The following is a 47,242-nucleotide window of genomic DNA, read 5'->3' on the forward strand; positions in this document are numbered from 1 at the left end:
TTGCGCAAGCAAGACTGAGTGGCACAGGCCAGGGGGTAGCGACTGTTTATCAAAAACACAGGGCTCTGCTAAACCGTAAGGTGAAGTATAGGGTCTGACGCCTGCCCGGTGCCGGAAGGTTAAAAGGAGGGGTGCAAGCTCCGAATTGAAGCCCCGGTAAACGGCGGCCGTAACTATAACGGTCCTAAGGTAGCGAAATTCCTTGTCGGGTAAGTTCCGACCTGCACGAATGGCGTAACGACTTCCCCACTGTCTCCAGCATAGGCTCAGCGAAATTGAATTCCCCGTGAAGATGCGGGGTTCCCGCGGTCAGACGGAAAGACCCTATGAACCTTTACTGCAGCTTCGCCTTGGCGTTAGCGACAACATGTGTAGGATAGGTGGGAGGCTATGAAACCGGGGCGCCAGCTCTGGTGGAGCCAACCTTGAAATACCACCCTTGTTGTCGTTGACGTCTAACCGAGGTCCGTTATCCGGATCCGGGACATGGCGTGGCGGGCAGTTTGACTGGGGCGGTCGCCTCCCAAAGTGTAACGGAGGCGCGCGATGGTGGGCTCAGAGCGGTCGGAAATCGCTCGTCGAGTGCAATGGCATAAGCCCGCCTGACTGTGAGACTGACAAGTCGAACAGAGACGAAAGTCGGCCATAGTGATCCGGTGGTTCTGTATGGAAGGGCCATCGCTCAACGGATAAAAGGTACTCTAGGGATAACAGGCTGATTTTGCCCAAGCGTCCACAGCGACGGCAAAGTTTGGCACCTCGATGTCGGCTCATCACATCCTGGGGCTGGAGCAGGTCCCAAGGGTTCGGCTGTTCGCCGATTAAAGTGGTACGTGAGCTGGGTTCAGAACGTCGTGAGACAGTTTGGTCCCTATCTGCCGTGGGTGTACGAAGCTTGAGAGGATCTGTCCCTAGTACGAGAGGACCGGGATGGACACACCTCTGGTGGACCTGTCGTGGCGCCAGCCGCGCAGCAGGGTAGCTAAGTGTGGAATAGATAACCGCTGAAAGCATCTAAGCGGGAAACTAACCTCAAAACAAGGCTTCGCCGAGAGCCGTGGTAGACCACCACGTTGATAGGCCAGGTGTGGAAGTGCCGCGAGGCATGGAGCTTACTGGTACTAATCGCTCGATCGGCTTGATCGTTCTTAGTAAAATTCATGCGCGCTTTGTGCAGACATTGATGTCTTCTCCATCTGATCCGCTTCGTTGACCTGGTGGCTTTGTCGAGAAGTCCCCACCCGATCCCATCCCGAACTCGGTCGTTAAGCTTCTCAGAGCCGATGGTACTTCGTCTTAAGGCGCGGGAGAGTAGGTCGCCGCCAGGTCTACCAAGCGGATCAGGATCCAGAACCCTTCAATTCACGATGCCATCCAAGGTTTGACGCGGGATGGAGCAGCCCGGTAGCTCGTCAGGCTCATAACCTGAAGGTCACAGGTTCAAATCCTGTTCCCGCACCCAAACATTCGAAGAAGCCCTGCGGCGACGCGGGGCTTTTTTGTTGTCCGGCGTTCCGGTCGGTCCTAGGGGCCGGCGTCGCGGCCCCGGCACCCTCAACGCCGCGGCGACAGGCCGAGCGGCGCGGGCGTTTCCCGCCGCTCGCGGGTCCACATGGGCTCGTATTGGCCGCCGCGGATCGTCGTCCGGACGCCGCCGAAGCCGTAGGTCGTCGTCTCGCCGACGACCGCGCTTCCGGAGAACCCTGACGCGGGCGCGGGAGTCGCCGCCGGCCGTCCGCCGCCAGCCCATCCGTCCTGCAGGCGCGGCGCAGCGCCATCGGCTGGCTTCAGGTGCTGCGCGGCGTCGCGGCTGGGCGGCGCGGACGAGATCGTCAGCGCCAGGCTAGGCGTGGCGGCCAGCGCCGCGAGGCCGGAGACGAGGGCGAACAGCCGCATGTGATGCTCCCTGAAACTGGCGCCGAGCCTGTGGCCACGGACCACGTCCGTCAAGGGATCCTCAGGTGACTTGGGCGACGCGGAGCGAATTGGTGCCCCCGGAGCGGCCGAATGGCACGCCAGCGATGACCACGATCTCCTCGCGCCGCTTGGCGAAGCCGCTCTTCAGGGCGAGGGTCGCCGCCTGGGCCACGGTCTCGGTCATGGTGTGGGTGGTCTCCGAGGTCAGGGCGTGCACGCCCCAGACCAGGGCGAGCCGACGGGCGGTCTCGAGGCTCGGCGTCAGTCCCAGGATCGGGACGTCGGGACGCTCGCGGGCGATCCGCATCGCGGTGCGGCCCGACAATGAGAAGGCGGTGACCGCCTTGGCGTCGATCGTCTCGGCGACCTGGCGGGCGGCGGCGCAGATGGCGTCCCCGGCCGACTTTTCCGGCGTCGGGCGCATGGCGGCCCGGGCGGCCTTCAGGTCGTCGTCGTCCTCGGTGCGGGCGATGATGCGATCCATCATCCGGACGGTCTCGACCGGATACTTGCCCGTGGCGCTCTCGGCCGAGAGCATCACCGCGTCAGCCCCGTCGAAGACGGCGGTCGCGACGTCAGACGCCTCCGCCCGGGTGGGCGTCGGGTTCTCGATCATGCTCTCCATCATCTGGGTCGCCACCACGACAGGCCGGCCGTAGCGGTGGGCGGCCCGGATCAGGCGCTTCTGGATCAGCGGCACGTCCTCGGCCGGCAGTTCGACGCCCAGGTCGCCGCGGGCCACCATGATGGCGTCCGACAGGCGCAAGACCTCGTCGATCGAGGCGAGGGCGCCCGGCTTTTCGATCTTCGACAGGATGAAGGCGCGGTCGCCAACCAGCTCGCGCGCCTCGGACACGTCTTCGGGCCGTTGGACGAACGACAGGCCGATCCAGTCGCAGCCGTGATCCAGGGCGAAGGCCAGGTCAGAGCGGTCCTTCTTGGTAAGTGCGGGAATGGGCAGCGTCAGGCCCGGCAGGTTCACGCCCTTGTGGTCCGACAGCCGGCCACCGACGATCACCCGCGTGTCCAGGAATTCCGGCGTCTGGCGCGTCACTTCCAGGCGCACCCGCCCGTCATCGAGCAGCAGCACCGAGCCTGGGCCGGCCGCCGTCATGATCTCGGGGTGCGGCAGTTGCACCCGCTGGCCATCGCCCGGCCGCTCCTGGAGGTCCAGGCGCAGGGTTCGGCCCCATTGCAGCACGACGCCGCCCCCGGCGAAGCGGCCTACGCGCAGCTTGGGTCCCTGCAGGTCGGCCAGGATGCCGATTGGCCGGCCGGTCTTCTTCTCGACCTTTCGGATCCGCTGGATGACCTCGGCGTGGCCCTCCTGGGCGCCATGGCTGAAGTTCAGGCGGAAGACGTCCGCGCCGGTGCGAAACAGCTCCTCGAGCCGCTCGGCGCTGGAGGACGCCGGCCCGATCGTAGCGACGATCTTCACCCGTCGGCGCCGTCGGATCGCTTCAGCCACACGGTTTCCTTTTCTATCCCCGAATCCAGGTCCGTAACCTTACGTCACGGGCATCTGCCAGCAAGGAACCGCCGGCGAAACATTCTGTTTCGCGATGTCGGACATTCGCCGCCTTCTGCGTCTTAGGATGCGCGGAAACGAATGGAGGATCCCGATGCCCTATGTCGATGGTTTCGTGCTCGCGGTGCCGAAGGCCAACATCGAGGCCTACAAGGCCATGGCCCGGACGGCGGGCGACGTGTGGATGGAGCACGGCGCGCTCAGCTACGTCGAGACGATCGGCGACGACGTGCCGTACGGCGAACTGACGTCCTTTCCCCGCGCCGTCCAGGCGAAGGACGACGAGGTCGTGGTGTTCTCCTGGGTCACCTATGCCGACCGCGCCACGCGCGACGCGGTGATGGCCAAGGTCATGGCGGACGAGCGCCTCAAGAGCCCCGACCAGATGCCGTTCGACGGCAAGCGGATGATCTTCGGCGGGTTCCAGAGCTTCATAGAGCTCTGAAACCGTGGAGGCGGCGTGCAGACCGCATCCGGTTGCTGCGCAGCCGCCTCCCATTACCGCGAATTATCTTGGCCCCACCGACGGGGCGGGACACACAAGAGCCGCAAGGGCGGGCTTGAGGGAGCTTCGCCCACTCTTTGATTTTGAGCGCAATCTCGTCGCCGAACCAGCTTCCACTTCGGCGGATTGCGCTCCAGGAGCCGCATAAGCCTTGTTGTCCCTTATCGCCGCCTCGTCCCTGCAGTTCGCGCAGGCGCCCGAGTTGCCGCGCATGCCGCCGATCGAGCGGGCGCCGCAGATCACCTACCTCGACCGCAACGGCGGCCTGATCGGCGTGCGCGGCGGGCGGTATGGACCGCCGGTGGATATCGGCAAGCTGCCTGCCCACATACCGGCCGCCTTCGTCGCCATCGAGGACCGGCGCTTCTACGAGCACACGGGCTTCGATCCGCGGGGCATAGCGCGGGCCGTGGTGGCGGGGCTGAGCGAGGGGCGGGCGACCCAGGGCGCCTCGACGATCACCCAGCAACTGGCCCGCAATCTGTTCCTCACCCAGGAACGGACGCTGGAGCGCAAGGCGACCGAGCTGGTCTATGCCGTCGAGCTCGAGCGCACCTACAGCAAGAAACAGATCCTCGGCCTCTATCTCAGCCGCGTCTATTTCGGCGCCGGCGCCTACGGATTGGAGGCGGCCGCCCAGCGCTACTTCAACAAGCCGGCGGCGAAGCTCTCGATCAAGGAAGCGGCCATGCTGGCTGGGGTGCTGAAGTCGCCGACCGGCTACAGTCCGGTGGACCAGCCCGAGCGATGCCTGGAGCGGGCCAACCTGGTGCTGGCCGCCATGGTCGAGACCGGCGCGATCACGCCCGCGCAGCGCGCCAAGGCCGCGGCCCAGAAGCCGAAGGTGTGGAAGACGCCGCCGGCCGGCCCGTCGCAGTATTTCGTCGACTGGGTAGACGGCGAGGTGCGCCGGATGGTCCCGAAGCTGACCCGCGATCTCGTCGTCGAGACGACCCTGGACCAGACCATGGAGCGCGCTGCGGGCGAGGCGGCGCGCAGCGTTACGGCCCGCTACAAGGCGCAGGCGGCCGAACAGGCGGCGATCGTGGCCATGGACGGCTCTGGTCGGGTGAGGGCGCTCGTGGGCGGCACGGACCATGCGGCCGCGCCCTACAATCGCGCGGTCAGCGCGCGGCGACAGGCAGGGTCGGCCTGGAAGCCGTTCGTCTATCTGACGGCGCTGGAGCAGGGGCGTACGCCCGAGACCCCGGTCGTAGACGAGCCGGTGACGATCAACGGCTGGACGCCCAGCAACTATGAGGTGGGCAGCTACCTCGGCCCGATCACTCTGGAGACCGCGCTGGCCAAGTCGGTCAATACCGTGGCGGCCCGCCTGGCCGACGAGGTGGGCCGCCCGCAGGTGGCCGCCACCGCCCGCCGCATCGGCATCGCCTCGGCCGTGAACACGGATCCCGCCATGTCGCTCGGCACGACGCTGGTGTCGCCGCTGGAGATGACCCAGGCCTATGCGGCGTTCTCCAACGGCGGCGCGCGGGTGCAGGCCTACGGGATCGACCGCATTCGGCAGGGCGGAACCGTCATCTACCAGAAGCGGCCGCCCGCAGCCGTCCAGGCGATCGCCAACCCGGCGCTCAGCGATCTCAATCGGATGCTGCGGACGGTCATGGTCTCCGGCACCGGCGGCCGCGCCGTTGTGCCTGGGTATGAACTGGCGGGAAAGACGGGGACCACGTCCGACTACAAGGACGCCTGGTTCTGCGGCTACACGGGCGGCTTTGCGGCCTGCGCCTGGATGGGACGCGACGATGCCCGGCCCATGGCCCGGATCAGCGGGGCCACCGCCCCGGCCGAGATGTGGCGCAGCTTCATGACCACGGCGCTGAAGCGCGTCCCGGCGCAGGCGATCCCGCCCGGCCCGCCTGCGCCTGTCCCGGCCCCGCCCGTCGAGGTGGCGGCGCAGGCGGACGCGCCGCAGCCGGTCCAGGCGCCGTCACCCACCGAGCCGCCGACGGACTGAACGGCGATCAAGCGCTGTTGATCGCCCGCGAGGACTACAACCTCCGCGCTTTGCTTGACATCTGCTCCACCAGAACCAGTGTTCCGTGACCGATGGTCTGCGGCATGGGGGCGGCAAATGCGGCTGTTGACGATGATCCTGTTCGGGCTGGCGATCGGTGCGGCGCACCTGCTGGCTCCGAGTCCAGCCAAGGCCTGGGGCGCCCTCGGCCACCTGACGGTCTGCGACCTGGCGTACCGCAACTTGACGCCGACGGCGCGGGCTGCGCTGAACGAGCTGCTGCAATCCCGCCGCGGCGGGACGGTCGTGCAGAGCCGCGACGGGGTCGAGCTGCGGCGTTACACCTCGTTCAACCTGGGCTGCCTGGAAGAGGACGCAAGGCCGCGGAAGCACGCCTCCGACCACTTCATCAATGTGGACCGAACGGTACCGGCAATCACCGCCTCGGCCTGTCCGGGGACGGGGTCTTGCATCCTGGAAGGGATCCGGCGCGACCTCTCGACGCTGAAGGACGCGACGAAAAGCCGGGAGGATCGGGTGTTCGCGCTGATGGCGGTCGGGCACTGGATCGGCGACATCCATCAGCCGCTCCATGTGTCGTTCAAAGATGACGCCGGCGGAAACGGCATAGAGGTCAGCGTCGCCGGCGGCTGCAGCGGCGGGTCGCGCCCGAAGAACCTCCACTCGGTCTGGGACAACTGCCTGCTGCAGGCCGGGATGTTCCAGCGCGTGAGGTTGCGGGCGGACTTCAAGAGCACCTGGGGACCAAACACGATCACTTACCGCGCCGTCGATACGCTCCTGGCGAACACGACCGTGACGGAGGAGCGGTCGCTGGTCGCCGGCGACCCGACGAACTGGGCGGACGAGTCCTATCAGATCACCATCACCCCGGCGGCCCTCTACTGCGCCCCGGCGGGCGGCACATGCGTGTCCGGAGCGCCGCCCACCGGAAAGCTGCGGATCGATCAAGCCTATCTGCGGGCGTTCGACCGGATTGCCCAGGACCGGGTGAGGCTGGCGGGGTTCCGCCTGGCGCACCTGCTGAACCTGGCCCTGGACCCGGACTACACCCAGCCGATTCAGAACTCGACGCAGAACCCGTGACGCGGCCGACAGCTGGACAGGCAGACCGGGCGCGCAAAAAAGGCCGGGCGAAGGATCGCCCGGCCTGATCTGCGTTTTGGAAGGCTTGGCGGCCTTCGAGCCTACATCCGGTAGCGGACGCCGAAGATGATCGTGCGGCCGAAGTGGTTGTTCTCGTACGCCCGGTTGGCTTCCTTATCGACGTAGCGGTCGCGGTAGTCGTCGGTCAGGTTGATCCCTTCCAGCGACAGCTCGAGCTGCTCGGTCACGCGATACTTCACCGAGGCGTCGACGTTCACCGACGAGTTGTAGCCCTCGAAGATGTTCCCCGTCGCGCTGGCGTTGTCGACGAAGCCCGACCGGTAGGCGATCGAGGCGCGGGCGCTGAACTTGCCTTCTTCATAATAGAGCGTGGCGTTGTAGGCGCGCTTGGCGAGACCATAGAGCGTGGAGTCCACATCCGAGCCGGGGTTGCCGCCGCCCGGCGTGATCGCCGGTCCGGTGACCCGGTATGTGACGTTGGAGTCGACGAACGTGGCGTTGGCGATCCCGCCGAAGTTGGCCCAGAAGCCGGGCAGGAAGGTGAACGGCGCCTGGATCGCCAGTTCGACGCCTTTCAAGCTGCCGCCGCTGCCGTTCTCGATCGACGAGATCGTCCAGGCCTGCCCCTCGGGGTTGGACGCCGCGGGCGAGCTCGGGTTGATCACCGACGTCGGGAGCCCGGTGGAAGCGAAGGTGCCGGTCCGCGTGACCGCGAGCGGGAACGACTGGATGTCCTTCTTGAACACCGCGATCGAAGCGAGCGCCTGCGGCGCGAAGTACCATTCCAACGCCACGTCGTAGGCCTTGGCCCGGAAGGGATCCAGGTTCGGGTTCCCGAAGTTGACGCGGTAGTTGAAGCCGTCGACCGTGCCGCCAGGCGTCAGTTGAGGCAGGCTTGGCCGCGTCATCACCTCGGCGGCCGCCGCGCGGATGATCAGCTCTTCCGTGGGGAATACGGCCAGGTTCACGGCCGGGAGCCAGTCGTGATACTTGCGCTTGGCCGTCACCTCGACGCCGCTGTTCAGGCCGGTCGAGGACTGGTCGGTCTCCATGTAACGCAGGCCGGCGTTGGCGGCGAAGCGCAGGCCGCCGATCTCACCCTTGAAGTTGCCCTGCACGAAGCCGCCGGTGTCTTCCTCGCGGACCGAGCGGATGTTGCCGGCGTCGATGGCGGCGGTCCGGCCGTACAGGCCCGTGAAGGCCGCCGCGGCGTCGATGTCCGGCACGATCCACGTCGTGGTGGTTCCCGACGGCTGCCCAGCGTTGCCCAGGTTCACCGTGCGGCTGAGCGCCGCGGTGGCGCGGTAGCCGTAGACCGCGCTGGCGCCGAACACGCTCGACGGCGTGCAGGTGATGGTCCCCAACACGGAGTCCGGGCCCGCAGTCGTGCGGGTCGGGCAGACGACGGTGTCGCGGGTGTAGGCCTCGAGGTCGAAGTCGAAGCGACGGTAGACCGCCCCAGCCACGATCTGGATGCCATCCGTGACATCCCATTCGATGTTCCCGGACACGGTCTTGTACTTGTTCGTGTTGTTCGAAGGCCGGTCGCGCAGCTCGGCGAGCTGGAAGTTCGCCGGGTCGGTCACGCTGGTGCCGAACGTGAGGAGCGGGCTGCGGGAGTCCGTGTAGTCGTAGCGGTAACCCTGGGCGTCGCGGTCGTCGAAGACGAAGGTCGTCTCCACGGGAATGTCGGCGTCGGACTTGGAGATCCCCGCGAGGATGTTGCCCCGGAAGTTGTCGGTGAACTCGTGGCTCGCGTTGACGCTGAACTGATAGAACGTGGTTTCCGACTTGCGCAGGTAATTTTCGGTCCGCACCCAGGCGTCGTCGAACGTGCCCGACACCATGTTGTTCGTGGCCGGGTCGATGGTGAAGTCCCGCACGTTGATCGCGCGCTCGTTGGAGCGGAACAGCACTTCAGCCCACTGCTCGGTGCGGGTCTCGCGGAAGCGCGAGTACAGGCCATCAAGCGAGACCTTGGTCCGCTCGGTCGGCGCCCACTGCAGGCTGCCAGTCAGGCCAAGACGCTCACGGTCGTGACCGACCTTGCCATAGCGCGGGATGCGCGGGTGGAAGGAGAGGGCCGCCGCGTTGCAGCCAGCGCTCGGGACATAGGTCCCGCCGCTGTTCGGCGTCGTGAAGCAGTTGACGCCGTTGACGGAGTCGAACCGGGCCTGCGCCCAGCGGACGGTGTTGTTGCCGAGCTCGAGCGTGTCGTTCTGCGTGTAGGCGGCCGAGAGCGAGGCGCCGAACACGCCGTCCTCGGAACGCCACGCCACCAGGCCGGCCAGGCGGGGCCCGATGTCGTCGCTGAGGTCGTTGTACTGGCCCTGGGCCGAAGCCACGAAGGTCAGGCCGTCCTTGCCGGCGAGCGGGTTGCCCGTGTTGAGGTCGACCACGGCGCCCAGCGAGCCTTCGTCGAGCGAGGCCTCAGCGGTCTTGTGCACGACCAGGGAGTTGAAGAGCTCGGAAGCGAAGACGTTGAAGTCGAAGGCGCGGTCGCGGTTGGGGCTGGCGCCGTCCGTCGAAGTCGCGATGGCTTCCAGGCCGTTGACTCGGACCCGCGTGAACTGGCCGGAGAGGCCGCGGACCGTGATCGCCCGGCCTTCGCCGCCGTCGCGCTGGATCGAGATGCCGGGAATCCGCTGCAGCGACTCGGCGAGGTTCTGGTCAGGGAACTTGGCGATGTCCTCGGCGACGACGACGTCGACGGAGGAGACCGCTTCCCGCTTCACGTTGATGGCGGCGTCAAGCGACTGCCGGAAGCCGGTGACGACGATCTCGTCGACCTCGGCCGGTTCGGCGGCGGACGCGGTCTGAGCGGCGGCTTGGCCCGCAATGCTCATGCCCAGGGCCAGAATGGACGCGCCGCAAACCAGCTGGCGCAGGCGGATTTCGCCCGGTCGCATCATAGATACCTCCCCTGCCACGGAAGCTACGCCCCCGGGTGACCGTCCTCGCGGCCTTGTTGTCCTCGGCCGGCGCACGTTGCCATGACACCGGTGTCATACTAGCCTGGAATCATGCGCTCCGATTTGGAACCAATCCAGGCGTGGAGGGAACATGCCTTTGGCTGACACCGGTGTCAACATCATGACGGCGTCGCTCGGACGGACGCCCAGACGCCCGAACCCCGTGTTCTCGGACGAGTACGAGGTGGTGCGTGCGGTGCTGATCGGCGCCCGTCGAGACGCGGGGCTGAGCCAGCGGGCGCTGGCGGCGCGCCTCGGGAAGACCGGGTCGCACGTGGCGATGATCGAGCGGGGACAGCGTCGCGTCGACCTGCTGGAGTTCTGCCGCATCGCTGACAGCCTGGGCGTTTCGGCGGACGCCCTGGTCTGCCGGATCGCCGAGCGGCTGGGCGCGCTGAAACGCGCCGCCTAGAGTCGCAACGCGGCTTCGAGGTCGGCGTAGGCGCTAGTCACGGCGCCGCGGAACAGGGGTTGCGCCGCCAGCACCGGCGGAAAGACGGTCTCCAGCGCCAGGAAGCGGTCCACGTCCGCCTCCGAGCCGTCGCAGGACGCCGCGACGGCCGCCAGGACGTCGGCCAGCGGGTCGACCAGGACCTCGCCGGCGCGGCGCTGGCGGACCACGAAGCACATCCAGGCGGCGACGCCCACGGCCAGGCGGTCCACCCGGCGGCCGGCGGCCAGGGCCTCCGACGCCGTTTCCAACAGGCGGAAGCGCAGCTTCTGGGAGCCATCCCACGCGATCTGGGACAGCTTGTGGACGATGGCGGGGTTGCGGAACCGCGTCAGCACCTCGCCGATGTAGGCGGGGACATCGAGCTCCGGGGCCGCGAGGCTGGGCGCCACGTCCTGGCGCATCATCCGCTCGACGAAGCCGGCCAGGCGCGGGTCGCCCATGGCGCCGCAGACGGTCTCGTGGCCGAGATCCAGGCCCGCATAGGCAAGGGTGGAATGCGCGCCGTTCAACAGCCGCAGCTTCGCCCGTTCGAACGGGGCCACGGCCCGGGCCACCGTGACCCCGGCGCGCGCGAACAGGGCGGCGTCGGCGCCCAGACTGTCCTCCACCACCCACTGGACGAACCGTTCCCGCTGCACCGGCCAAGCGTCGGTGAGGCCAAGCGCGGCCGCGACCTGCTCGCGCAGCGCGTCGTCGGTCGCCGGGGTGATCGAATCGACCATGCTGGAGGGAAAGGCGGCCTCGGCGTCGATCCACGCCGCAAGGTCCATCTCGCCGCGCGCCTCGGCGAACCGGATCACGGCGCGCCGTAGCTTCAGGCCGTTGTCAGAGAGGTTGTCGCAGCTGATCGTCGTGAACGGCGGCCGGCCGGCGGTCCTGCGGCGACGCAGCGCCTCGGTAATCCAGCCCACGAGACTCACGGGCCGGCCGGTCACGTCGAGATCGCGGCGGATGTCGGGGTGACCGAGGTCCAGCTCGCCGCCGGTCGTCAGGCAGTAGCCCTTCTCGGTCACGGTCGAGGTCACGTAGCGCGCCTGGTCGAGCCGGGCGAACACGGCCTCCGGATCCTCCGGCGCCACCAGAACTTCCGCGATGGAGCCGATGACCTGCACGGCCGGGTCGGCTTCCTTCTCCGCCAGGGCGTAGAGACCGTCCTGTGGGGCGAGGGCGTCCCGGACGTCCGGGCTGCGGAGCGACACGGCGCAGATGGCCAGGTCCGGCTGCCAGGCCAGCATCCGGTCGAAGTACCAGGCCTGATGCGCGCGGTGGAACGCGCCCGGGCCGAAGTGGACGACGCCGATGCGGGTGGCCGCCCGGTCATAGGCGGGGGTGCGGACGGGCGCGGGGACCTGCGCGAGGGTGAGGTTCGAGAGGCGCATCTAGAGGGTGACGCCGCGCTTCCAGAGCGCGATCTCGCGCTCGCCGTTCTCCTCGGCGCGCGTGGGCTGCCCGGAGGCCGTCGCGAGAACAAGGTCCATCAGCCGGTCGGCGGCGGCCTCGACGCTCTCGCCGGCGACGATGCGGCCGGCGTCGAAGTCGATCCAGCGCGGCTTGCGCTGGGCCAGGCCCGAATTGGTGGCGATCTTGAGCGTGGGGGCGGGGAAGCCCAGCGGCGTGCCGCGGCCGGTGGTGAACAGGATCACCGTGGCCCCGGCGGCCGCGAGCGCCGTGGATGAGACCGCGTCGTTGCCCGGCGCTTCGAGAAGGACGACGCCCCGCTCGTGCGCCTGGCCCCCATAGCGCACCACCTCGGTCACGGGACCGCGGCCGCCCTTCTGCACGGCGCCCAGCGACTTCTCCTCGAGGGTGGTGATGCCGCCCTCGATGTTGCCGGGGGAGGGGTTCTCGCTGACCGGCTCGCCATGGCTCAGGAAGTAGCCCTTGAAGTCGTTGACCACGGCGGCGACGTCCTCGAACACCTCGCGGTCGGCGGCGCGGGCCATCAGCAGGCGTTCGGCGCCGAAGATCTCGGGGATCTCGGTGAGGATCGTGGTTCCGCCCGAGCCGCACACCTTGTCGGCGATGCGCCCGACCAGGGGATTGGCGGTCAACCCGGAGAACCCGTCGGACCCTCCACACTTCACCCCGATGACGAGGTCCGAGACGGGGCAGGGCTCGCGCCGGTCGTGCTCGGCGACGGCCACCAGCTCCGCGACGGCCGCCAGGCCGTGCTCGATCTCGTCGCCGGCCGACTGGGCCGTGAAGGCGCGCAGGCGGGAACGGTCCAGGTTCGGGGCAGCGTCGAGCAGCGTCTGCAACTGATTGCTCTCGCAGCCGAGGCCAAGGATCAGCACGCCGCCGGCGTTGGGATGGCTCGCGAGGGCCGCGATCATCGTGCGGGTGGCGTCGAGGTCGCCGCCGAGCTGGGAGCAGCCGAACGGGTGGGTGAGGGCGTGGACGCCGTCGACGAGGCCACGGAACCGGCGGTCAGCGGCCTCGGCGATCTTCTGTGCGGTCCGCGCCACACAGCCCACCGTGCACAGCACCCAGATCTCGTTGCGCACGCCCACCCGGCCGTCCGCGCGGCGATAGCCCTGGAAGGTGGCAGGCGAGGGGGGCGGCAGCGCCTCCGCGGGCGCCGGTTCGTAGGCATAGGTCTCCACACCGGACAGCGCCGTGGCCAGGTTGTGGCTGTGGACGTGGGCCCCGGCGGCGATGGGCTGGGTGGCCTGGCCAATGGGCCAGCCGTACTTGCGCACCGCCTCGCCGGCGGCGATCGCCCGCAGCGCCACCTTGTGCCCGGCGGGAATGTCCCGCGAAGCGACGACGCCCTCCGCGACCCGTTCCCCGGCCGCAACCGGGCGCAGCGCGACGGCCACGTCGTCTCGCGGGTCGATCACGAGGGTTGCGGAAAGGTCGCTCATCGGGCGATGGTAACCGGTGTCATCCAAATCTCAAGCTTGGCTGGCTTGCAGTTGCGGCCCGGCGCAGGCCAGGGAATATGGATAGCGCGTTGCGCGTTCGAAGGATCGGTCCGACTGCCCGTGAAGCCTCCTATGAGCAAACCGCGCGCGCCTGAGGACGGGGGCGTGGAGTCGCGCCGCCGGCCGACCATCAACGACATCGCGCGCCTTGCCGGGGTTTCGAAGAAGACGGTCTCGCGCGTCATCAACGCCTCGCCCTTCGTGCGGGCCGACACCCGGGAGCGGATCGAGGCGGTGATCGCCGAGCTGGGCTACGCACCCGATCCCCAGGCCCGTGGCCTGGCCTATGGCCGGGCGTTCCTCATCGGGCTCGTCTACGACAATCCAAACCCGCAGTACGTCGTGAACATGCAGCTCGGCCTGCTGGACGGCATGAAGGGGTCCGGCTTCGAGCTTGTGGTGCACCCCTGCGACCGCGCCAGCCCGACGTTCCTGGCCGACCTGCGCGGCTTCGTGGAGCGCCAGCGGCTGTTCGGCGTCGTGCTCACGCCGTCGGTGTCCGAGGACGAGCGGGCCGCGGCCCTGATGGCCGAGATCGGCTGCGCCTATGTCCGCGTGGCCTCGGTCAGCCTCGACCGGCCGGAGCACATGATCGAGACCCGCGACCGGCTTGGCGGCCGCGAGGCGGCGGCGCACCTGGCCGAGCTGGGGCATACGCGCATCGCCTTCGTCTCGGGCCCCCCGACTTTCCGCTCGTCGCACGAGCGGCGCTCCGGCTTCGAGGAGGCGCTGGAGGAACGGGGCCTGCACCTGGCGAAGGCCTATGCGGTCGAGGGCGCCTATACCTACGAGTCGGGGATCGAGCGGGGCCGCGAGCTGCTGGCCATGTCGCCGCGGCCGACGGCGATCTTCGCCGGCAACGACGAGATGGCCGCCGGCGTCCTGCAGGCGGCGCGCCAGGCGGGGCTGCGCGTGCCGGAGGATGTGTCCGTCATCGGGTTCGACGACTTCCAGATCGCCTCGCGCCTGTGGCCCACGCTGACCACCGTGCGCACGCCGACCCGCGAGATCGGCCGCCTGGCCGTGGAGCGCCTCATGGGCCGCGACGACGGCGGCCGCGATCCCAAGAGCCGCCTGCCGTCCCTGGTGGTGCGGGACTCCACCGGAGCCCCGCCGAACGAATGAGGCGAAGCCTCAGAGCTTCACCGGCTCCATCTTGGGCGTCAGCAGGTGCACCACCAGCAGCGCCAGCAGGTAGGCCGAGGCGGCCAGGATGAAGATGGGCGTGTAGCTGCCGATCTGCTCCAGGACGTAGCCGGCGTACTTCGACATGGCCATGCCGCCCACGGCGCCGACCATGCCGCCGATACCGATGACGGAGCCCACGGCCGAGCGGGGAAAGACGTCGCTGGGCAGGGTGTAGAGGTTGGCCGAGAAGCCCTGGTGGGCCGCCGTCGCCACACCGATGATCAGCACCGCGACCCACAGGTTCGAGGCCAGGGCCGCGCCCGCGACCGGCACGGCGAGGAGGGCGCAGATCAGCATGGTGGTCTTGCGCGCCCGGTTGATCGACCAGCCCATCTTCATGAACCGTGACGACAGCCAGCCGCCACCGACGCTGCCCACGTCGGACAGCAGGTAGATGGCTACCAGGGGCGGGCCGAAGGTCTTGAGGTCCAGGCCGTGGCGCTTGCCGAGGAAGTCGGGCAGCCAGAACAGGAACATCCACCAGATCGGGTCGATCAGGAACTTCCCGATCGCATAGGCCCAGGTCTCGCGGTAGCCGAGCAGGCGGGTCCACTTCACCTTTTCCACCGGATCCGGCGGGTCGCTCTCGATGTGGGCCAGTTCGGCCGCCGAGACCTTCTTGTGCTCGCGGGGGCGGCGATAGACCAGGAGCCAGATCGGCAGCCAGATCAGGCCCAGCAGGCCGGTGATGATGAAGGTCATCTGCCAGCCGAACGCCAGGGTGACCGCGGGGATCAGCAGGGGGGTGACGATGGCGCCGATGTTGGTGCCGGCGTTGAACAGGCCGGTGGCGAACGCGCGCTCCTTCTTGGGAAACCACTCGGCCACCGCCTTGATGCCGGCCGGGAAGCCGCCGGCCTCGCCGAGGCCCAGGACGACGCGGCTGGCGATGAAACCGCCGAACCCGCGGGCGCCCGCGGTGGCCATATGGCCGATCTGCCAGATCAGGAACGCGATGCCGAAGCCCCAGCGGGCCCCGATGCGGTCCATGATCCCGCCCCAGGCGAGATAGGCCACGGCGTATGCGGCCTGGAAGTAGAGGACGAGATCGGCGTAGTCGGTCTCGCTCCAGCCGAACTCGGCGGTCAGGTCGGCCTTCAGGAGGCCGATCGTCTGCCGGTCGACGTAGTTGATGACCATCGCCATGAAGAGCAGGGCGACGACGACCCAGCGATAGCGCCCCACCGCGGCGGGGGTGGCGTCGGCGGCGTCAGTCCGCGCGGCGGTGGTCATGGGTCTCTCCTCCAGGGCCTTCGGCCGGGACGGCGGGAACCGCGATGCAGCGGATCTCCTCCAGGTCGCCGAAGGTGATGCGGGCCGTTTGTCCGGCCTCGATGTCATGAATGCCGCTCGCCGCGCCGGTCGTCACCAGTTGGCCGGCCCTCAGCGGCCGACCGCGAGCGGCGCAGGCCGCCAGCAGGTAGGCCAGGGACCCCAGGGGGCCGCCGGGAATCGACTCCGGCGAGCCCTCGCCCACGAGTTCGCCCTGGACATAGGCGTGGCAGGGCGGGACCAGGTCCGGGCGCTCGCGCCAGCCGGGGACCACGCGGCCCAGGATCAGGCCGGCGTTGTTGCCGAAATCGGACGCCACGACCCGTGGGCCCAGGACGTTGATGGTGGCGAGCGGGCTGCCGGCGAATTCCACCCCGACCAGGAGGTCGCCCACGTAGTCCAGAGCTTCTTCGGGCGTCCAGTCGAGTTTGTCCGCGGGCGTGTCGCGCCCCATGCGGTAGATATACTCGGCCTCCACCGCCGCGAAGCCACCCGGGATGACGGGCAGGGGCGTGGGATTGGCCGGGTCGGCCTGCCGCACGTTGCGGGCGAAGACCGGGCCCATGACCCGTTGCGCCTTCAACTCGGCCTGGAGTTCCAGCGGAATGCGGCCGACCTTCCAGCCTGCGACCTGGTCCGGCCATAGCCCGATGGCCTGTTCCTGCACCTGGTAGCCGGCGTCCATGTCCGCGGGCAGCGGGCCGGGGAAGTCGGGAAGAGCGCGCGCGCCGAGGCGCGCGGCCACGAACTGGCGCGCGACGGCCGGCGGATCAAACGCGGTCGCGGCCTTCGCCGCCGGAACGGTCACTTGCTTCTTATCCTCCGGCCGGTCCGTCTCGAAGGACTTCGCGGCGCAATTCTCTTCCTTGGGCCGGGACTCTCCGGTCAGGTCGCTGCACATTGTGCGAATGGGTAACCGGTGTCAATTTCGTCCGGAGAAGACAATCCGGACCGGACGCGCTAGTCCGTTACGGCGGGAGCAATTGGCTTGCACGCCAGAATGACACCGGTTACCTACGCGCCGATAGGGAGGAATGGCCGATGACAAGGCCCCTGATGCTGAACCCGGACCGGCTGTTCCCCGCCGAGCCCGCCATCCGGGCCGTGGCGAAGCGCCTGTATGCGCAGGTCAAGGGTCTGCCGATCATCAGCCCGCACGGCCATACCGACCCCGAGTGGTTCGCGGGCGATGCGCCGTTCCCCAACGCCACCGAACTGCTGCTGGCGCCCGACCACTACCTCTATCGGATGCTCTATTCGCAGGGGATCGCGCTGGACGACCTGGGCGTGCCGTCGCGCAAGGGGCCCAGCGGCGCCGATCCGCGGGCGGCGTGGCGGATCCTGGCGTCCAATATCCACCTGTTCCGCGGAACGCCCTCGTCCATGTGGCTCGACCATGTGTTCGCCGAAGTGTTCGGCTTCGACGTGCGCCTGAGCGCCGAGACCGCCGACCTCTATTTCGACCGCATCGGCGAGGCGCTGGCCACGCCGGCTTTCCGGCCGCGGGCGCTGTTCGAGCGGTTCAACATCGAACTGCTGGCGACGACCGAGGCGCCCACCGATCCCCTAAAGCACCACAAGGCCATGCGCGCCTCGGGGTGGAAGGGGCGGGTGGTCACCGCCTATCGCCCCGATCCCGTGCTGGACCCCGAGCACGAGGACTTCACGGCCGAGATCGACCGGTTCGGCGAGATCAGCGGCGAGGACGTGCGCTCCTGGAAGGGCTACCTGGCGGCCCACCGGATTCGCCGGCAGGCGTTCATGGAGATGGGCGCGACCTCCACCGACCACGGCCATCCCACCGCCCAGACCGCCGACCTGTCGGACGCCGAGGCCGAGGCCCTGTTCCGCAAGGTCCTGGGCGGGGCGTTCACGCCCGCCGAAGCCGAGCTGTTCCGCGCCCAGATGCTGACCGAGATGGCGAAGATGAGCCTGGACGACGGGCTGGTCATGCAGATCCATCCGGGCAGCTTCCGCAACCACAACCGTGGCCTCCACGGCGCGTTCGGTCGCGACAAGGGCGCCGACATTCCCACGCGGACGGACTACGTCCGCGCGCTGAAGCCGCTGCTCGACCGGTTCGGCAACGACCCGCGGCTGTCGATCATCGTCTTCACCCTGGACGAGAGCGTCTACGCCCGCGAACTGGCCCCGCTGGCCGGCCATTATCCGGTGCTGAAGCTGGGGCCCGCCTGGTGGTTCCACGACAGTCCCGAGGGCATGCGCCGGTTCCGCGAGCAGACCACCGAGACGGCGGGCTTCTACAACACGGTCGGCTTCAACGACGACACCCGGGCGTTCCTGTCGATCCCCGCGCGCCACGACGTGGCCCGGCGCGTGGACGCGAGCTTCCTGGCGAAGCTGGTGGCGGAGCATCGGCTCGACGAGGGCGATGCGGCCGAGACCATCGTCGACCTGGCCTACAACCTGCCCAAGCGGGCCTACAAACTCGACGAGCCGGCGGCGGAACGCACGCCCGAGCTGGTCTGACGGGAGAGCGCAAGTGTTCAAACGCATCTATCACGCCACCCATCCGGACATGATGGAGGGCGTCGACAACGAGACCCTGCGTCAGCGCTATCTGGTCCAGGACCTGTTCGCGCCCGGCGAGGTGGTGCTGAACTACACCCACTACGAACGCTTCGTGATTGGCGGCGCGGCTCCCGGCGCGGGGGCTCTCAAGCTGCCCGATCAGACCGAGCCGGAGAGCGCCAAGGGCCATCCGTTCCTTGAGCGCCGCGAGATGGGCGTGATCAACGTCTCGGACGTGGCCGGCACGGTGACGGTGGACGGGACCGCCTATGCCCTGGCGCCGAAGGACTGCCTCTACGTGACCATGGGCGCCAAGGACGTGACCTTCGAGGGGGAAGGGGCGCGCTTCTACATCGTCTCCACCCCGGCCCACGCGGCCTTCGAGACCAAGAAGCTGGCCCTGGCCGACGCCGTGCCGCTGGAGCGCGGCGCGCTGGAGACCTCGAACGAGCGGACGATCTACCAGCTGGTGGTGCCCCAGACCTGCAAGTCGGCGCAGCTCCTGCTGGGCCTGACGATCCTCAACACCGGCAGCGTGTGGAACACCATGCCGCCGCACCTGCATGACCGCCGCAGCGAGATCTATTTCTACTTCGGCCTGGGTGAGAACGACCGGGTCTTCCACTTCATGGGCGAGCCGGACAACGCGCGCCACATCGTGATGGCCAACGAGGAGGCGGTGATGTCGCCGCCGTGGTCGATCCACATGGGCTCGGGCACCTCGAACTACGCCTTCATCTGGGCGATGGGCGGCGAGAACCTCGACTACACCGACATGAACGTCCTCGACATCTGCCAGCTGAAATGAGCGCGAACCCCTTCGACCTCAGGGGGCAGGCAGCCCTGGTCACCGGCGCCAACACGGGCCTTGGTCAGGCGATCGCCGTGGGCCTCGCGCAGGCCGGCGCCGACATCGTGGCCGTGGGCCGCAGCGCTCCGGACGAGACCGCCGAGCTGGTGGCCGCCACCGGCCGCAAGCTGCATGCGGTGAGCGCGGACCTGTCCACCACCCAGCCCATCGAGCGGGTGGTCTTCGAGGCCTATGCCGCAGCCGGACGCCTGGACATCCTGGTCAACAACGCCGGCATCATCCGCCGGGCCGACAGCCTCGACTTCACCGAAGAGGACTGGGACGCGGTGATGGACACCAACCTGAAGACCGTCTTTTTCCTCAGCCAGGCGGTGGCCAAGCGCTGGGTGGCGGACGGGCGGGGCGGCAAGATCGTCAACATCGTCTCGCTGCTGTCCTTCCAGGGCGGCATCCGGGTGCCGTCGTACACGGCCTCGAAGAGCGGCCTGGCGGGCCTGACCAAGCTGCTCTGCAACGAGTGGGCGGGGAAGGGAATCAACGTCAACGGCCTGGCGCCCGGCTATTTCGCCACCAACAACACCGCGGCCCTCCAGGCCGACGAGACCCGAAACCGGCAGATCCTGGACCGGATTCCGGCCGGGCGCTGGGGGCAGCCAGCGGACCTCGCCGGCGCAGCGGTCTTCCTCGCGAGCCGCGCAGCGGATTACATGCACGGCGCCATCGTCCCCGTGGACGGCGGCTGGCTGGCGCGCTGAGCCGGCTTCAAGCGTAGGGAAGGACCGCCCAATGGCCCGCGATCGCCTCGTCGTGCTGAACGCCATGATGGACCAGGGGGTGATCCCGGTCTTCTACCACCCGGACCCCGAGGTCTGCGTGAAGGTGATCCAGGCCTGCGCCAACGGCGGGGCCAAGTGCATCGAGTTCACCAACCGCGGCGACTTCGCGAGCCAGGTGTTCCTGGACGTGACGCGCCACTTCGCCAAGGCCGACCCCAGCGTGATCATGGGCGTGGGCTCGGTGGTGGATGCGCCGACGGCGGGGATCTTCATCGCCAACGGGGCGAACTTCGTGGTCGGGCCGCTCCTGAACCCGGACGTGGCCAAGGTCTGCAACCGGCGCATGATCCCCTATTCGCCGGGCTGCGGCACGGCCAGCGAGATCGGCCAGGCCCAGGAGCTGGGCTGCGAGATCGTGAAGGTCTTCCCCGGCGGTTCGGTGGGTGGGCCGGAGTTCGTGAAGGCGGTGCTGGGCCCGATGCCCTGGACCAAGATCATGCCCACCGGTGGCGTGGACGTGGCGGAGGCTTCGCTGCGGCCCTGGTTCGACGCCGGCATCGTGGCCTGCGGCATGGGCTCGAACCTGATCACCAAGGCGCTGCTGGACGCCGGCGACTACGCGGGTATCGAGGCGCGCGTGCGTGAGACGGTGCAGCTCATCAAGACGATCCGGGGCAAGTGATGGGAGGCGGGGGGCTGACGATCCGGCCGGCGGCGGACTGCCGCTGGGACTGCGCGGCCCTCGGCGAGGTCATGTTGCGGTTCGATCCGGGCGAGGGGCGGGTGCGCAACGCGCGCAGCTTCCAGGTCTGGGAAGGCGGCGGCGAGTACAATGTGGCCCGCGCCATGCGCAAGGCGTTCGGCCTGCGGGCGACCGTGGTCACGGCTCTGCCGGACAACGACGTGGGCCGCCTGGCCGAGGACCTGATCCTGCAGGGGGGCGTGGACGTCGGCGAGGTCATCTGGCGTGCGTACGACGGCGTCGGCCGCAACACCCGCGTGGGATTCAATTTCACGGAGCGGGGCTTTGGCCTGCGCCCGGCGTTGGGCGTGTCGGACCGGGGCTATTCCGCCGCCTCTCAGATCGCGTCCGGCGAGGTGGACTGGGACCGCCTGTTCGGGACCGAGGGCGTTCGGTGGTTCCATACGGGGGGCATCTTCGCCGCCCTGGCGCCGCAGACGCCGCAGGTGGTGCTGGAGGCGGTCCGGGCCGCCCGCCGCCATGGGACGGTGGTCTCCTACGACCTCAACTACCGCGCCTCGCTCTGGAAGGCGCTGGGCGATCCCGCCGCGGTCCAGGCCCTCAACCGCGAGATCGCCGCCGAGGTGGACGTGATGTTCGGCGACCCGGCCGGATTCAAGGCTTGCCTGGGCTATGACGCGCCGACCGACTTCCCGGTCTTCGCCGAGGCCGTGGCCCGGGAGTTCGGCTTCAAGGTCGTGGCCAGCACCCGGCGCACGGCCCAGTCGGCCAGCGCCAACGACTGGGGCGCGGTTCTGTGGATGGACGGGACGGTGGTGAGCTCCGAGACGCGAGAGAACCTCGACGTGTTCGACCGGGTCGGCGGCGGCGACGCCTTTGCGTCAGGGGTGGCCTACGCGCTGCTGCAGGGCAAGGGCGCCCAGGCGGCGGTCGACTATGGCGCGGCGCACGGCGCGCTGGCCATGACGACGCCGGGCGACGCCTCCATGGTCGACGTGCGCGAGATCGAGGCGGCGATCGGCGCCACCGGCGCGGCGGTCATCCGCTGAGCCCTCAGGTCCCCGCCTGGACGAACGGGACCTTCTCGAACAGCCGCCGCTCGGCGCCGCGCGGGTCGTCGACCAGCTTCGACGGCGTGTCGAACACCATCGTCTGCCGCCGCTTCAGGTCGTAGCGCTCCCACCGCGGGATGGCCCGGCAGTTGGGGTCGCCGCTGCGCGCGAAGGCCAGGAAGGCCTCGCTCATCTGGTCGGCCATCGCCTGCGCCTGTGGCCCCGTGGCCGAGGCGCCAGGTTTGGCGAGGTTGTCGAACACCATCTGGATGTCGCTGGCGTGGGGCGCCCGCAGGCGCGGGCCGGCGGCGGGGAAGTCGAACTGGTAGACGAAGGCCGGCGTCCCGGCGCGGGCGCGTTCCTCCGCCTCGATGATCGCCGCGCGCCAGGAGCGGGCGGCGGTGGTGGCGCTGAACAGAACGTCGCTAGGGCTATAGGTGGGGTAGAGCCGCCGGTACTCGGCGATCACCGGCTCAGGCAGGATATCGATCCGCATGACGTCCTGGGTGAGGCGGGCCGGCAGCTCGTCCCAGGTCACTGAGAAGTTCTTCGGATCGCCGCCCATGAAGGCTCGGGTCTCGTCGTGCGTGTTGCCGAGGATCATCGGGATCTTCGCCGACTGGGCCGGGGCGTCGGGATAGAACGGGTGGCGCTTCAGCGAGCGCTCGTCGAGCACCGGGCCGAAGTAGAGTCCGCCGAAGCCGAGGACGGGATCCTCGGCGGCCAGCGCTTCGACCAGGCGCTCGGCCGGCAGGGTCCGCAGGGCGTCGGCCTCCTCGGGCTTGAGCTTTAGCGCGTCCAGATAGGCCAGGGTGCGCCGATGGGCGTTGCCGGGGCCCGAGGCGGTGACCTGCTGGCCGCTCATGGTGGCGGCGCGGTGGAAGAGGCCGGCTGCGGCCGGAGTAGCCATCATGGTGGCGATCTTGGCCCCGCCGCCGGACTGGCCGAAGACCATCACCTTGGCCGGGTCGCCGCCGAACTCGGCGATGTTGTCGCGGACCCACTGCAGCGCCAGGATCAGGTCGAGCTGGCCGGCGTTGCCGCTGTCGGCGAGCTCGGGGACCAGGCGGGCGAGGTAGGCGTAGCCGAAGGCGTTCAGGCGGTGGTTCACGGTCACCACCACCACGTCGCCGCGCCGACACAGGCGGACCCCGTCGTACAGCGGCGATGAGCCCGAGCCGCTCGAATAGGCGCCGCCATGCAGATAGACCATCACCGGCCGCCGGCCGCCGTCGCGCAAGGCCGGGGTCCAGACGTTCAGGAACAGGCAGTCTTCGCTGACCGGCTCGCCGACGCGCCCTCGCTGGGGGGAGGCGGAGCCGTAGGCCGTGGCGTCCGCGACCTCGGTCCAGGGCGCGGGTGGGGCGGGGGGCTGGAAGCGGCGGGGTCCCGTGTCGGCGCCGTAGCGGATGCCGCGGAAGCCGAGGATCCCCTCGTCCACGTAGCCTCTCACCGGACCGTGCCGCGTTGCGGCCACGGGCGAGGGCTGAGCCTGCGCCGCCCGCGCGCTCAGCGCCATCGCCGCCGCCCCGAGACCGGCCCCGACCGCACTGCGCCGGGTAAGCTCACCAACCATGGAATCCGCCCTGTTTGCGTGTTTTGAGCACTATGACACCGGTGGCAATTCGCGCTACATCCGTTTCAACGAGAGAGGAAACAGGCATGGTTCGGGGCATATTCGCCGGGCTCGTCGGCGCTTTGGCCTTGGCTTTTTCGGGCGTCGCGGTCGCCCAGTCCCCGACGCCGGGGCCCAGCCGCGAGCAGACGCTGGCGGCCATGAAGACCGCCACCAGTTTCATGGTCGAGAAGGTCGCCTACAACGGCGGCTACGTCTGGTCCTACACGCCCGACATGAAGCGCCGGTGGGGCGAGCTGGAGGCCAAGCCCACCATGATCTGGGTGCAGCCGCCCGGGACCGCGACCATGGGCCACCTGTTCCTCGACGCCTATCACGCCACGGGCGACGACTATTACTACCGCGCGGCGGAGAAGGCGGCCGAGGCGCTCATCTGGGGCCAGCATCCCAGCGGGGGCTGGCACTACATGATCGATTTCGGCGGCGAGGCCTCGATGAAGGACTGGTACGCCACCTATGGCCGCAACGCCTGGCGGATGGAGGAATTCCAGCACTATTGGGGCAACGCCACCTTCGACGACGCCGGCACGTCCGAGGCCATGCAGTTCCTGCTGCGGCTGTACGTCGAGAAGCGCGATCCGAAGTGGCGTCCGGCCCTGGAGAAGGCGATCGATTTCGTGCTGGAGAGCCAGTACCCGATCGGCGGCTGGCCGCAGCGCTATCCGCTGAAGAACGAGTTCAGCCACCACGGCAAACCCGACTACACCAGCTTCATCACCTTCAACGACGATGTCGCCGGCGAGAACATCAAGTTCCTGGTCATGGTCCACCAGGCGCTGGGCGATGCCCGCGCGATGGACGCGGTGACCCGGGCGATGAACAGCTTCATCGTCACCCAGCAGGGCCAGCCACAGCCGGGCTGGGGCCTGCAATACACCGTCTCGGACCTCAAACCCGTGGGCGCGCGGACCTATGAGCCGACGGCGCTGGCGACCCACACGACGGCGAACAACGTCAGCCAGCTGATGAACTTCTACGAGCTGACCGGCGACACCAAGTTCCTGGCCCGCGTGCCTGAGGCGCTGGACTGGCTGGACAAGGTGAAGCTGGCGAGGCCGCGGCCCGATGGCCGCACGCACCCGACCTATATCGAGATCGGCACGGACCGGCCGATCTACGTCCACCGCCGCGGCTCGAACGTCGTCAACGGCGAGTACTATTGGGACTACAGCGACCAGAAGACCCTGGCCCACTACGGCGCGTGGCGGAAGATCGACGTCGCGGCGTTGCGCGCCCGCTACGAACGGCTGAGGAAGACACGCCCAGAGGAGGTGACCCGGGACTCGCCGCTGATCGCCAAGAACCTGGTTCCGCTGCCCAAGTACTTCGCCACCCGCGACCTGGAGACCTCCGATCTGAACATCCGCGCGCAGGGCGAGACCAAGGCGGTGGGCGGCGAGACGGCCGGCAAGCTGATCGGAGCGCTGAACGCGGAAGGCTATTGGCCGACGCCCCTGGTCGCCACGAGCAATGCCTATATGGGCGCGACGCCGCCGGCGAAGGCCGACCGGGACTATTCGACCACCCACGTGGGCGACGCCACCGACACCTCGCCGTACCCGACGGACAATCCGGTCCTGGGGATCTCCACCGGGACCTACATCCAGAACATGACCACCCTGATCGACTATCTGGACCAGGCGCGCTGACCGCCCGGGCTCAGGCGGCGGTGAGCCATCCCCGCCGTGCGGCCCAGGCCAGGAACAGGTCGGGCCAGGCGTGGGCGGGCTTGCCCCGCGCCAGGTAGATCCCGAACCCGTGGCCGCCTTCCTCGAAGATGTGCGCCTCGGCCGGGATCTTGGCGGCGCGCAGGGCGGACAGGTAGTTCAGGCCGTTTTCCACCGGCACCGAAGCGTCGTCCGCCGCATGGACCAGGAAGGTCGGCGGGGTCTGGGCCGTGACCTGGCGGTGGGGCGAGTAGGCGGCCTCAGCCTGCGGCGACGGCGCCGGGCCCAGGAGCGCGGTCCGCGACCCGCAGTGCGCGTGGGGCAGGGACATGTCGATCACGGGATAGAGCAGGGCCGACAGGTCGGGCCGCGCGGACAGGCGGTCGGCTTCGTCGACGGGCGCATAGACCGCGCGGCCGTGGCCCGTGGCCAAGCTGGCCGCCAGATGGCCGCCCGCCGAGCAGCCCAGGAAGGCGAGGCGGGCCGGGTCGATCCCGTAGCGCGGCGCGGCGGCGCGGACCAGGCGCACGGCGCGCTGGGCGTCCTGGAGCGGGGTGTCGGAGGGATTCGCCCACCCCTCGGCCGGCAGCCGATAGCGCAGGACGAAACTGGTCACGCCGGCCTCCGCGAGGCGCCGGGCGATCTCGAACCCCTCCTTGTCGATCACCACGCGGATGTAGCCGCCGCCCGGGGCGATGACACAGGCCGCGCCGTTGGGGCGGGCCGGCCGGAACACGGTCAGCAGGGGCTCGCCGATGCCGGTGACGTAGCGATCCTGGAAGCCGGAGGTCGGGGTTCGGTCGGTGATGACCTCGCGCGGCAAGGCGGCGAGGGCGCCCGGCGGCCTGCCGGGCCACAGCCTGACCGTCTCGGTGGGATCGGCGGCCTGGGCCAGCGCCGGCGTGGCGGCCGCCGTGGAGGCCAGGGCGAGGAGCGTTCTACGGTCCAAATCCATGATGACACCGGTAGCATTCGCGTTTTCCGAGGGCTAGACACATCCCCATGTGGACCCGTCGAACCGTCCTCGCCTCCGCCGTCGCGCTGACCTGCGGTCCCGCCGTCGCCGCGGACTACGCGCGGGCACTGTCGGACGCCTGGGGCGGGCCGGTCGATCCGCTGGCCGCGCATCGCCGCGCCCTGGCGGAGCACCGACGCGTGCTGGCGCGGGCGGATCGGCTGCTGCACACGCAGGGGCTGGTGCGAGGGGGCGTGGCCGAGCGCCTTCGCATCCTCTTTGCGGACGAGCGCCACCTCTACGCCGACGACGACGCGGGCCGGGCTCGCGCGGTGGCCGACATGAACGGCCGGTTGGCGGCGTTGCGGCCCCGGCTGGCGCAGGCGTTCGGCGACCTCGCGATCCCCCCCGCCGAGATCCGCCGCATGTCGCCCGCCGATGAGGCCCAGGGCCGCGGCGGCTATCGCGAGCCCGCGGCCTATTTCGTCGACCTGAAAATGATCCGCGAGCGGCCGGCCTGGACCCTGCCCAGCGTGGCCTTCCACGAGACCGTGCCGGGGCACGCGCTGCAGGCCGCGCTTCAGTCGCCCGATCCGGGCCGGCAGCACTTCCTCAGCGTCTATTCCGAGGCCTGGGCGACCTATGCCGAACAGCTCGCCGCCGACCTGGGCGCCTACGCCGGCGATCCGTTGGGCGAGATCGGCTACCTGCACTGGCGCCTGTTCCGGATGGCGCGGATCGTGGCCGACACGGGGCAGGGCGCCTTGGGCTGGAGCGCCGACCGGGCGACCGCGGCCATGACCGAGCTGCAGGGCCGGCCAATCGCCTTCACCACCATCGAGGCCGATGTGGCGCGGATGCAGCGGCAGCCCGGGGTCTATGCCGCCCAGGGCCTGGGCGCCCTGGAGATCGCGCGCCTGCGGCCGAAGCGCAGCGCCGCCTGGCCGGCTTTCCACCGGGCGATCCTGGCTGACGGCCCCTATCCCTGCGCTATGTTGCGCGCCGTGGTGCGTTCGAAGGAGCTGGGCCAATGATGGACGTGAAGGTCGCCCCGGTCCCCGAAGCCGCCGCGGGCGCTGCGGTCCACTACCTCGAGGACCTGTTCGAGGAGGTCATCCGCTACCTGGACGGCGAGGACGCCGCCGCCCTGGTCAGGCGCGCCCGCGAGGTCGCCCGGCAGGACGACGAGGAGGCGCTGGAGGCGCTGTTCTCGACGCTGCGGCCGGACCAGGCGGTCTATCTGGCCCGCGCCTTCACCTGCGCTTCGCTGCTGTCGAACCTGGGCGAGGACGTCGTCGGCCGCCGCCGCTCGGTGGAGGCGGAGATGGAGGCGGGCGAACTGCCCCACACGCTCACCGACGCCGCACAGCGGCTGGGCCCGAAGGCGGCGGCCCGGATCGTTCCGCGAATGGCGGTGGCGCCGGTGCTGACCGCCCACCCCACGGAGGTCCGCCGCCGGGCGGTGGTGGAGCGCGAGGCCGAGATCGCGCGGCTGATGTCCCTGCGCAATCACCGCCTTCTGCCGCAGGTGGACAAGCGGCTGCGCGAGGACCTGTTCCGCGAGCTGGCGCTGCTGTGGAAGGCGCGGATGCACCGGCCGGACCGGATCAGCCCGGCGGACGAGATCCGCAACTCCCTGGCCATCGTCCGGCGGTCCATCCTGCCGGCCCTGTCCGAGCTCTACGAGGGTTGGAGCGAGCAGTTCGAGACCGCCACGCCCCTGACCCTGGGCTCCTGGCTGGGCGGCGACCGCGACGGCCATCCCGGCGTGACCGGAGAGACCCTCAAGCTCGCCATGCGATCGCAGGCGCGGCTGATCCTCAACCACTATTCCGACGAGGTGCGCCGGCTCTGGTTCGACCTCGCCGTGAGCGTCGACCTCACCCCGGCCAGCGCCGGCGTGCTGGCCCTGGCGGAAGCTTCGCCGCACGCGGGCCGCGACGACGCCCACCGCAAGGACGAGCCCTATCGCCTCGCGCTCCAGGAGGTGTGGGACCGCCTGTCGGCCACCGCCAACCGCCTGGCGGGCGGATCCTGGCCGACCACCTCGCCGCACTATGACGCCGCCGCCGATTTCGTGGCCGACCTGGAGACGATCCGCCAGTCGATCCGCACCCATCTGGGCGAGCGGGTCGTGGGCGCGCGCTTGCGCACCCTGATCGCCGTGGCGCGGGCCTGCGGCTTCCACCTGCTGTCGATCGACCTGCGCCAGAACGCCGACGTCCATGAGCGGATGATCCACGAGCTGTACGTCCGCGCCGGGGTCAACATCGACTACCTGGGCTCGGACGAGGCGGAGCGGGTGCGGGTGCTGACCAAGGAGCTCAGCCACGACCGGCCGCTGCGCTCGCCGTTCCTGGACTACAGCGACGAGACCATGCGGGAACTGGGCGTCCTGGACGCCGCCGCCGAGGTGGTCCGCCTCTACGGTGAGAGGGCGCTGGGCGCCTACATCATCTCCAAGACCGCCACCCTCTCCGACGTGCTGGAGCCGCTGGTGCTGCTGAAGCAGGCCGGCCTGGTGCAGGGCGGCGACAAGGGCCGCAGCGCCATCCGCATCGCGCCGCTGCTGGAGACCATCGGCGACCTGGAGCACGGCCCGGTGCTGTTGAAGGAATGGCTGTCGCTGAGCCTGCCGCCCGAGATGTTCGGCGAGCCCAAGTGGCGCGAGGTGATGCTGGGCTATTCCGACAGCAACAAGGACGGCGGCTATGTCGCCTCGCGCTACAACGTCACCAAGGCCGCGGCCGTCCTGGCGGCCCAGGCGCGGACGCAGGGCGTCGACCTCTGGTACTTCCACGGCCGCGGCGGTTCGGTGGGACGCGGTGGCGGGCCGGCGGCCCAGGCGGTGATGGCCCAGCCGCCGGGGACGGTGAAGGGACGCCTGCGCCTGACCGAGCAGGGCGAGATGATCTCGCGCCGCTTCGGGGACGAGCCCACCGCGCGGCGGAACCTGGACAGCCTGGTCGCCGCCGTCGCCATGGCCAGCGCCCGCACGGCCGACGATGCGGTGGCCGGGTCGACGCGGCTCGAGGCGCTGAGCCAGGCCTCGTTCGAAGCCTACCGCGAACTGGTCTACGGCACGGCGGGCTTCGAGGACTTCTTCTGGGGCGCGACCCCTATTGCCGAGATCGTCGGGCTGAACATCGGCAGCCGGCCCGCCTCGCGCACCGCCAGCCGCCGGATCGAGGACCTGCGGGCGATCCCCTGGGTGTTCTCATGGTCGCAGGCGCGTTTCATGTTGCCGGCCTGGTACGGGTTCGCCGGCGGCGCCGCCAAGGCAGGCATGTCGGCGGACGACCTGCGGGCCCTGGCCGACGACAACCTCTTCGCCTCGATGATCTCGAACATGGAGGTGGCCCTGGCGCAGTCCGACATGGCGATCGCGGCCAAGTACGCGGCGCTGCATCCCGGCGCGGCGGGCAAGGCGATCTTCGAGCGGATCCGGGCTGAGCACGAGGCGGCCTGCGAGCTGGTGCTGGCGATCCGCGGCGGGACCCGCCTGCTCGACAACCACCCGCAGATGGCAGAGTCCGTCGCGCTCGCCGCGGAGGTGGTGGACCCGCTGAACCACCTGCAGCTCGAACTTCTGGCCCGCCGGCGCGCGGGCGACGACGATCCGCAGTTGAAGCTGGCGATCCAGCTGACGGTGGCGGGCGTCGCCTCCGGCCTCAGGAACACCGGCTAGTCGCCACACCGGCGCCGCGATGCTAGGCGAACCAGCGCCATGCGAACGCTTGCCCTTGCCCTGATCCTGACGCTCCCCGCCGCGGCGGCCACGGCCGAACCGCTGCAGGAGGCGCGCTCGGCGACCTCGGCCTGCCTGGCCGCCGTGATCGACAACGCGCCGGTCGAGGACATCGACGGCGACGATGTCACCATCCGTCGCGGCAAGGACCCGGTGAGCTGCACCGTGCGGGTGACGGCTGGCGAGCCGGTCCAGATCCAGGACGCGGTGCAGGCGGCCATCAAGCGCCGGCCCGAACTGCTGGTCCCGGCCAAGACCCGCTGGGAGGCGGGCGACTGGGCGTTCCGCGAGACGTGGTGCAACCTCCCTGGCCGGCGCGCGCTGGCTGTGTTCGTCAGCACCAACAAGCCGGGCCACCAGCCGGTGCTGACCGCCACCGTGTTCGAGACGCCGAAGCGCGACGAGCGCTGCGACCGCGACCTGGGCGTCCAGACGGTGGCGGTGAACGATCCGGCCCCCGCGGAGGCCGCCCCGCCGCCGGCCACGGCGTCGAACGCGCAGGGCCATGCGACCGCGCCGGTGGAGACCGCCGCCGCAGCCGCTCCGGCCGAGACCGCCAAGCCCAAAAAGAAGCAGAGCTGGCTGCGGAAGATCCCGGGCCTGGCGCGTCCGGAGAACTAGGCGGCGGCCACCGCCTCCACGATCCGGCGCCGCTGGGCCGCATCGGGCAGCGGGCCGGTCGCGGCGCCCAGGTTGTCCAGCACGTAGCGTGGGTTCCGCGTGCCCGGGATGGCGCAGGTCACCGCCGGATTGGCCAGCACATACTTCAGCAGCACCTGGGCCCAGCTGCTCGCCCCGATCTCGGCCGCCCAGCCCGGCAGGGGCAGCCGGCGCACGCGGCCGAACAGGTCGCCCCCGGCGAAGGGTCTGTTGATCAGCACCGCCAGCCCCCGTTCGGCGGCCAGGGGCAGGATCCGCGCTTCGGATTCGCGCTCCGCCACCGAGGCGTTGATCTGGATGAAGTCGAGCGCGTGGCGCCGCATGGCGGCCTCCAGGGCGTCGTAGGCGCTCTCGTCGTAGTGGGTGACGCCCACGTACCGGATCGTCCCCGCCGCCTTGGCCGCACGCAGGGTCGGCATGTGGACCTCGAGATCCAGCAGGTTGTGCACCTGCATCAGGTCGATGACCGGGGCCCGAAGCTTGTCGCGCGAGGCGGCGATCTGGGCTTCGCCGGCCGCCCGGCCCCGGGTCCAGACCTTGGTGGCGAGGAACAGGTCCGGCCGCAGCCCGCGCTCGGCGGCCAGGGCGCCGATGGCCGCCTCGGCGCGGCCGTACATGGGCGAGGAGTCCACCACCTTGCCGCCGGCGCGGACGAAGGCCGCGAGCGCCTCGCCGGCCTGCGCCCAGTCGGGGCCGCCGGTCTCCACGTCGAACGCCTGCCAGGTGCCGAGGCCGACGATGGGCAGCGCTTCGCCCGACGAGGGGATCGTGCGCGACAGCAGCGGCTCGGTCGGCATCTTCGGCTCCTGCGCCTCGGCGGGCGCGCGGCCGCAGCCGGCCAGGGTGAGGGCCGCGGCCGAGACGACCTGGCGTCGGGTCCAGCGCATGGGGGCTACCGCCAGACGGCGGCTCCGTTCCAAGATGGCGCAAATCCTGGGGGAAGCGACGATGGGCGACAAGCTGTTCGACACCGATTGGCGGACGATCCGCGTGCAGCGGCGGGAGACGATCGTCGAGGTGGCCCTGTCGCGGCCCGAGGCCCGCAACGCGCTGAACGGCGAGCTGATGGCCGAGCTGACCGAGGCGGCGGCGCTGCTGCGGCTGCGGACCGACGTCCGCGCCGTGATCCTGACCGGGACGGACAGCTACTTCTCGGCCGGGGCGGACCTCTCGGCCAGCCAGGCGCGGACGGCCCTGCCGCTCATCGAGAGCCGGCGCGCGGTCATGGCCGGCCCTGACATGTGCCGGGCCTGGCGCGAGATCGAGGCGGTGACGATCGCGGCCGTCGAGGGGTACTGCATCGGCGGCGGGGCGGCGCTGGCGCTCTCGTGCGACTTCCGGGTGATGGGCGAGGGCGCCTACCTGCGCCTACCGGAGGTCCCGCTGGGTATGAACATGAGCTGGCGCAGCATCCCGGGCATCGTCGCCTTGGTGGGGCCCTCGCGGGCGAAGCAGTTCGTCATGTTCGGCGAGGCGGTGGATGCGGCCAAGTGCCTGGACTGGGGCTTCGCCGACGAGGCGGTCGAAACCGGCGAGGCGCTCGCGGCGGCCCGCCGGTGGGCCGAAAATGTCGCGGCGCTGCCGCCGATCCCGGTCCGGATGACCAAGGAGGCGGTGAACGCGGTGGCTGGGGCCACGGCGCAGGCCTCCACCTACATGGACCGCGACCAGTTCCTGCTCGCCACGTCCACTCAGGATTACCGAGAGGGTCTGGCCGCCTTTCGCGAGAAGCGGCCGGGCCGGTACACGGGCGCCTAGACGCTCTGGGCGACGCACTTGAGTCTGGGCGCGACTGTTGTTGGAGTATGCCGCCCTTGGTTCTCGTCCCCGTCTTCATAGCCGCCGCCGTCGCAGCCACCCCGCCCGCCGCGCCCGACACCTATGCAGCGGGGCGGGCCGCGATCGCGGACCATCACCGGCTGGTGTCGCCGAAGGCGGTGCAGGAGCGCTTCGAGGTCGAGCTGAACGGGACGAAACAGGCGATCAGCGTGCGCGGCGCCGATCGCGACAACCCTATCCTGCTCTGGGTGCACGGCGGACCGGCCGCGCCCGAGACGCCAACGGCCTGGATGTGGCAACGCCCCTGGGAAGACTTCTTCACGGTCGTGCAGTGGGATCAGCGCGGGTCGGGACGGTCGTACCCGCTTAACGATCCGGAGGCCCTCAAACCGACCCTGAAGCCGGAGACCTACGTTGCGGACGCCGTCGCGCTGATCGAGCACCTGAAAGCGCGCTACGGCAAGCGCAAGGTGATCCTGCTGGGCCACAGCTGGGGCTCGGTGGTGGGCCTCAAGGTCGCCGCCCAACGCCCGGACCTGCTCCACGCCTATGTGGGCATGGGTCAGGTCATCAGCTTCCGGGAGAACGAGCGTGTCGGCTACGCCTGGTCGCTGGATCAGGCGCGGAAAGACGGCAACGCCGAGGCCGTCCGCGAACTGGAGGCCATCGCGCCCTATCCGGGCGACGGTCCACTGAACGTGGCAAAGATGACCACCCAGCGGAAGTGGTCGGTCCACTACGGCGGCCTGGCCATGCATCGACAGAACGCCGACTTCTATTTCCGCGCCCGGCGGCTGTCGCCCGAGTACACCCCGGAAGAGCGGGTCGCGATCGGGGCTGGCAGCGAGCTCACCATCGGAACCATGTTCCCCACGCTGGCGACGACCAGCATGTCGGAGATCCGCCGGCTGAAGGTTCCGGTCTACATGCTTCTTGGCCGGGGCGACTACACCACCCCCTCGTCCATCACCGCGGCGTGGATGGAAGGGCTGAAGGCTCCGCGCAAACAGGTCTTCTGGTTCGAGAACTCGGCGCACCTGCCGATGGTCGAACAACCTGGCCTGGTGCTGCGCGCCGTAGTCGACAATGTACGGCCCGAGGCGGTGCGGGCCGGCGACGGCCCGAAACTGGACTGATGCGCGGCCGAGGTGTGCGCCTCAGGCGTTGCGGGCCATGAGGCCCCCGTCGACCGGGATGGTGGTCCCTGTGATGAAGGACGCCGCGGGCAGGCACAGGCTGAGGGTCATGTGGGCCACCTCTTCCGGCCGGCCGTAGCGGCGCAGCGCCGTGCGGCGGCGGGCGTAGGCCTGCTTGTCCTCCTCGGAGATCGCCTCGGTCATGCCGGTGAGGATCGGGCCGGGGCAGATGCAGTTCACGGTGATCCCCTCTGGCCCGAGCTCTACGGCGAGCGCGCGGGTCAGGCCCGTCACCCCCGCCTTGGCGGCGGCGTAGGCGCTGTCCCGGCTGGTGGCGCCCAGGGCCTCGGTGGACGCGATGTTGACGATGCGGGGCGCCTGCGACTTGCGCAGGTGGGGCAGGGCGGCGCGGATCAGCCGCTGCTGGGCGGTGAGTAGAATCGCCAGCGATCGCGTCCAGACTGCGTCGTAACCCTCGGAGTCGATGGGCGAAAACGCGGAGATGCCGGCGTTGTTGACCAGGATGTCGAGGCCGCCGAACCGCCGGGCCACCGCCTCGACGGTCAACGAGATGGCGGCCGCGTCGGCCACGTCGAGGGTCCAGGCCTCGGCGCTGTGGCCGCGGTGGACCAGGTCGTCGGCGACCTCCCGCACGCTCTCGGCGGCGATGTCGGTGCAGGCGACGTGCGCACCCTCGGCGGCGAACACCTCGGCGGTGGCCCGGCCCATGCCGGAGGCCGCGCCGGTGACGAGGACGACGGATCCGGCGACGGAACGGCTGGTCATAGCGAAAGGCCTCCATCGACGATCAGGGTCTGGCCGACCACGTAGCCGGCGAGGGGCGACGCCAGCAGCAGGGCCGCGCCCGCCATGTCCTGCGGCGTGCCCATGCGGCCGAGGGGGATGGCGCGCAGGGCGCCTTCGAGGCGCTCCGGGTGCTCGGTGGTCACCTTGGTGAGCTTGGTGTCGACCAGGCCGGGCGCTAGGCCGACCACGCGGATTCCCTCGGGCGCCCAGGCTTCGCCCAGGGTCTTGGTCAGGCTGACCGCACCGGCCTTGGAGGCGGCGTAGGCGGGGTTGCCACGGTTGGAGGTGTAGCCGGACACCGAGCTGACGATGATGATCACGCCCTTTCGAGCGGCCAACGCCGGTCGGAACTTGCGCGCGCAGTCCATCAGGCTGTCGAGGTTCACCGCCATCACCCGGTCCCAGCCCTCGGGCTCGAACTCCGCGCGGCGGTACTGGACCGTGCCCTGGCAGAGCACCAGCACGTCCAGCGGCTCGATCATGGGAGCGGCCGCGATCTCGTCACGCACGCCGACGTCGACCTTGGCGTAGCCCAGGCCTTCGAGATCGGAGCCTTCGATCCCGTCGTAGTCGGCGGCAGAGGGCCGCGTGCCCCAGACATGAACCTGCGCGCCCCGCTGGCGGAAGCCGTGGGCGATGCCGTTGCCGATCCCGCTGGAGCCGCCCACCACCAGGACGGTCTTGCCCGTGAAGTCGAGATCCATTTGCCTAACGTCCCTGGAAGACCGGCTGGCGCTTCTCAAGGAAGCTGGCGACGCCCTCCCGGTGGTCTTCGGTCTGCATCAGGAGGCGGATCTTCTCGATGGCCCAGGCCCCGATCTCGCGGGGGTCGCCATAGGCGAAGCGGCTGAGGCCGGCTTTCAGGTGGCGCACGGCCAGGGGCGGGTTGGCGGCGATGCGGGCCGCGAGGCCGAGCGCGGTGGGCAGAAGGTCTTCGTGGGGCGTCACCTGGCTCACCAGACGGATGCGCAGGGCCTCCACGGCGTCGAACACATCGCCCGTGAACAGCAGCTCAGCCGCCTTTTCCGGTCCCACGATGGCGGGGAGGCGGTAGAAGCCGCCCACGTCGCAGACCAGGCCGCGCTTGACGAACAGCTCGCCGAACTTCGCCTTCTCGGATGCGATGCGGATGTCGGCGAACAGGGCCAGCTCCATCCCCCAGCCGACAGCCGCGCCGTTGATCGCGGCGATCACCGGCTTGTCGCATTCGAGCGCCGCGATGGCCGCTGGCGTGGCCTGATAGGTCACGGGCAGCGAGCGTTTGGACACGGGTTTCGGCCCGGCCATGATCTCGCCCACGTCGTCGCCAGAGCAAAAGGCGGGGTCGGCGCCGGTGACGATCACGCAGCGGACCTCGTCATCCGCCGCGCTCAGCCGGAACGCCTGCTCGAGCTCGTCATAGGCCTGGTAGTTCAGGGCGTTGCGCCGCTCGGGGCGATCCAGCACGACGGTGGCGACGTGGTCCTCTAGCGTGCAGCGGACGTGCGCGAAACCGGCGCTCTTCTCGGTCAGCGAGACCATGGGCGCTCCTCCCTTTGGAGCATCGTTCGCGTCGGGCCGGGCGAGGTCAACCGTGACGCATGGTCAGCCTTGCCAGCGTCCGGCGGCCGGGGAACATGGGCCAAACGATACGGGGAAACGCATGCCGGAATTCCGCACCATCGACACCGGCCGGGCCACGCTGCGCGCCGCCGTCGAGGGGGAGGGGCCGCTCGTCGTCATGGTCCATGGCTTCCCCGAGAGCTGGTACTCCTGGCGTCACCAGATCGGCCCCATCGCAGCGGCTGGCTATCAGGTGGCCGCGATCGACGTGCGCGGCTACGGCGGCTCGGACAAGCCTAAGCAGGTTGACGCCTACTCGATGCGGGAGCTCACCGCCGACGTGGCCGGCGTCGTCGATGCGCTGGCGCCGGGCCAAATGGCGATCCTGGTGGGCCACGACTGGGGGGCACCCATCGTCTGGAACACCGCGCTGACCCGTCCGGACGTGATCTCCGCGGTTGCGGGCCTCTCGGTGCCCTACACGGGCGTGCCGACCCGGCCCTTCACCGAGATTTTCACCGAGCTGTTCACCAGCAAGGGCCACTTCTTCTACCAGGCCTGGTTCCAGGAGGTCGGGCCGCCGGAGGCCGAGGCGGAGGCGGACGTCCGCGACTTCCTGCGCAAGTTCTACTACGGCATCGCGGGCGAGGCGCCCGACGGCTCGTGGCCGCAGAAGAAGCACGGCGCGAGCATGCTGGAAGGCATGACCGACCCCGAAGTGTTCCCGGCCTGGATGAGCGCCGAAGACCTCGATTACTACGTCGGGGAGTTCGAGCGGTCGGGCTTCTTCGGTCCCATCAGCCGCTACCGGAACCACGAGCGCGACTTCGAATGGCTGCAGGCCTTCAAGGATCGCAAGATCGAGCAGCCCAGCCTGCTGATCGGAGGCGACCGCGACCCGGCGTTCAATGGCTTCGGCCGCATCCCCGACCCGTCGGCGCTGATGCGCGAGCATGTGACGGACCTGCGCGGCGCGCACGTCCTGCCCGGCGTCGGGCACTGGACCCAGCAGGAGCGGCCCGCCGAGGTGACGGCGCTCCTGCTCGACTGGCTGAAGGGGCTCTGAACATGGCCGATCTGGAACTGCGCCAGGAAGGCGAGGTCGTCTGGGCGACCATGAACCGGCCCGACCGGCTGAATGCGCTGAGCCGCAACCTGGTGACCGAGCTGCGCGAGTTCTTCGTCGGCCTCTACTGGCGCCGCGACGTGCGTGTGGTCGTACTGCAGGGGGCGGGGAACGCCTTCTGCGCCGGCCTCGATCTGAAGGAACGCGGCGATCCGCAAGGCTCGCGCTCCATCGGCGCCGGCCTGACCCGCCAGCGGGAGATCAGCGAGATCGTCATCGCCATGCGGCGTTGCCCCCAGCCCATCGTGGCCTGCGTGAATGGCGCGGCCGCGGGCGGCGGCTTCGCCCTGGCCCTCGCCTCCGACGTTCGGATCGCGACGCCGAAGACGCGCATGAACGCCGCCTTCATCCGCATCGGGCTGTCGGCCTGCGACATCGGCGTGAGCTACTTCCTGCCGCGCATGGTGGGCTCGTCGGTGGCGGCCGAATACATGCTGACCGGCCGCTTCATCGACGCCGACCGGGCCTATCAGCTGGGCCTGGTCAGCCGGATCGTGGAGCCGGAACAGCTCGAGGCGGAGGCCAAGAGCTTCGTGGACGACATGCTGCACGCCACGCCGCTGGGCCTGCGCCTGACCAAGGAGGCCCTGAACCACGCCATCGACGCCCAGGGGCTGGAGGCCGCCATCGCCATGGAGGATCGCAACCAGATCCTGGCCAGCTCGGACGGCGACTTCCAGGAGGGCGTGCAGGCGTTCCTGGAAAAGCGCCGGCCGCAGTACACGCAACGGGAGGGCTGAGCGGTGATCGAGCTTTGGCACTGCCCGGACGCGCGCTCGTTCCGGCCGCTGTGGGCGCTGGAAGAGCTGGGGCTGCCCTACGAGCTGCATCTGATGCCGTTCCCGCCGCGCGTCCGCCAGCCGGAGTACCTGGAGGTCAATCCGCTGGGCACCATCCCGGCGATGAAGGACGGCGAAACCTTCATGACCGAGAGCGCGGCGATCGTGCAGTACCTGGTCACCCGCTACGGGCCGAGCGACCTGGCCGTGCCGGCGGACGATCCGGCCTATGGCGCCTGGCTGAACTGGCTGCACTTCGGCGAAGCGACGCTCACGTTCCCGCAGACCCTGGTGCTGCGCTATCGGCAGTTCGAGCCGGGCCGGGCCGAGGTCGTGGCCGACGACTATGCGAAGTGGTTCCTGAGCCGCCTGCGTCACGTGGACCGCGCGCTGGAGACGGGCGATTGGCTCTGCGCCGGGCGGTTCACGGCGGCCGATATTTCCGTGGGTTACGCGCTGCTGCTCGCGCACTCGCTGAAGCTGGACGATCGAATGTCGCCCGCGATCAAGGCTTACTGGAGCCGCCTCAGATCGCGGCCGGCGTTCCTGGCCGCGAAGGCCGCGCAGAAGATGGATCTTTCGGAGGCGCTGTCGTCGTGATCACCCTCTACGACCACCCGTTTTCGCCCTACGCCCAGAAGGTCAAGATCTCCCTCCGCGAGAAGGGACTGGCGTTCGAGGCGCCGATGCCGGGCGGGCTCGGGGCGGGCGGGGCGCAGGGTGCGTTCGTGGACGCGAGCCCGCGGGCCGAGGTGCCGGCGCTGGTGGACGGCGATGTCCGGATCTTCGAGTCCACCATCATCCTGGAATACCTCGACGACGCCTATCCGGAGCCCGCCATGCGCCCGGCCTCGGCCGCCGAGCGCGCGCGGGTGCGGATGCTGGAAGAGGTGATGGACACCCACTTCGAGGCGATCAACTGGGGTCTCTCCGAGATCCGCTGGTTCCGGCGCGCGGAAGGCGAGGCGGCCGAGGCGCTGGTCGCCGCCGCGCGGGCGCAGACCGATGGCTTCTACGCCTGGCTGGAAAAGCAACTCGGCGACCGCGAATGGTTCAACGGCGAAGGCTTCGGCTGGGGCGACCTGTCTGTGGTTCCCTATCTCAACGGCTCGGTGGGGCACGGCCATCCGCCGCCGGAGGGCTCCAGGCTCGCGGCCTGGCTGGCGCGGGCCAATGCGCGGCCCTCGGTGGCGGCCTGCGTCGCCGACATCGCGGCGCTCAACGTGGCCGGCGCCTCCATGACCAACGTCGCCGAGCTTGTCGAGCAGGGACTGTTCAAGCGGGAGTACCGCGACCACCGCCTGGAGTGGATGATCAAGTCGGGCGGCGTCGCGGTGGTGCTGAGGGGCCTTGAGCGCGGCAACATCCGTTTCGCGCCACCCTTCGGCTGAAGATGGCCGCCCGCTTGCCAGCGGGGCGAATTTGGCCGAATGCACGTCCAGTAGCCGGGGGCGTGACAGGTCGATGAACAGGTTCGTTGTGTGGGTGTGCGCTGGCCTTGTCGGCGCACTGGCGGCCTCGGCCGCCATGGCCGATCCGGTCCGGCAGACCAAGGCCCCGTTCCAGGACGCCTTCCGCCAGCTCGAAGGCGAGGAGTGGCCGACCCCCAACGACTATCGCACCGCGAGCGGCGCGCCGGGCCACCGCTACTGGCAGCAGAAGGTCGACTATCGGATCCAGGCCCGCCTGGACGAGGCGACCAAGACCGTCACCGGCAAGGCGACGATCACCTACAGGAACCACTCCCCGGACCGGCTGACCTACCTCTGGCTGCTGCTGGACCAGAACATCTTCCGGCGGGACAGCATCGCCGAGCGTACGGCGACCGTCGGCGCGGCGGACGAGATCAGCCTGGCCGCCCTGCGCCGGGTCCAGATGTTCAAGGACTGGGAGGGCGGCTTCAAGCTGACCTCCGTGAAGGACGGCAGCGGCCGGACCATCCCCCATACCGTCGTCGACAGCCTGATGCGGTTGGACCTGCCCCAGCCGCTGGCCTCGGGCGCCTCCGCGACCTTCACGATCGAATGGTCCTACCGGATGGTGGAGACCAAGGTTGTGGGCAGCCGCGACGGCTACGAGTGCTTCACCAAGCCGGACGAGGACGGCAACTGCCTGTTCCTGGGCGCCCAGTGGTTCCCGCGGCTGGCCCGTTACACGGACTACGAGGGTTGGCACAACAAGGCCTTCCTGGGCGCTGGAGAGTTCACGCTGGAGTTCGGCGACTACGAGGTCGCCCTGACGGTGCCGAACGACCACGTGGTGGCGGCCACCGGCGACCTGACCAACCCCGGCGCGGTGCTGACCGCCGCCCAGCGCCAGCGCCTGGAACAGGCCCGCACGGCGAAGGAGCCGGTTTACATCGTCACCCCGCCCGAGGCCCTGGCCGCCGAAGGCCGCAAGCCGACCGGCGAGAAGACCTGGGTGTTCCAGGCCGACAACGTGCGTGACTTCGCCTGGGCCTCGAGCCGCAAGTTCGTCTGGGACGCCATGGGCGTGCGTCAGGACAGCGCCGAGCGGCCGCTGGTCATGGCCATGAGCTTCTATCCGAAGGAGGCCCGGCCGCTGTGGGACGCCTGGTCGACCAAGGCCATCGCCCACACGCTCGACACCTACAACGACTTCGCCTTCCCCTATCCCTACTCCAAGGCCCAGTCGATCAACGGCATCAACGGGGGCATGGAGTACCCGATGATGACCTTCAACGGGCCGCGGCCGACGAAGGACAAGAAGACCGGGGACCTGACCTACACCGAGCGGACCAAGGCGGGCCTGATCGGCGTCATCATCCACGAGATCGGGCACACCTACTTCCCGATGATCGTCAATTCCGACGAGCGCCAATGGACCTGGATGGACGAGGGCCTGAACACCTTCCTCGAGTTCCAGGCCGAGAAGCGCTGGTCCAAGGACTTCCCGGCCTACGACGGCGAGCCGCGGCACATCGTCGAATACATGGTCAGCCAGAACCAGGTGCCGGTGATGACCCAGTCGGACTCCCTGGTGCAGTTCGGCCCCAACGCCTATTCCAAGCCGGCCACGGCCCTGGTGATCCTGCGCGAGACCGTTCTGGGGCGTGAGCTGTTCGACAAGGCGTTCAAGGACTACGCGACCCGCTGGCGCTTCAAGGGCCCGACGCCCTACGACTTCTTCCGAACCATGGAGGAGAGCAGCGGGGTCGACCTCGACTGGTTCTGGCGCGGCTGGTTCTATTCCACCGACCATGTGGACATCGCCCTCGACGGCGTGACCGCCGGCAAGGTGGAGCCGGCGGACGCCGAGGCCCGCGCCAAGACGCGGCGCGAGCGGGCCGCCGCCGAGCCGCCCAGCCTGACCGAGAGCCGCAACACCGAGCCCACCTATGCCGAGCGCGACCCGAAGGTCCGCGACTACTACGACACGATCAACCGCAACGACGCGACCGTGGCCCAGCGCAAGAAGGCCAAGGAGGCCGACGAGGACCTGACGCCGCAGGAGCGCGTGGCCCGCAACCAGACCGACACCTTCTACCGCTTCCGGTTCCGCAATGTCGGAGGCCTGGTGATGCCGGTGATCCTGAAGCTGGACTTCACCGACGGCAGCACCGAGACGGTCCGCATCCCGGCCGAGATCTGGCGCCGCAACAGCAAGCAGGTCACCTGGCAGTACGTCACCGCCAAGACCCTGAAGCGCGCCGAGCTCGACCCGCTGTGGGAGACGGCTGACGCCGACCGCGACAACAACCTGTTCGAAGGTTCGGGCGTCGAAAAGATCCTGAAGCTGTCGCCGACCCGCCCCGACGACGAGAACAAGCTGAAGGACAACGAGCTGCGCGTTACGCCTGACAGCCTGGCGACGCAGCCGGCGACGAAGCCCAAGTCGGCGGACGCCCCGAAGTGAGGCGGCTGCTCGCCTTCTGCGCGGCGGCGCTGCTTGCACTGCCGGGCGCCGCCGCCGCGCACCGGGGCCACGCCTCGCTGAGCGTGGTGGAGATCGACGCCGCCACCGGCGCGGTGACGATCACGCACCGCATGGCCGCCCACGACGTGGAGCCCGCCCTGTCGGTGATCGCGCCCGACGCGCAGCAGAGCCTGGACGACGCTGACGCCCTCAAGGCGCTGGAGGTCTATGCGGGGCGGGTGTTCAGGCTATGGGACGCAGAAGGCCGGGCCGTGACGCTCCAGCATCGCCGCACGAAGCTGGCCGGCGACAGCGTGGAGCTGGTCTATGGGGCGCTGTTGCCCGCGCCGGCGCAGGCGGTGACGGTGGACTCCGGGCTGCTCGAGGAGGCCCACGCCGACCAGGAGAACCAGGTCAACGTCCGGCGGAGCAAGGTCACCCGCACCGTGCTGTTCCGGGTGGGCGATGCGCCCCAAGAGGTGGTGTTCGAAGGCGGTCGTTGACCGCGCTGCACGGCGCACTTTCCCGGCAAGGTTTCCCAGGCGGCGCCCAAACGGCGCATCGTTGACGTGGCGTCCCCGTTGCAGGCGCGCGCCGTTGGCATAGGCTTGGGGCAACCAAACCACAACCGGGAGGACGGGCATGAGCCCCGCCGACGACCAGGGCGCCGCCGTCGCCGCGCCGCCGCCGTTCAAGCCTTTGCCCCAGAAGGCGCCGGACGTCAGCATCGAGCGGTCGGCCGACGGGACCTACTACGTCCGGTCGAACCATCCGCCGGCCGAGGGCCCCCGCTCCATCGCCCACCTGCTGGCCGAGCGGGCCGCCGCGCACCCCGACCGCCCGTATATCCTGCAGCGCGCCCCGGGCCACGGGCCCTGGCAGGGCGTGACCTATGGCGAAGCCAAGCGCGCCGCGGATGGGATCGCCCAATGGCTCCTGGACCAGGGCCTGACCGGTGAGGACAGCGTGATGGTGCTGTCCGCCAACTCGGTGGAACACGCCCTGATGATGCTGGGCTGCTACACGGCGGGCGTCCCGATCGCGCCGATCAGCCCGGCCTACAGCCTCATCTCCACCGACCACGCCAAGCTGAAGCATTGCTTCGCCACGGTGAAACCCCGGGTGGTGTTCGCCCAGAACAGCGAGATGTTCGCCCGCGCCTTCGAGACGCTGAAGGCGCAGGATCCGACCCTGCGCTTCGTCACCGTCGACGGCGGGGCCGGGACCACGGCGCTGGCCGAACTGACGACCACCGAGCCCACGCCGGCGGTCGAGGCGTCTCGCGAGGCGCTGAACCATGCCACCGTGGCCAAGTACCTGTTCACCTCCGGCTCCACCGGCATGCCCAAGGGGGTGCCCCAGACGCACGGCATGTTCGCCGGCGTGATCGCCGGGATGGAAGGGCTGCGCGACGAGCCGGTCGATCCTGACGTTATCCCCCAGGGGCTGGAATGGATGCCCTGGAGCCACATCTCGGCGGGGAACATCGGCTTCAACGGCGCCATGTGGGCCGGCGCCACGCTGCACCTCGACGAGGGCAAGCCGATCCCGGGGATGTTCGAGACCACCATCAAGAACCTCTACGAGATCTCGCCGATGACCTTCGGCTCGGCGCCCGTGGCGTTCGGCATGCTGGTCGAGGCGATGGAACGCGACCCGGCGCTCCGGAAGAGCTTCTTCAAGAACCTGCGCAGCGCCGGCTACGGCGGGGCGACCCTGTCCACCGACGTCTCCGAGCGGCTGCAGGCCCTGGCCATCGCCGAGACCGGTCATCGCATCCCGCTGACCACCATGTACGGCGCGACCGAGACGCAAGGGATCACGGTGGTCCACTGGATCACCGAGCTGGTCGGGCTGATCGGCCTGCCCCTGCCGGGCATCACGCTGAAGCTCGTGCCGAACGGCTCCAAGCTGGAGGTGCGGGTGAAGGGGCCGACGGTCACCACCGGCTACCACAACGACCCCGAGAAGACGGCCGCGGCCTTCGACGAGGAGGGCTTCTACAAGCTGGGCGACGCCTGCCGTTTCCTGGACCCCGGGCGCCCGGAGCTGGGCCTGGTGTTCGACGGCCGCGTGACCGAGGACTTCAAGCTGGACAGCGGCACCTGGGTGTCGGTCGGCACCCTGCGGCCGGACCTGGTGGCGGCCTGCACGCCGTACGCCTTCGACATGGTCATCGCCGGCCAGGACAAACCGTTCGCCAGCGCCCTGATCTGGCCGTCCCCGGCGGCCCTGCCCACCCTGGGCGACAATCCCATCGAAAGGCTCAAGGCCGAACTCAAGGAACGCATCGCGGCGTTCAACGCCACGGCGGGCGGCTCCTCGCGCCGGATCGCCCGCTTCATCGTCATGCTGGAGCCGCCGTCGATCGACGCGGGCGAGATCACAGACAAGGGCTATGTGAACCAGCGGGCGACCCTGGAGCGCCGTCACGCCCTGGTCGAGGCCCTCTACGCCAACCCGCCCGGCGATGGGGTCGTGGTCGTCTAGATGACCGCCGAGCTCATCCTCCACCATTACGACACCTCGCCCTTCTCGGAGAAGGTGCGGTTGATGTTCGGCATCAAGGGGCTGTCCTGGCGCTCGGTGATCCAGCCGGTGATCATGCCCAAGCCCGATCTGATCCCCCTGACGGGCGGCTATCGGCGCATCCCGGTGATGCAGATCGGGGCGGACGTCTACTGCGACACCCAGGTGATCCTGGCCGAGATCGAGCGGCGCCATCCCGAGCCTCGTGTGGTGACGGGCGCCGACTGGGCGGTGAACCTGTGGGCCGATCGCCTGTGGTTCCAGGCCAGCGTGGCCCTGATCTTCGCGGAGATGGGCGAGCGGGTCCCCAAGGACTTCATCGCCGACCGCGAGAAACTGTCGGGCCGGCCCTTCGATGTGGCGGCCATGAAGGCGGCGGCGCCGTTCATGCGCCAGCAGTGGCGGGCCTATGCCGGTTGGATGGAGGAGGGCTTGGCCAGCGGTGACTTCCTGGGCGGGGCGAAGCCGTCGCTGGCGGACGTCGCCGCCTGGATGAACGTCTGGTGGCTGGGCGCGGCGGCGCCCGCCGTGGCGGATGATATGCTCGCCGGCCTGCCGCGGACCCTGGCCTGGCGTGAGCGCCTGCGCGCCATCGGTCATGGGACACGCCAGGAGATGGCGCCGTCCGAAGCGCTGCAGGCGGCCACGGCGGCGACGCCGGCGGACGAGGGCGTCTGCGCGCCCGGCGACCCCACCGGGCTCAAGAAGGGCGACGCGGCCGTCGTCCAGGCCGACGACTATGGGCGCGACCCCGTCGAGGGCGTACTCGTGAACCTGACCAACGACCGGATCACCCTGGCCCGCGAATGCGGCGAGCTGGACGTGATCCATGTGCATTTCCCGCGCGCGGGCTACGTCCTCGCCCGCCGCTAGATCGCTGGCGATCTAGCGTCTTTGAACTTTTGATTTGCGTCGTCCGGGCGTCGAACCGGCTTCCACTTCGCCTGACGACGCAACCGGTAGGAGGAGCAGACGATGAACGACCGCGTGAAGGTGGAGATCCAGGACGGCGTCGCCGACGTGCGCTTGGTGCGGACCGACAAGATGAACGCCCTGGATAACGCCATGTTCGAGGCCCTGATCCAGACAGGGGAGCGGCTGAAGGGCGAGCAGGGCCTGCGGGCGGTGGTGCTGTCGGGGGAGGGGCGGGCATTCTGCGCCGGCCTCGACATGGGCAACTTCCAGTCCATGGCCTCGGGCGAGCGTCAAGGGGGCAAGGGCACGGCCGGACCGCTGCTGACCCCGAAGCGCACCCCCGGCGGGTCGAACCGCGCGCAACATGCCGTGATGGTCTGGCGCGAGATCCCCGTCCCGGTGATCGCCGCGGTGCACGGGGTGGCGTTCGGCGGCGGCTTCCAGCTCGCCCTGGCGCCCGACATGCGTTTCGTGGCGCACGACACCAAGATGTCGGTGATGGAGATCAAGTGGGGCCTCGTGCCCGACATGGCCGGCATGGTGCTGATGCGCGGCCTGGTGCGCGACGACGTGGCGCGCGACCTGACCTATTCAGGTCGGATCTTCACGGGTGAGGAGGCGCTGGCCATGGGCCTGGCGACGCGGGTGTCGGAACATCCGCTGGCCGAGGCGCTGGCCTATGCGAAGGACGTGGCGGGCCGCAATCCGCACGCGATCCGCGCGGCCAAGCGGCTGCTGAACCTGGCGGCTCAGGGCGACCAGCACGAGATCCTGCTGGAGGAGAGCCGCGAGCAGGCGGCGTTGATCGGCTCGCCCAACCAGGTCGAGGCCGTCATGGCCAATATGCAGAAGCGTGCGCCGAACTTCGCCGAAGCCGAGGTCGAGACCCCGGCGCCGGTTCCGTTCGGCGCAACCTGAACTTAGCGCGAGGCCAGCTTGATGCCGGCGGCGGCGGCGAGCGCCGGGTCGTTGGCGCGCGTCACGGCGTCGGCCACCGCATGCTTGAAGCACGAGGCGTACATTTCGCGCGGGAACGAGGCGCCCACGACGGCCTGCTGGCAGACCTTCTTGGCGGCCTTGGCGATGTCGGCGTGCAGTTGCTCGGTGGTCTTGCCGGCGACGGCGACCTTCATCGACTGAGCGCTGGCGGGAGCGGCGACGAGCATGACGGCCGCGGCGGCGATGGTCAGGGTACGGATCATGATGTTCTTCCGGGACAAGGGTTTGCCAAACCCCTTTCCGACGTTCCTCTCGGCGGGCCGGGAGACTGACGCTCACCGTGTCCACCACCGATGCGCCATGATTCCGCCGCTCTTCCGCTGACGCAAGCGCTAAGTTGCTGCGACGCAGCAACAATGGTGCGATGCAAACAGAACGTTGTTAAGTTACGGGCGCCCGCCCCTCGGACAGCCGTTAATTTGGGCGCCTTTGCAAGGCTCAGCTTGCGACGCCCTGTCGCAACTCAGCCGCGGCCCACGAACGGCATCTGAGTCGCCATCACGGTCATGAACTGGACGTTGGCCGACAGCGGCAGCCCCGCCATGTAGAGGACCGCATCGGCGACCGCCTGCACGTCCATGGTCGGCTCCACCTTCAGCGAACCGTCCGGCTGGGGCACGCCCTTGGCCATGGCGCGGGTCATGTCGGTGGCGGCGTTGCCAATATCGATCTGGCCGCAGGCGATGTCGTAGGCGCGCCCGTCCAGCGAGGTCGAGCGGGTCAGGCCGGTGATGGCGTGCTTGGTCGCGGTGTAGGCGATCGAGCGGGGGCGGGGCGCGTGCGCCGAGATCGAGCCGTTGTTGATGATCCGCCCGCCGCGCGGGTCTTGGTCCTTCATCAGGCGGAACGCGGCCCGGGTGCAGAGGAAGGCGCCCGTGAGGTTCACGTCGACCACGCGCCGCCAGTGCTCGATGGAATGGTCCTCGAGAGGCGTGGGCGGCGCCCCGGTCCCGGCGTTGTTGAACAGCAGGTCCAGCCGCCCAAAGCGGCCCTTCGTGGCCGTGAACAAGGCGTCGACCGACTCGGGGTCCGCCACGTCCGTCGGCTGGACCAGCGTGGCTTCCGCCCCGGCAAGATCGGCTGTTTCCTGCAAGACATCGGCGCGGCGACCGGCGAGTGTAACGCTCCACCCGGACCGAACGAGCGCTAAGGAAACTGCCCGCCCGATTCCGCTGCCCGCCCCCGTGACGATGGCGACCTTGGCCATTGCGCTCTCCATACCGTGTCTTTAGCCCTCGCGGCGCCCACCGCACCAGCCAGACGAGCCAGCATGCCCGATATCCCGCCGCTCCCGGCTCCGGAAGTCGAGATCGTCGTCGTCCATCCGCCTCGGCTCGCCCCGCTGGGC

40 protein-coding genes, 1 tRNA gene and 2 rRNA genes (1 of these 43 only partly in view) are annotated in these 47,242 nt (G+C 69.5%); 28 read left to right on the forward strand and 15 right to left on the reverse strand.

What is annotated here, in order from left to right; genetic code table 11:
* The 3 genes from AX721_RS16595 to AX721_RS16605 all read left to right on the forward strand — a co-directional run.
* Window positions 1–1,146, forward strand: a 23S ribosomal RNA gene (locus AX721_RS16595) (it extends 1,641 nt beyond the left edge of the window).
* A gap of 67 nt (window positions 1,147–1,213) precedes the next feature.
* A 5S ribosomal RNA gene (gene rrf, locus AX721_RS16600) occupies window positions 1,214–1,328 on the forward strand.
* A gap of 57 nt (window positions 1,329–1,385) precedes the next feature.
* A tRNA-Met gene (locus tag AX721_RS16605) sits at window positions 1,386–1,462 on the forward strand.
* 92 nt (window positions 1,463–1,554) lie between these two features.
* On the opposite strand, the gene AX721_RS16610 is transcribed toward AX721_RS16605, so the two are convergent.
* Together AX721_RS16610 and pyk are read right to left on the reverse strand one after the other, a co-directional pair.
* Window positions 1,555–1,896 carry a hypothetical protein gene (locus tag AX721_RS16610; RefSeq protein ID WP_068877100.1) on the reverse strand — a complete coding sequence of 114 codons (342 nt, stop codon included), beginning with the start codon at window positions 1,894–1,896 and terminating at the stop codon, window positions 1,555–1,557.
* A 61-nt stretch (window positions 1,897–1,957) separates the two neighbouring features.
* Window positions 1,958–3,373, reverse strand: a complete 1,416-nt coding sequence (pyk, locus tag AX721_RS16615) for a pyruvate kinase (RefSeq protein ID WP_197422615.1) — start codon at window positions 3,371–3,373, stop codon at window positions 1,958–1,960.
* Window positions 3,374–3,539: 166 nt separating this feature from the next.
* Between pyk and AX721_RS16620 the strand changes: the two genes are divergently transcribed.
* The 3 genes from AX721_RS16620 to AX721_RS16630 all read left to right on the forward strand — a co-directional run bounded on the left by AX721_RS16620 (window position 3,540) and on the right by AX721_RS16630 (window position 7,035).
* Window positions 3,540–3,890, forward strand: a complete 351-nt coding sequence (locus AX721_RS16620) for a DUF1428 domain-containing protein (protein ID WP_068877102.1) — start codon at window positions 3,540–3,542, stop codon at window positions 3,888–3,890.
* Window positions 3,891–4,101: 211 nt separating this feature from the next.
* Window positions 4,102–5,928: a transglycosylase domain-containing protein gene (locus AX721_RS16625; protein ID WP_082769862.1), complete on the forward strand. Its 1,827-nt coding sequence runs from the start codon at window positions 4,102–4,104 to the stop codon at window positions 5,926–5,928.
* Window positions 5,929–6,045: 117 nt separating this feature from the next.
* A complete protein-coding gene (locus AX721_RS16630) occupies window positions 6,046–7,035 on the forward strand; it encodes a S1/P1 nuclease (RefSeq protein WP_068877103.1) in 990 nt (329 codons plus the stop codon).
* A 101-nt stretch (window positions 7,036–7,136) separates the two neighbouring features.
* Here AX721_RS16630 and AX721_RS16635 read toward each other — a convergent pair whose 3' ends face one another.
* Window positions 7,137–9,968 (reverse strand): TonB-dependent receptor, encoded by a 2,832-nt coding sequence (locus AX721_RS16635; RefSeq protein ID WP_068877104.1) that lies wholly within the window; start codon window positions 9,966–9,968, stop codon window positions 7,137–7,139.
* Between the two features lie 157 nt (window positions 9,969–10,125).
* Between AX721_RS16635 and AX721_RS16640 the strand changes: the two genes are divergently transcribed.
* Window positions 10,126–10,440 (forward strand): helix-turn-helix domain-containing protein, encoded by a 315-nt coding sequence (locus tag AX721_RS16640; RefSeq protein WP_231733395.1) that lies wholly within the window; start codon window positions 10,126–10,128, stop codon window positions 10,438–10,440.
* Here the strand turns inward: AX721_RS16640 and AX721_RS16645 are convergent.
* Both AX721_RS16645 and AX721_RS16650 read right to left on the reverse strand, forming a co-directional pair.
* Window positions 10,437–11,861 (reverse strand): mannitol dehydrogenase family protein, encoded by a 1,425-nt coding sequence (locus tag AX721_RS16645; protein WP_068877105.1) that lies wholly within the window; start codon window positions 11,859–11,861, stop codon window positions 10,437–10,439. The two genes, AX721_RS16640 and AX721_RS16645, sit on opposite strands and share 4 nt — an antisense overlap.
* Complete coding sequence (locus tag AX721_RS16650; protein ID WP_068877106.1) at window positions 11,862–13,346, reverse strand: UxaA family hydrolase; 1,485 nt, start codon at window positions 13,344–13,346, stop codon at window positions 11,862–11,864. It abuts the gene before it with no gap.
* 132 nt (window positions 13,347–13,478) lie between these two features.
* Between AX721_RS16650 and AX721_RS16655 the strand changes: the two genes are divergently transcribed.
* Window positions 13,479–14,531 carry a LacI family DNA-binding transcriptional regulator gene (locus tag AX721_RS16655; RefSeq protein WP_068877107.1) on the forward strand — a complete coding sequence of 351 codons (1,053 nt, stop codon included), beginning with the start codon at window positions 13,479–13,481 and terminating at the stop codon, window positions 14,529–14,531.
* A 9-nt stretch (window positions 14,532–14,540) separates the two neighbouring features.
* Here the strand turns inward: AX721_RS16655 and AX721_RS16660 are convergent, their stop codons facing one another.
* Together AX721_RS16660 and AX721_RS16665 are read right to left on the reverse strand one after the other, a co-directional pair.
* Window positions 14,541–15,827, reverse strand: coding sequence for an MFS transporter (locus tag AX721_RS16660; RefSeq protein ID WP_068877108.1), 1,287 nt, complete (start codon window positions 15,825–15,827; stop codon window positions 14,541–14,543).
* Window positions 15,805–16,674 (reverse strand): 2-keto-4-pentenoate hydratase, encoded by an 870-nt coding sequence (locus AX721_RS16665; RefSeq protein ID WP_068877147.1) that lies wholly within the window; start codon window positions 16,672–16,674, stop codon window positions 15,805–15,807. Before AX721_RS16665 ends, AX721_RS16660 begins: the two co-directional genes overlap by 23 nt.
* 233 nt (window positions 16,675–16,907) lie before the next feature.
* On the opposite strand from AX721_RS16665, the gene uxaC reads away from it, so the two are divergent.
* From uxaC to AX721_RS16690, 5 genes are read left to right on the forward strand one after another with little or no spacing between them, the layout of a single operon-like run.
* Entirely contained in the window at window positions 16,908–18,356 is a 1,449-nt protein-coding gene (gene uxaC / locus AX721_RS16670) for a glucuronate isomerase (protein WP_068877109.1), read from the forward strand.
* 13 nt (window positions 18,357–18,369) lie between these two features.
* Window positions 18,370–19,206 carry a 5-dehydro-4-deoxy-D-glucuronate isomerase gene (kduI, locus tag AX721_RS16675; protein ID WP_068877110.1) on the forward strand — a complete coding sequence of 279 codons (837 nt, stop codon included), beginning with the start codon at window positions 18,370–18,372 and terminating at the stop codon, window positions 19,204–19,206.
* Complete coding sequence (kduD, locus tag AX721_RS16680; RefSeq protein WP_068877111.1) at window positions 19,203–19,964, forward strand: 2-dehydro-3-deoxy-D-gluconate 5-dehydrogenase KduD; 762 nt, start codon at window positions 19,203–19,205, stop codon at window positions 19,962–19,964. The genes kduI and kduD overlap by 4 nt, the downstream gene beginning before the upstream one ends.
* 31 nt (window positions 19,965–19,995) lie before the next feature.
* A complete protein-coding gene (locus AX721_RS16685) occupies window positions 19,996–20,667 on the forward strand; it encodes a bifunctional 4-hydroxy-2-oxoglutarate aldolase/2-dehydro-3-deoxy-phosphogluconate aldolase (protein WP_068877112.1) in 672 nt (223 codons plus the stop codon).
* Window positions 20,667–21,737, forward strand: coding sequence for a sugar kinase (locus AX721_RS16690; protein WP_068877113.1), 1,071 nt, complete (start codon window positions 20,667–20,669; stop codon window positions 21,735–21,737). Before AX721_RS16685 ends, AX721_RS16690 begins: the two co-directional genes overlap by 1 nt.
* A gap of 4 nt (window positions 21,738–21,741) precedes the next feature.
* Here the strand turns inward: AX721_RS16690 and AX721_RS16695 are convergent, their stop codons facing one another.
* Complete coding sequence (locus tag AX721_RS16695) at window positions 21,742–23,316, reverse strand: carboxylesterase/lipase family protein (RefSeq protein WP_068877114.1); 1,575 nt, start codon at window positions 23,314–23,316, stop codon at window positions 21,742–21,744.
* 86 nt (window positions 23,317–23,402) lie between these two features.
* Here AX721_RS16695 and AX721_RS16700 point away from each other — a divergent pair, with 86 nt between their 5' ends.
* Window positions 23,403–25,025 (forward strand): pectate lyase, encoded by a 1,623-nt coding sequence (locus tag AX721_RS16700; protein WP_068877115.1) that lies wholly within the window; start codon window positions 23,403–23,405, stop codon window positions 25,023–25,025.
* Between the two features lie 10 nt (window positions 25,026–25,035).
* Here the strand turns inward: AX721_RS16700 and AX721_RS16705 are convergent, their stop codons facing one another.
* Window positions 25,036–25,998, reverse strand: a complete 963-nt coding sequence (locus AX721_RS16705; RefSeq protein WP_068877116.1) for an alpha/beta hydrolase — start codon at window positions 25,996–25,998, stop codon at window positions 25,036–25,038.
* Window positions 25,999–26,045: 47 nt separating this feature from the next.
* On the opposite strand from AX721_RS16705, the gene AX721_RS16710 reads away from it, so the two are divergent.
* Genes AX721_RS16710 through AX721_RS16720 form a run of 3 tightly spaced genes read left to right on the forward strand, consistent with a single transcriptional unit; the run spans window position 26,046 to window position 30,367 of the window.
* A complete protein-coding gene (locus AX721_RS16710; RefSeq protein ID WP_068877117.1) occupies window positions 26,046–27,032 on the forward strand; it encodes a DUF885 family protein in 987 nt (328 codons plus the stop codon).
* The gene (ppc, locus tag AX721_RS16715) at window positions 27,029–29,686 is read left to right on the forward strand and encodes a phosphoenolpyruvate carboxylase (RefSeq protein WP_068877118.1); all 2,658 of its coding nucleotides are present in this window, start codon (window positions 27,029–27,031) and stop codon (window positions 29,684–29,686) included. Before AX721_RS16710 ends, ppc begins: the two co-directional genes overlap by 4 nt.
* Window positions 29,687–29,725: 39 nt before the next feature.
* The gene (locus tag AX721_RS16720; RefSeq protein WP_068877119.1) at window positions 29,726–30,367 is read left to right on the forward strand and encodes a hypothetical protein; all 642 of its coding nucleotides are present in this window, start codon (window positions 29,726–29,728) and stop codon (window positions 30,365–30,367) included.
* On the opposite strand, the gene AX721_RS16725 is transcribed toward AX721_RS16720, so the two are convergent.
* Window positions 30,364–31,293, reverse strand: a complete 930-nt coding sequence (locus tag AX721_RS16725; RefSeq protein ID WP_068877120.1) for an aldo/keto reductase — start codon at window positions 31,291–31,293, stop codon at window positions 30,364–30,366. The two genes, AX721_RS16720 and AX721_RS16725, sit on opposite strands and share 4 nt — an antisense overlap.
* 61 nt (window positions 31,294–31,354) lie before the next feature.
* Here AX721_RS16725 and AX721_RS16730 point away from each other — a divergent pair, with 61 nt between their 5' ends.
* Window positions 31,355–32,164 (forward strand): enoyl-CoA hydratase/isomerase family protein, encoded by an 810-nt coding sequence (locus AX721_RS16730; protein WP_082765240.1) that lies wholly within the window; start codon window positions 31,355–31,357, stop codon window positions 32,162–32,164.
* 56 nt (window positions 32,165–32,220) lie between these two features.
* Window positions 32,221–33,321 carry an alpha/beta fold hydrolase gene (locus AX721_RS16735; protein WP_197422613.1) on the forward strand — a complete coding sequence of 367 codons (1,101 nt, stop codon included), beginning with the start codon at window positions 32,221–32,223 and terminating at the stop codon, window positions 33,319–33,321.
* Window positions 33,322–33,342: 21 nt separating this feature from the next.
* Here AX721_RS16735 and AX721_RS16740 read toward each other — a convergent pair whose 3' ends face one another.
* The 3 genes from AX721_RS16740 to AX721_RS16750 are packed head-to-tail and all read right to left on the reverse strand — an operon-like array spanning window position 33,343 to window position 35,649.
* Entirely contained in the window at window positions 33,343–34,107 is a 765-nt protein-coding gene (locus AX721_RS16740) for an SDR family NAD(P)-dependent oxidoreductase (protein WP_068877122.1), read from the reverse strand.
* Window positions 34,104–34,832 carry an SDR family NAD(P)-dependent oxidoreductase gene (locus AX721_RS16745; RefSeq protein WP_068877123.1) on the reverse strand — a complete coding sequence of 243 codons (729 nt, stop codon included), beginning with the start codon at window positions 34,830–34,832 and terminating at the stop codon, window positions 34,104–34,106. Before AX721_RS16745 ends, AX721_RS16740 begins: the two co-directional genes overlap by 4 nt.
* A 4-nt stretch (window positions 34,833–34,836) precedes the next feature.
* Window positions 34,837–35,649, reverse strand: coding sequence for an enoyl-CoA hydratase/isomerase family protein (locus tag AX721_RS16750; RefSeq protein ID WP_068877124.1), 813 nt, complete (start codon window positions 35,647–35,649; stop codon window positions 34,837–34,839).
* Window positions 35,650–35,770: 121 nt separating this feature from the next.
* On the opposite strand from AX721_RS16750, the gene AX721_RS16755 reads away from it, so the two are divergent.
* The 9 genes from AX721_RS16755 to AX721_RS16795 all read left to right on the forward strand — a co-directional run bounded on the left by AX721_RS16755 (window position 35,771) and on the right by AX721_RS16795 (window position 45,813).
* Window positions 35,771–36,736 (forward strand): alpha/beta fold hydrolase, encoded by a 966-nt coding sequence (locus AX721_RS16755; protein WP_068877125.1) that lies wholly within the window; start codon window positions 35,771–35,773, stop codon window positions 36,734–36,736.
* 2 nt (window positions 36,737–36,738) lie between these two features.
* Window positions 36,739–37,536 (forward strand): enoyl-CoA hydratase/isomerase family protein, encoded by a 798-nt coding sequence (locus tag AX721_RS16760; RefSeq protein ID WP_068877126.1) that lies wholly within the window; start codon window positions 36,739–36,741, stop codon window positions 37,534–37,536.
* Between the two features lie 3 nt (window positions 37,537–37,539).
* Window positions 37,540–38,175 (forward strand): glutathione S-transferase family protein, encoded by a 636-nt coding sequence (locus tag AX721_RS16765; protein ID WP_068877127.1) that lies wholly within the window; start codon window positions 37,540–37,542, stop codon window positions 38,173–38,175.
* Window positions 38,172–38,966, forward strand: coding sequence for a glutathione S-transferase family protein (locus tag AX721_RS16770; protein WP_068877128.1), 795 nt, complete (start codon window positions 38,172–38,174; stop codon window positions 38,964–38,966). Before AX721_RS16765 ends, AX721_RS16770 begins: the two co-directional genes overlap by 4 nt.
* Before the next feature lie 73 nt (window positions 38,967–39,039).
* Window positions 39,040–41,451, forward strand: coding sequence for a M1 family metallopeptidase (locus AX721_RS16775; RefSeq protein WP_068877129.1), 2,412 nt, complete (start codon window positions 39,040–39,042; stop codon window positions 41,449–41,451).
* Entirely contained in the window at window positions 41,448–41,954 is a 507-nt protein-coding gene (locus tag AX721_RS16780) for a DUF6702 family protein (protein WP_068877130.1), read from the forward strand. Before AX721_RS16775 ends, AX721_RS16780 begins: the two co-directional genes overlap by 4 nt.
* A 139-nt stretch (window positions 41,955–42,093) precedes the next feature.
* Complete coding sequence (locus AX721_RS16785) at window positions 42,094–43,941, forward strand: AMP-binding protein (RefSeq protein ID WP_068877131.1); 1,848 nt, start codon at window positions 42,094–42,096, stop codon at window positions 43,939–43,941.
* Complete coding sequence (locus AX721_RS16790; RefSeq protein WP_068877132.1) at window positions 43,942–44,853, forward strand: glutathione S-transferase family protein; 912 nt, start codon at window positions 43,942–43,944, stop codon at window positions 44,851–44,853. It begins immediately after the preceding gene.
* A 102-nt stretch (window positions 44,854–44,955) separates the two neighbouring features.
* The gene (locus tag AX721_RS16795; RefSeq protein ID WP_068877133.1) at window positions 44,956–45,813 is read left to right on the forward strand and encodes a crotonase/enoyl-CoA hydratase family protein; all 858 of its coding nucleotides are present in this window, start codon (window positions 44,956–44,958) and stop codon (window positions 45,811–45,813) included.
* A 2-nt stretch (window positions 45,814–45,815) separates the two neighbouring features.
* Here the strand turns inward: AX721_RS16795 and AX721_RS16800 are convergent, their stop codons facing one another.
* Both AX721_RS16800 and AX721_RS16805 read right to left on the reverse strand, forming a co-directional pair.
* Entirely contained in the window at window positions 45,816–46,097 is a 282-nt protein-coding gene (locus AX721_RS16800) for a hypothetical protein (protein WP_156467207.1), read from the reverse strand.
* A gap of 260 nt (window positions 46,098–46,357) precedes the next feature.
* Entirely contained in the window at window positions 46,358–47,113 is a 756-nt protein-coding gene (locus AX721_RS16805; protein WP_068877135.1) for an SDR family oxidoreductase, read from the reverse strand.
* Between the last annotated feature and the right edge of the window lie 129 nt (window positions 47,114–47,242).

The sequence above is a fragment of the Phenylobacterium sp. CCH9-H3 genome, assembly GCF_001557235.1.
Taxonomy (GTDB): domain Bacteria; phylum Pseudomonadota; class Alphaproteobacteria; order Caulobacterales; family Caulobacteraceae; genus Phenylobacterium.

Coding starts and splice junctions, on each gene's coding strand:
- ppc (WP_068877118.1), top strand. CDS start 27,029: ATGATGGACGTGAAGGTCGCCCCGGTCCCCGAAGCCGCCGCGGGCGCT.
- AX721_RS16705 (WP_068877116.1), bottom strand. CDS start 25,998: ATGGATTTGGACCGTAGAACGCTCCTCGCCCTGGCCTCCACGGCGGCC.
- AX721_RS16660 (WP_068877108.1), bottom strand. CDS start 15,827: ATGACCACCGCCGCGCGGACTGACGCCGCCGACGCCACCCCCGCCGCG.
- AX721_RS16620 (WP_068877102.1), top strand. CDS start 3,540: ATGCCCTATGTCGATGGTTTCGTGCTCGCGGTGCCGAAGGCCAACATC.
- AX721_RS16635 (WP_068877104.1), bottom strand. CDS start 9,968: ATGATGCGACCGGGCGAAATCCGCCTGCGCCAGCTGGTTTGCGGCGCG.
- AX721_RS16730 (WP_082765240.1), top strand. CDS start 31,355: ATGGGCGACAAGCTGTTCGACACCGATTGGCGGACGATCCGCGTGCAG.
- AX721_RS16685 (WP_068877112.1), top strand. CDS start 19,996: ATGGCCCGCGATCGCCTCGTCGTGCTGAACGCCATGATGGACCAGGGG.
- AX721_RS16710 (WP_068877117.1), top strand. CDS start 26,046: ATGTGGACCCGTCGAACCGTCCTCGCCTCCGCCGTCGCGCTGACCTGC.
- AX721_RS16720 (WP_068877119.1), top strand. CDS start 29,726: ATGCGAACGCTTGCCCTTGCCCTGATCCTGACGCTCCCCGCCGCGGCG.
- AX721_RS16725 (WP_068877120.1), bottom strand. CDS start 31,293: ATGCGCTGGACCCGACGCCAGGTCGTCTCGGCCGCGGCCCTCACCCTG.
- AX721_RS16785 (WP_068877131.1), top strand. CDS start 42,094: ATGAGCCCCGCCGACGACCAGGGCGCCGCCGTCGCCGCGCCGCCGCCG.
- AX721_RS16610 (WP_068877100.1), bottom strand. CDS start 1,896: ATGCGGCTGTTCGCCCTCGTCTCCGGCCTCGCGGCGCTGGCCGCCACG.
- AX721_RS16760 (WP_068877126.1), top strand. CDS start 36,739: ATGGCCGATCTGGAACTGCGCCAGGAAGGCGAGGTCGTCTGGGCGACC.
- AX721_RS16695 (WP_068877114.1), bottom strand. CDS start 23,316: ATGGTTGGTGAGCTTACCCGGCGCAGTGCGGTCGGGGCCGGTCTCGGG.
- AX721_RS16800 (WP_156467207.1), bottom strand. CDS start 46,097: ATGATCCGTACCCTGACCATCGCCGCCGCGGCCGTCATGCTCGTCGCC.
- AX721_RS16805 (WP_068877135.1), bottom strand. CDS start 47,113: ATGGAGAGCGCAATGGCCAAGGTCGCCATCGTCACGGGGGCGGGCAGC.
- AX721_RS16790 (WP_068877132.1), top strand. CDS start 43,942: ATGACCGCCGAGCTCATCCTCCACCATTACGACACCTCGCCCTTCTCG.
- AX721_RS16795 (WP_068877133.1), top strand. CDS start 44,956: ATGAACGACCGCGTGAAGGTGGAGATCCAGGACGGCGTCGCCGACGTG.
- AX721_RS16740 (WP_068877122.1), bottom strand. CDS start 34,107: ATGACCAGCCGTTCCGTCGCCGGATCCGTCGTCCTCGTCACCGGCGCG.
- uxaC (WP_068877109.1), top strand. CDS start 16,908: ATGACAAGGCCCCTGATGCTGAACCCGGACCGGCTGTTCCCCGCCGAG.
- AX721_RS16750 (WP_068877124.1), bottom strand. CDS start 35,649: ATGGTCTCGCTGACCGAGAAGAGCGCCGGTTTCGCGCACGTCCGCTGC.
- AX721_RS16700 (WP_068877115.1), top strand. CDS start 23,403: ATGGTTCGGGGCATATTCGCCGGGCTCGTCGGCGCTTTGGCCTTGGCT.
- kduD (WP_068877111.1), top strand. CDS start 19,203: ATGAGCGCGAACCCCTTCGACCTCAGGGGGCAGGCAGCCCTGGTCACC.
- AX721_RS16690 (WP_068877113.1), top strand. CDS start 20,667: ATGGGAGGCGGGGGGCTGACGATCCGGCCGGCGGCGGACTGCCGCTGG.
- AX721_RS16650 (WP_068877106.1), bottom strand. CDS start 13,346: ATGAGCGACCTTTCCGCAACCCTCGTGATCGACCCGCGAGACGACGTG.
- AX721_RS16645 (WP_068877105.1), bottom strand. CDS start 11,861: ATGCGCCTCTCGAACCTCACCCTCGCGCAGGTCCCCGCGCCCGTCCGC.
- AX721_RS16755 (WP_068877125.1), top strand. CDS start 35,771: ATGCCGGAATTCCGCACCATCGACACCGGCCGGGCCACGCTGCGCGCC.
- AX721_RS16630 (WP_068877103.1), top strand. CDS start 6,046: ATGCGGCTGTTGACGATGATCCTGTTCGGGCTGGCGATCGGTGCGGCG.
- AX721_RS16745 (WP_068877123.1), bottom strand. CDS start 34,832: ATGGATCTCGACTTCACGGGCAAGACCGTCCTGGTGGTGGGCGGCTCC.
- AX721_RS16775 (WP_068877129.1), top strand. CDS start 39,040: ATGAACAGGTTCGTTGTGTGGGTGTGCGCTGGCCTTGTCGGCGCACTG.
- AX721_RS16655 (WP_068877107.1), top strand. CDS start 13,479: ATGAGCAAACCGCGCGCGCCTGAGGACGGGGGCGTGGAGTCGCGCCGC.